The organism is Brevibacillus sp. YAE8 (genome assembly GCF_057543335.1).
On the sequence record NZ_BAAIYG010000003.1, the window covers coordinates 228,278 to 284,361 of the forward strand.

General features: G+C 54.7%; 59 protein-coding genes and 2 riboswitches (1 of these 61 cut by a window edge). Of the genes, 12 read left to right on the top strand and 47 right to left on the bottom strand.

What is annotated here, in order from left to right; translation table 11 throughout:
- Positions 1-180 precede the first annotated feature (180 nt).
- Positions 181-951, bottom strand: a complete 771-nt coding sequence (locus AC27IT_RS06550) for a protein NO VEIN domain-containing protein (RefSeq protein WP_487091685.1) — start codon at positions 949-951, stop codon at positions 181-183.
- A gap of 161 nt (positions 952-1,112) precedes the next feature.
- Between AC27IT_RS06550 and AC27IT_RS06555 the strand changes: the two genes are divergently transcribed.
- Positions 1,113-2,315 carry a transposase gene (locus AC27IT_RS06555; RefSeq protein ID WP_487091686.1) on the top strand — a complete coding sequence of 401 codons (1,203 nt, stop codon included), beginning with the start codon at positions 1,113-1,115 and terminating at the stop codon, positions 2,313-2,315.
- A 553-nt stretch (positions 2,316-2,868) separates the two neighbouring features.
- Here the strand turns inward: AC27IT_RS06555 and spo0A are convergent.
- The 7 genes from spo0A to dxs all read right to left on the bottom strand — a co-directional run bounded on the left by spo0A (position 2,869) and on the right by dxs (position 11,380).
- Entirely contained in the window at positions 2,869-3,657 is a 789-nt protein-coding gene (gene spo0A / locus AC27IT_RS06560; protein ID WP_005827306.1) for a sporulation transcription factor Spo0A, read from the bottom strand.
- A gap of 356 nt (positions 3,658-4,013) precedes the next feature.
- A complete protein-coding gene (spoIVB, locus tag AC27IT_RS06565; protein WP_005827304.1) occupies positions 4,014-5,348 on the bottom strand; it encodes a SpoIVB peptidase in 1,335 nt (444 codons plus the stop codon).
- A gap of 163 nt (positions 5,349-5,511) precedes the next feature.
- Positions 5,512-7,236: a DNA repair protein RecN gene (recN, locus tag AC27IT_RS06570; protein WP_005827302.1), complete on the bottom strand. Its 1,725-nt coding sequence runs from the start codon at positions 7,234-7,236 to the stop codon at positions 5,512-5,514.
- A gap of 16 nt (positions 7,237-7,252) precedes the next feature.
- Complete coding sequence (gene ahrC / locus AC27IT_RS06575; RefSeq protein ID WP_005827301.1) at positions 7,253-7,702, bottom strand: transcriptional regulator AhrC/ArgR; 450 nt, start codon at positions 7,700-7,702, stop codon at positions 7,253-7,255.
- Between the two features lie 5 nt (positions 7,703-7,707).
- On the bottom strand, positions 7,708-8,565 hold the full coding sequence (locus tag AC27IT_RS06580) for an NAD(+)/NADH kinase (RefSeq protein ID WP_005827300.1): 858 nt from the start codon (positions 8,563-8,565) through the stop codon (positions 7,708-7,710).
- Positions 8,566-8,678: 113 nt separating this feature from the next.
- Positions 8,679-9,497, bottom strand: a complete 819-nt coding sequence (locus AC27IT_RS06585) for a TlyA family RNA methyltransferase (RefSeq protein WP_197187701.1) — start codon at positions 9,495-9,497, stop codon at positions 8,679-8,681.
- A complete protein-coding gene (dxs, locus tag AC27IT_RS06590; RefSeq protein ID WP_197187702.1) occupies positions 9,494-11,380 on the bottom strand; it encodes a 1-deoxy-D-xylulose-5-phosphate synthase in 1,887 nt (628 codons plus the stop codon). The genes AC27IT_RS06585 and dxs overlap by 4 nt, the downstream gene beginning before the upstream one ends.
- A gap of 253 nt (positions 11,381-11,633) precedes the next feature.
- Here dxs and AC27IT_RS06595 point away from each other — a divergent pair, with 253 nt between their 5' ends.
- The gene (locus tag AC27IT_RS06595) at positions 11,634-13,328 is read left to right on the top strand and encodes a M3 family oligoendopeptidase (RefSeq protein ID WP_487091687.1); all 1,695 of its coding nucleotides are present in this window, start codon (positions 11,634-11,636) and stop codon (positions 13,326-13,328) included.
- A gap of 55 nt (positions 13,329-13,383) precedes the next feature.
- Here the strand turns inward: AC27IT_RS06595 and AC27IT_RS06600 are convergent, their stop codons facing one another.
- From AC27IT_RS06600 to AC27IT_RS06700, 21 genes are all read right to left on the bottom strand, one after another.
- Positions 13,384-14,277, bottom strand: a complete 894-nt coding sequence (locus AC27IT_RS06600) for a polyprenyl synthetase family protein (RefSeq protein WP_327953545.1) — start codon at positions 14,275-14,277, stop codon at positions 13,384-13,386.
- A 7-nt stretch (positions 14,278-14,284) separates the two neighbouring features.
- Complete coding sequence (xseB, locus tag AC27IT_RS06605; protein WP_005827293.1) at positions 14,285-14,536, bottom strand: exodeoxyribonuclease VII small subunit; 252 nt, start codon at positions 14,534-14,536, stop codon at positions 14,285-14,287.
- Positions 14,505-15,884, bottom strand: coding sequence for an exodeoxyribonuclease VII large subunit (xseA, locus tag AC27IT_RS06610; protein ID WP_007785592.1), 1,380 nt, complete (start codon positions 15,882-15,884; stop codon positions 14,505-14,507). The genes xseB and xseA overlap by 32 nt, the downstream gene beginning before the upstream one ends.
- A 90-nt stretch (positions 15,885-15,974) precedes the next feature.
- The gene (gene folD / locus AC27IT_RS06615) at positions 15,975-16,829 is read right to left on the bottom strand and encodes a bifunctional methylenetetrahydrofolate dehydrogenase/methenyltetrahydrofolate cyclohydrolase FolD (RefSeq protein ID WP_005827289.1); all 855 of its coding nucleotides are present in this window, start codon (positions 16,827-16,829) and stop codon (positions 15,975-15,977) included.
- A gap of 88 nt (positions 16,830-16,917) precedes the next feature.
- Complete coding sequence (locus AC27IT_RS06620) at positions 16,918-17,880, bottom strand: Kae1-like domain-containing protein (RefSeq protein WP_025843727.1); 963 nt, start codon at positions 17,878-17,880, stop codon at positions 16,918-16,920.
- A 20-nt stretch (positions 17,881-17,900) separates the two neighbouring features.
- Positions 17,901-18,305 (bottom strand): transcription antitermination factor NusB, encoded by a 405-nt coding sequence (gene nusB / locus AC27IT_RS06625; RefSeq protein WP_005827285.1) that lies wholly within the window; start codon positions 18,303-18,305, stop codon positions 17,901-17,903.
- Positions 18,306-18,363: 58 nt separating this feature from the next.
- Positions 18,364-18,576: a DUF2273 domain-containing protein gene (locus tag AC27IT_RS06630; RefSeq protein ID WP_005827283.1), complete on the bottom strand. Its 213-nt coding sequence runs from the start codon at positions 18,574-18,576 to the stop codon at positions 18,364-18,366.
- 12 nt (positions 18,577-18,588) lie between these two features.
- Positions 18,589-19,146, bottom strand: a complete 558-nt coding sequence (gene amaP, locus AC27IT_RS06635) for an alkaline shock response membrane anchor protein AmaP (protein WP_025843725.1) — start codon at positions 19,144-19,146, stop codon at positions 18,589-18,591.
- Positions 19,147-19,295: 149 nt separating this feature from the next.
- Positions 19,296-19,712 (bottom strand): Asp23/Gls24 family envelope stress response protein, encoded by a 417-nt coding sequence (locus tag AC27IT_RS06640; RefSeq protein ID WP_005827279.1) that lies wholly within the window; start codon positions 19,710-19,712, stop codon positions 19,296-19,298.
- Positions 19,713-19,782: 70 nt separating this feature from the next.
- Positions 19,783-21,138, bottom strand: a complete 1,356-nt coding sequence (accC, locus tag AC27IT_RS06645) for an acetyl-CoA carboxylase biotin carboxylase subunit (protein WP_487091688.1) — start codon at positions 21,136-21,138, stop codon at positions 19,783-19,785.
- Between the two features lie 16 nt (positions 21,139-21,154).
- A complete protein-coding gene (gene accB, locus AC27IT_RS06650; protein WP_005827276.1) occupies positions 21,155-21,667 on the bottom strand; it encodes an acetyl-CoA carboxylase biotin carboxyl carrier protein in 513 nt (170 codons plus the stop codon).
- Positions 21,668-21,880: 213 nt separating this feature from the next.
- Entirely contained in the window at positions 21,881-22,543 is a 663-nt protein-coding gene (locus tag AC27IT_RS06655; protein WP_005827274.1) for a SpoIIIAH-like family protein, read from the bottom strand.
- Positions 22,544-22,556: 13 nt separating this feature from the next.
- A complete protein-coding gene (gene spoIIIAG / locus AC27IT_RS06660) occupies positions 22,557-23,195 on the bottom strand; it encodes a stage III sporulation protein AG (RefSeq protein WP_005827272.1) in 639 nt (212 codons plus the stop codon).
- Positions 23,196-23,226: 31 nt separating this feature from the next.
- Positions 23,227-23,904 (bottom strand): stage III sporulation protein AF, encoded by a 678-nt coding sequence (gene spoIIIAF, locus AC27IT_RS06665; RefSeq protein ID WP_025843724.1) that lies wholly within the window; start codon positions 23,902-23,904, stop codon positions 23,227-23,229.
- An 8-nt stretch (positions 23,905-23,912) separates the two neighbouring features.
- A complete protein-coding gene (gene spoIIIAE, locus AC27IT_RS06670; protein WP_340673808.1) occupies positions 23,913-25,100 on the bottom strand; it encodes a stage III sporulation protein AE in 1,188 nt (395 codons plus the stop codon).
- Between the two features lie 16 nt (positions 25,101-25,116).
- Positions 25,117-25,506 carry a stage III sporulation protein AD gene (gene spoIIIAD / locus AC27IT_RS06675; RefSeq protein ID WP_005827266.1) on the bottom strand — a complete coding sequence of 130 codons (390 nt, stop codon included), beginning with the start codon at positions 25,504-25,506 and terminating at the stop codon, positions 25,117-25,119.
- Positions 25,507-25,519: 13 nt separating this feature from the next.
- Positions 25,520-25,723, bottom strand: coding sequence for a stage III sporulation protein AC (gene spoIIIAC / locus AC27IT_RS06680; RefSeq protein WP_005827263.1), 204 nt, complete (start codon positions 25,721-25,723; stop codon positions 25,520-25,522).
- Positions 25,724-25,739: 16 nt separating this feature from the next.
- Complete coding sequence (gene spoIIIAB, locus AC27IT_RS06685) at positions 25,740-26,258, bottom strand: stage III sporulation protein SpoIIIAB (RefSeq protein ID WP_005827261.1); 519 nt, start codon at positions 26,256-26,258, stop codon at positions 25,740-25,742.
- A complete protein-coding gene (gene spoIIIAA, locus AC27IT_RS06690) occupies positions 26,246-27,208 on the bottom strand; it encodes a stage III sporulation protein AA (RefSeq protein WP_007785609.1) in 963 nt (320 codons plus the stop codon). Before spoIIIAA ends, spoIIIAB begins: the two co-directional genes overlap by 13 nt.
- 193 nt (positions 27,209-27,401) lie before the next feature.
- On the bottom strand, positions 27,402-27,884 hold the full coding sequence (locus AC27IT_RS06695) for a CD1247 N-terminal domain-containing protein (RefSeq protein ID WP_005827255.1): 483 nt from the start codon (positions 27,882-27,884) through the stop codon (positions 27,402-27,404).
- An 85-nt stretch (positions 27,885-27,969) separates the two neighbouring features.
- Positions 27,970-28,233: a YqhV family protein gene (locus tag AC27IT_RS06700; protein WP_005827253.1), complete on the bottom strand. Its 264-nt coding sequence runs from the start codon at positions 28,231-28,233 to the stop codon at positions 27,970-27,972.
- A gap of 151 nt (positions 28,234-28,384) precedes the next feature.
- Between AC27IT_RS06700 and comA the strand changes: the two genes are divergently transcribed.
- Genes comA through AC27IT_RS06715 form a run of 3 tightly spaced genes read left to right on the top strand, consistent with a single transcriptional unit; the run spans position 28,385 to position 30,423 of the window.
- On the top strand, positions 28,385-29,206 hold the full coding sequence (gene comA / locus AC27IT_RS06705) for a phosphosulfolactate synthase (protein WP_487091689.1): 822 nt from the start codon (positions 28,385-28,387) through the stop codon (positions 29,204-29,206).
- Positions 29,197-29,913 carry a 2-phosphosulfolactate phosphatase gene (locus AC27IT_RS06710; protein WP_238500537.1) on the top strand — a complete coding sequence of 239 codons (717 nt, stop codon included), beginning with the start codon at positions 29,197-29,199 and terminating at the stop codon, positions 29,911-29,913. Before comA ends, AC27IT_RS06710 begins: the two co-directional genes overlap by 10 nt.
- Before the next feature lie 39 nt (positions 29,914-29,952).
- On the top strand, positions 29,953-30,423 hold the full coding sequence (locus tag AC27IT_RS06715; RefSeq protein WP_025843720.1) for a DUF441 domain-containing protein: 471 nt from the start codon (positions 29,953-29,955) through the stop codon (positions 30,421-30,423).
- A 127-nt stretch (positions 30,424-30,550) separates the two neighbouring features.
- Here the strand turns inward: AC27IT_RS06715 and efp are convergent, their stop codons facing one another.
- The 4 genes from efp to AC27IT_RS06735 all read right to left on the bottom strand — a co-directional run bounded on the left by efp (position 30,551) and on the right by AC27IT_RS06735 (position 33,360).
- Positions 30,551-31,108, bottom strand: a complete 558-nt coding sequence (efp, locus tag AC27IT_RS06720; RefSeq protein ID WP_005827245.1) for an elongation factor P — start codon at positions 31,106-31,108, stop codon at positions 30,551-30,553.
- Between the two features lie 42 nt (positions 31,109-31,150).
- The gene (locus AC27IT_RS06725) at positions 31,151-32,221 is read right to left on the bottom strand and encodes a M24 family metallopeptidase (RefSeq protein ID WP_005827243.1); all 1,071 of its coding nucleotides are present in this window, start codon (positions 32,219-32,221) and stop codon (positions 31,151-31,153) included.
- 35 nt (positions 32,222-32,256) lie between these two features.
- Entirely contained in the window at positions 32,257-32,697 is a 441-nt protein-coding gene (gene aroQ / locus AC27IT_RS06730; RefSeq protein WP_005827241.1) for a type II 3-dehydroquinate dehydratase, read from the bottom strand.
- Between the two features lie 153 nt (positions 32,698-32,850).
- Positions 32,851-33,360 (bottom strand): YqhR family membrane protein, encoded by a 510-nt coding sequence (locus AC27IT_RS06735; RefSeq protein WP_025843719.1) that lies wholly within the window; start codon positions 33,358-33,360, stop codon positions 32,851-32,853.
- Between the two features lie 136 nt (positions 33,361-33,496).
- Here AC27IT_RS06735 and AC27IT_RS06740 point away from each other — a divergent pair, with 136 nt between their 5' ends.
- Positions 33,497-34,432, top strand: a complete 936-nt coding sequence (locus AC27IT_RS06740) for a DUF1385 domain-containing protein (RefSeq protein ID WP_283859278.1) — start codon at positions 33,497-33,499, stop codon at positions 34,430-34,432.
- A gap of 35 nt (positions 34,433-34,467) precedes the next feature.
- Entirely contained in the window at positions 34,468-34,821 is a 354-nt protein-coding gene (locus AC27IT_RS06745) for a hypothetical protein (protein WP_025843717.1), read from the top strand.
- A gap of 49 nt (positions 34,822-34,870) precedes the next feature.
- Here the strand turns inward: AC27IT_RS06745 and AC27IT_RS06750 are convergent, their stop codons facing one another.
- The 3 genes from AC27IT_RS06750 to AC27IT_RS06760 form a co-directional block, all read right to left on the bottom strand.
- The gene (locus AC27IT_RS06750; RefSeq protein ID WP_283859135.1) at positions 34,871-35,800 is read right to left on the bottom strand and encodes a patatin-like phospholipase family protein; all 930 of its coding nucleotides are present in this window, start codon (positions 35,798-35,800) and stop codon (positions 34,871-34,873) included.
- A 175-nt stretch (positions 35,801-35,975) separates the two neighbouring features.
- A complete protein-coding gene (mntR, locus tag AC27IT_RS06755) occupies positions 35,976-36,404 on the bottom strand; it encodes a transcriptional regulator MntR (protein ID WP_005827231.1) in 429 nt (142 codons plus the stop codon).
- 96 nt (positions 36,405-36,500) lie between these two features.
- A complete protein-coding gene (locus AC27IT_RS06760; protein ID WP_005827230.1) occupies positions 36,501-37,064 on the bottom strand; it encodes an NADPH-dependent FMN reductase in 564 nt (187 codons plus the stop codon).
- Positions 37,065-37,224: 160 nt separating this feature from the next.
- On the opposite strand from AC27IT_RS06760, the gene AC27IT_RS06765 reads away from it, so the two are divergent.
- Entirely contained in the window at positions 37,225-38,235 is a 1,011-nt protein-coding gene (locus AC27IT_RS06765) for a hypothetical protein (protein WP_007785317.1), read from the top strand.
- On the opposite strand, the gene AC27IT_RS06770 is transcribed toward AC27IT_RS06765, so the two are convergent.
- Positions 38,226-39,887 carry a PAS domain-containing sensor histidine kinase gene (locus AC27IT_RS06770; protein WP_260507450.1) on the bottom strand — a complete coding sequence of 554 codons (1,662 nt, stop codon included), beginning with the start codon at positions 39,885-39,887 and terminating at the stop codon, positions 38,226-38,228. The genes AC27IT_RS06765 and AC27IT_RS06770 overlap by 10 nt on opposite strands.
- A gap of 390 nt (positions 39,888-40,277) precedes the next feature.
- On the bottom strand, positions 40,278-41,618 hold the full coding sequence (locus AC27IT_RS06775) for a M28 family peptidase (RefSeq protein WP_487091690.1): 1,341 nt from the start codon (positions 41,616-41,618) through the stop codon (positions 40,278-40,280).
- 356 nt (positions 41,619-41,974) lie between these two features.
- Between AC27IT_RS06775 and dat the strand changes: the two genes are divergently transcribed.
- Positions 41,975-42,826, top strand: coding sequence for a D-amino-acid transaminase (gene dat, locus AC27IT_RS06780; protein WP_487091691.1), 852 nt, complete (start codon positions 41,975-41,977; stop codon positions 42,824-42,826).
- An 82-nt stretch (positions 42,827-42,908) separates the two neighbouring features.
- On the opposite strand, the gene AC27IT_RS06785 is transcribed toward dat, so the two are convergent.
- The 5 genes from AC27IT_RS06785 to gcvT all read right to left on the bottom strand — a co-directional run bounded on the left by AC27IT_RS06785 (position 42,909) and on the right by gcvT (position 48,960).
- Positions 42,909-43,739: a lipoate--protein ligase family protein gene (locus AC27IT_RS06785; protein WP_005827220.1), complete on the bottom strand. Its 831-nt coding sequence runs from the start codon at positions 43,737-43,739 to the stop codon at positions 42,909-42,911.
- Between the two features lie 76 nt (positions 43,740-43,815).
- Positions 43,816-44,889, bottom strand: coding sequence for an undecaprenyldiphospho-muramoylpentapeptide beta-N-acetylglucosaminyltransferase (locus AC27IT_RS06790; RefSeq protein WP_005827218.1), 1,074 nt, complete (start codon positions 44,887-44,889; stop codon positions 43,816-43,818).
- Between the two features lie 106 nt (positions 44,890-44,995).
- Positions 44,996-46,468 (bottom strand): aminomethyl-transferring glycine dehydrogenase subunit GcvPB, encoded by a 1,473-nt coding sequence (gcvPB, locus tag AC27IT_RS06795; RefSeq protein ID WP_005827216.1) that lies wholly within the window; start codon positions 46,466-46,468, stop codon positions 44,996-44,998.
- Entirely contained in the window at positions 46,461-47,813 is a 1,353-nt protein-coding gene (gene gcvPA / locus AC27IT_RS06800) for an aminomethyl-transferring glycine dehydrogenase subunit GcvPA (protein WP_005827214.1), read from the bottom strand. Before gcvPA ends, gcvPB begins: the two co-directional genes overlap by 8 nt.
- Positions 47,814-47,856: 43 nt before the next feature.
- The gene (gcvT, locus tag AC27IT_RS06805; RefSeq protein ID WP_487091692.1) at positions 47,857-48,960 is read right to left on the bottom strand and encodes a glycine cleavage system aminomethyltransferase GcvT; all 1,104 of its coding nucleotides are present in this window, start codon (positions 48,958-48,960) and stop codon (positions 47,857-47,859) included.
- 91 nt (positions 48,961-49,051) lie between these two features.
- A riboswitch (glycine riboswitch) is annotated at positions 49,052-49,168 on the bottom strand.
- Positions 49,169-49,265: riboswitch (glycine riboswitch) on the bottom strand. It lies immediately after the preceding riboswitch.
- Positions 49,266-49,485: 220 nt separating this feature from the next.
- Between gcvT and AC27IT_RS06810 the strand changes: the two genes are divergently transcribed.
- The 3 genes from AC27IT_RS06810 to AC27IT_RS06820 all read left to right on the top strand — a co-directional run bounded on the left by AC27IT_RS06810 (position 49,486) and on the right by AC27IT_RS06820 (position 53,297).
- Positions 49,486-51,186: a DEAD/DEAH box helicase gene (locus AC27IT_RS06810; protein WP_005827210.1), complete on the top strand. Its 1,701-nt coding sequence runs from the start codon at positions 49,486-49,488 to the stop codon at positions 51,184-51,186.
- Positions 51,187-51,222: 36 nt separating this feature from the next.
- The gene (locus AC27IT_RS06815; protein WP_197187709.1) at positions 51,223-52,344 is read left to right on the top strand and encodes a YqhG family protein; all 1,122 of its coding nucleotides are present in this window, start codon (positions 51,223-51,225) and stop codon (positions 52,342-52,344) included.
- A 104-nt stretch (positions 52,345-52,448) separates the two neighbouring features.
- Positions 52,449-53,297 (top strand): hypothetical protein, encoded by an 849-nt coding sequence (locus AC27IT_RS06820; protein WP_487091693.1) that lies wholly within the window; start codon positions 52,449-52,451, stop codon positions 53,295-53,297.
- A gap of 113 nt (positions 53,298-53,410) precedes the next feature.
- Here AC27IT_RS06820 and AC27IT_RS06825 read toward each other — a convergent pair whose 3' ends face one another.
- From AC27IT_RS06825 to AC27IT_RS06840, 4 genes are all read right to left on the bottom strand, one after another.
- Positions 53,411-53,665 (bottom strand): YkuS family protein, encoded by a 255-nt coding sequence (locus AC27IT_RS06825; RefSeq protein ID WP_005827202.1) that lies wholly within the window; start codon positions 53,663-53,665, stop codon positions 53,411-53,413.
- A gap of 36 nt (positions 53,666-53,701) precedes the next feature.
- Positions 53,702-53,863, bottom strand: a complete 162-nt coding sequence (locus tag AC27IT_RS06830; protein ID WP_005827201.1) for a YqzE family protein — start codon at positions 53,861-53,863, stop codon at positions 53,702-53,704.
- Positions 53,864-53,930: 67 nt separating this feature from the next.
- Positions 53,931-54,452 (bottom strand): shikimate kinase, encoded by a 522-nt coding sequence (locus tag AC27IT_RS06835; RefSeq protein WP_005827198.1) that lies wholly within the window; start codon positions 54,450-54,452, stop codon positions 53,931-53,933.
- Positions 54,449-56,084: the 3' portion of a stalk domain-containing protein gene (locus AC27IT_RS06840; protein ID WP_025843704.1), read on the bottom strand. It continues 233 nt past the right edge of the window; 1,636 of the gene's 1,869 nt are visible here — the last part of the coding sequence; its start codon lies beyond the right edge, outside the window — the gene reads right to left on this strand; its stop codon occupies positions 54,449-54,451. Before AC27IT_RS06840 ends, AC27IT_RS06835 begins: the two co-directional genes overlap by 4 nt.

Consider the following 56,084-nt stretch of genomic DNA (forward strand, 5'->3'; position numbering starts at 1 on the left):
CTAAAAAGAAGCACCTCCTAGATGCTTCTATAATGTCAAAAATTTAACATCTTAGATTAATCAAATGATATTCCTTCGCAAGTGGGACACCACAATTGCCTTCCGCTCTTTACTCAAAGAATCATAATTGTTTTTTCGTGACCTTCTCATTGATTAAACCATATCAAATCACTTAGATAATTATTCAAGTATTACTACCTTAAAACTTGTTGGTTTTAACTCTAATCTGTTCTCCTTAATTAACGTGTAAGGATCTTGAAAAGTAACTATCTCTGGAGAGGAAGTACGTAGCTTTATCACTCGATAAATCCAATAAGATTTTCCAAACCTTTTTGACTTCTCTAATTCATTTTTAGTCAAATCAAACTCCAACATAGATGTTGTAGTTGACTTCACCTCAATATAGATTTCGTTTTCATTTTCGTCAAAAGATAATATATCATAGCCTGCGCTTACATCTATAATTGACATTTGTTTTATGCTTGAAATTAAATGCTCCTTCCCTATTTCAGCAAGCCTTCTCCTTTCATACTCTATTACAAACTGTTCTCCTTCTTCTCCAATTCTCACGTAATTCTCTTGTATTTTTCTAAAAGTTTCTAAAGAAACTCTACTTATATTTGAATAATTTCCTCTGGCAATCTGCTCATTTTCCATTCTTTCAAGATGCTCATAAGCTTCTGGAGTTAACTGCCACACTCCTCTTTCTGAGTTGTCAATCAATCCTGCTTTCCGCAAGTCATTTCTTGCCCATTGGACCATGTTATCCCATACTAATCGTCTATCGCTTTTAGCTTTTGTCCTCATGTCATAACTTAAATCAAAATAGTCAGCCAACGCTTGATACACAGTCTTTCCTTCTTGATTTTTGTCGGAAGGTCTAGTTACGCCTCCACGGTCAGCAATTTCTTTGAGCAAAGGATATTGTATCTCGCTATACTTAGGAAACATTTTAACACCCTTTTTCTTTATTTTTTCTTATATGAGCCTTTTGCAGATTTCTGAGCCCTTTCGTATCAAGCACTTGAAAAGCATAAAAAAGGACTTCACCCCAAGAAGGAGAAGTTTTCAAGCAACCACACACGAAAACTTTTCGAGGAAGGTGAAGTCACTTGTATATTCTCCAGCCATCACTTTTTTCCTTTGAGGAACTGCAAAAACTTGAATCGAAAGAACGTCTGCCCTTATTTTTTTCGGTTCTGGACTTACGCCCGTACGCCAAAGAATTGAGAAGCATTACGCCCCAAGGGGCAACGGGACACAGCCGCGAAGCGATTTTACGGTCTTTGTTGGCGGCTCCTTTCGAAGGAATTTCGCAATTTACTGCTCTTCATCTGAGACTCACAAGTGATTTACGCTTTCGTTACCAGTGTGGGTTTCCCATTGATCGACCCGTTCCATCCATTGCAACGTTTAGTCGCGTATTTGCTCAAATTGTCCAGAAAAGCGTTGCCGAGAAGCTGTTTTACGACCTCGTCATGCAATGCCGTGAAGAGGGAATCATTACAGGAACGACCATTGCCATCGACAGCACGGCGATTGATGCGTATGAAAAAAAGCAACCGAAATCTCGCTGCCAAGGAACAGGAAACGCCACCTGGGGAGCCAAGTTCGACTCCTTTGGCAATAAAATCACGTGGTTCGGTTACAAAATTCATCTGGCAGTAGACGCGGACAGCGAATTGCCTGTTGCTTTAGAAGTCACTCCTGCTCACGTCAACGATGGAGACATGGCTCCTCCTCTCCTGGCACAAGTGAACAACCAAGCCAAGGAAGTGTGTAAGAATTACGTGATGGATGGTGGATACGATCATCTCAAGAACTACGAAATCGCTCATCAATACAAGGCACAGGCTATCATTCCTCTAAACCTCCGAAACGAGAAAGAGCCACCTGCTGGTTATACGTCAAACGGAACGCCTCGATGCAGCATGGGATTTGAAATGGTGTACGCAGGTGCTGACGGAACCCATCTCAAATTTCGTTGCCCGCATGTGATGGGAAAAGTAGAGTGCCCACACGGCTCAGCTTGGTGCTCTTCCTCCAACTACGGAATGGTCGTAAAAGTGAACGTCCACGATGATCCCCGCAGATTTTCTTTGCCACATCGGGACACAAAGAATTGGAAGAAGATGTATCACAAACGGACGAGTGTAGAGCGATGCAATGCCCGTTTAAAGGAAAACCTGACAGCGAATGATCTACATGTCGGTGGCATTCAAAAAGTGAAAACGTATGTGTATTTGAATGCTATCGTATTATTGGTGTCTGCTCTGACAGGAAAGAAAGCCAAGCCATCCAAAAAAACGGCCTAAGCACTCTTTTGAAAAAAGCAGCATCGCAAAATTCTGTCCGAATGCCCATCTTGCTTTTAGGCTTTACCTTATAAAAGTGGCATTTCCCACTTTACGTACCATTAAACTTCATTTTTTAAACGAAAACCTAATTTTGCAAAAGGCTCATATATCTAAATCCCCTCATAAACTTTGTTAATATTATCCTCTCCTTTTTTTATCTTGTAAATTATATAATCTTTATTTCCTCTCCAAATCCTCTTTATTTCGCAGAATTACTATTCCATATCTAATACTCTTATGAAACGTACTATAAATCACAAGTAATTCCTAAGTATCCTCAAAGTCTGCCCATAACTTGCCAATGTTTTTACGAAGGTAGTTTTTTAAATGAACATTAAAGCATGAAATTATCAGATTAATATATCAAATCACCCATAAAAAATACTGCTTATTTTTCGGTTATAGAGAAACCAATAAATAAGCAGTATTAGTTACTATTCAGTTTATCGGCTCCATATAGCTTATTTCGGATATTTAGCCTTCTTTGCATTAGCCTTGATTAAAGCTACCCTCAACTAATCTTCGCCTCAATCCTTAACTTATCCGCGACCATCGCAATAAACTCGCTGTTGGTCGGCTTCGCCTTCGTGTTGGAAATCGTGTATCCAAACAGGCTGGAGATGGAATCGAGATTTCCGCGGGACCAGGCGACTTCGATGGCGTGGCGGATGGCACGCTCGACGCGGCTTGCGGTGGTGTTGAACTTTTTGGCGATGTCCGGGTACAGGACTTTGGTGATCGAGCCGAGCAGCTCGACGTCGTTGTACACCATCGTGATGGCTTCGCGCAAATACAAATAGCCTTTGATGTGGGCAGGCACACCGATCTCGTGGATGATGCTGGTGATGCTTGCATCCAGGTTGCGGCCGCGCACTTGCAGAGTCGATTGCGGCTTGACCGATGTGACGAAGGAGGAGGCTGGCTTCGTCGTGATGATTTGACGGATGCGCTGCGCGAGGACCTCCATGTCAAACGGCTTGAGGATGTAGTAGGCAGCTCCCAGTTCAACCGCTTTCTTCGTAATCTCTTCCTGTCCGAATGCCGTCAGCATAATAATTTTGGGCTGCGGACTCAAGCGCATGGCCTGGATCTGCTCCAGGACGGCGAGTCCATCCAGGTGAGGCATAATAATGTCCAAAATCAGTACATCCGGTACCCGTTCCTGCAGCAAGCGCACAACTTCATTGCCGTTGTACGCGACACCGATGACGTTCATGTCATACTGGCTGCTGATATACTCTTCCAACAGGCTTACAAATTCTCGGTTATCATCTGCCAACAACACTTCAATCTTGCTCAAGGTCGTTCCTCCTAACAATGGACGGTCTTTTGGAAAGAAGGTGGCGTTCTAGGGGGTTCCATTTCTACAAACGATTAGTCCATACCATCTTTTTCTCTGAGAAAAATAATTCGACAAAGCCATATTCATTCCTGCCAATGACGAAAGATTGAATGATTTTACTGATATTTCGACAAAGAATCCCCTCATTTTTCATCTATTCGTCATAAGCCTCCATGACTTTACCATGCAAGCCGACGTCGTTCCAGTGGAAGGTTATGCTTATGGCGACGGTTTGAAGCTTACGGTCTTGCGCGCATGGTGCCATGGAAAAAAGCCGCCTCGCTTCGTTTGCGTGACGGCTCGTCTCTTCGTATTCAGGCAGCCTGTTCGGCTTTGGCATTCGACTGCGGGGCGTTGCGCACCTGCACGCCTGCATCCTGCAGCATCCATTCAATGTAGCAGCCATAGCCCGATGTCGGGTCGTTGACAAAGACATGCGTGACGGCGCCTACAATCTTGCCGTTTTGAATGATCGGGCTACCGCTCATTCCTTGTACGATGCCGCCTGTCTTTTCCAAAAGACGTTTGTCCGTCACCTTGATTATCATGCCCTTTGTTGCGGGAAAATGCTGCTTGATGACGTTGGCGATCTCGATATCGAACTCCTCCACCTTCTGTCCTTCGACGACGGTGAGGATTTTCGCAGGACCTTCCACGACCTGCTCGGCGAGCGCTACAGGGAGCGGCTCACGGTAATAGCTGCGCTTTGGCTCGTCTTTCATTTTGCCGAAGATGCCAAACGGCGTGTTTTTGGTGATGTTCCCCAGCACTTCGCTTTCGTTGTAAAAGCGGGCGAATTTTTCTCCCGGATTGCCGCTCTGTCCTTTTTCGATCGACGTCACGCTCGCCTGGACGATCTGGCCATCCCCTACCACGATGGCTTGGCCCGTATCGACATCGGAAATGACGTGTCCCAGCGCGCCGTACGCCTTGGAATTGGGATCGTAAAAGGTCAAAGTGCCCACGCCAGCCGCTGAGTCGCGAATGTACAGTCCCATCCGGTATTCCCCGTCTTTTTGGTCCTTGGCGGGATGGAGCGTCAGATTCAGCTTTTCTTTCCCGCGCACGACGAGCAACTGCACCGGGCTATTCTTTTTCCCGGCTTCGTTAATCAGCTTCTTTACTTCGTTCATGTCATTGATGTACAGATCATTCATTTTGACAATCATGTCACCAACGTGAATGCCTGCCTGCTCGCCAGGGGAAGCCTTGCTTTTGCCATTGTCCACGAGGTGATGACCGACAACGAGAACACCCGCCGTTTGCAGCTTGACCCCGATCGATTGCCCACCAGGGTACAACCGCAGGTCTGGCAGCACATTTACTTTTACAGCCGTCAGCGGAATGTTTCGCCATTTTACCTGCAATTCGGCTTCTCCAGCCCTGCGCGGTTCTACCGACATCGGCTGGCTCAAATCAACGGATACTTCGCGCGCTTCTGTCCCGTTGACGTGCAAAATGTCAGGATTGCTATTGATTAGCGTGCCCATCACCGGCACGGAGACCCGGAGCTGCTCAAGGGACCCTTCCATCAAACGCAATTCACGGGGAAAGGAGGACAGATCGCGAAACGGGGTGGAACTCACGACAAGCGCCGTGATGAGGAGAAGGAGACTTCCCATCCATTTTCTTTTGTTTTGTCGGATCACCAGCAATCACTCCTACCGTTCCCTACCTACACCTACAAAGAGACACCTCCACCTTGTGTACTTTTAATGTTGCCCCCAGCCAAGCGGATTATGTCAGGAAAATCCCTCACCTGCCAGCGTCTTTGCAAACTTTTTTGCGTCAAAAAAAGACTGCCAACCCGGATCAGTTGACAGCCTTTCTTTCGCGGCCGAGGACAATCATCTCGCGCGCGTGTTCTTCTGTTTTCGCCGTTACTTCCGCCCCGCTGAGCATGCGGGCAAGCTCGGTCACCCGCTCCTCCTCCGAGAGCCTCGTCACGACCGTTTTCGTCTCGTGCTCGCTCATTTCCTTTTTAATGAGAAAATGCGCATCGGCCATGGATGCTACTTGCGGCAAGTGCGTAATGCACAATACTTGCCGCTTCTGGGCGACACGGGCCAGCTTTTCGGCAATCGCCTGCGCCGCTCTTCCGCTTACCCCTGTGTCGACCTCGTCAAAAATCAGCGTCTCCACCTGATCGGTTCCGGCGAGAATCGTTTTGATCGCCAGCATCACCCGCGACAGCTCCCCGCCGGAAGCGATCTTGGCCAGCGGGCGCAATGGCTCGCCCGGGTTGGGGGAGATCAAAAACTCGATCTGGTCCATGCCGTTCGCGTCGACGTGCCGCTTGATCCCTTCGATTTCTACCCCTTCCTCGTCAGGGGTCTGGCGCACGTCAATGGCGAAGCGCGCCCGTTCCATGTGCAGCTCTTTTAGCTGCTGCTCGATCTCGCGGGCGAGCTTCGTCGCACACTCCTGGCGAATGACGGACAGCTCCAGCGCCTCTACGGCCAAGTCTGCTGCCAGCTCTTGTAGCCGCTTTTCCACCTGTTGCAGCCGATCTTCGTAATGGTGCATCTCGTCCAGCTCGTCGGAAATCGTTGCCGCGTACTCCAAAATGTCGTCCACGCTTTTTCCGTACTTGCGCTTCAAGGACTGGATCTGATCGAGCCTGCGCTCCACTTCCGCGAGCTGCTCCGGCTCAAAGTCGAGGTGGTAGGAGAGCTGGCGCAGCTTGTGCACGACGTCTTCAATCTGGTAGTACGCCGTCTGCACCGTCTCGAGAATCGGAGCCAACTGCTCCTCGTACAGCACTCCGCGCTCCAGCTCGCTCATCGCATGTCCGAGCCAGTCCATGCCTTTTTGATCGCCGTGCAGCGAGCGGTACGCATCCTGGACGGTCGCGTAAACCTTCTCAATGTTCATCCACTTTTTGCGCTGCTGCATCAGCTTTTCGTCCTCGCCCGGCGAAAGCGCAGCCGCTTCGATCTCGTCCAACTGGTATTGCAAAAGGTCAATGCGCTGCACCAGCTCGCGCTCGTTGCGGGCCATCCGTTCGAGGTCCTGCTTCGTTTTCCGGTACGCGGCGTACAGCTTGCCGTACTCCTCTTTCGCCGCTCCGAGCGCGGCCTCGCCGTAGGCGTCGAGCCAGTTGATATGCTTGTCCGCCTGCATCAGCATGTGCGTGTCGTGCTGTCCGTGCACCGTGACCAGCCACGGTCCCAGCTCGCGCAGCATGGCAAGCGTCACCATCTGCCCGTTCAGGCGAATGATGCTTTTGCCCTGGTTGGAAATGTCGCGGCGGACGACGAGCATGCCATCTTGCTCGACTTGTACGCCGACGTTGGCACACACCGCGAGCGCCGGATGGCCAGGCGGCAGTTCAAACAGCCCTTCCACCTCTGCGCGCTGTTCGCCATAGCGGACAAAATCTGCGGAGGCGCGACCGCCCAGAAGCAGCCCGAGCGCGTCGATAATGATGGATTTTCCGGCCCCCGTCTCCCCTGTGAGGATATTCAGCCCGCGCTGAAAAGAGACAGTGACCGATTTAATGATGGCAAAATTACGGATAGAGAGTTCCACTAACATCTGTTGCGCCCACCTTCTACAGCATTTCCATAAAGCGCTTGGTGACTTCCGCTGTATTTTCCTTGGAACGGCAAATAATCAGGATCGTGTTGTCCCCGCTGATCGTGCCCATGATCTCTTCCCAAGGCAGGTTGTCAATCAGCTCCGCTACGGCGTTGGCATGGCCGGAAAGTGTTTTCAGCACGATGAAGTGATCGGCCTGGTCGATGCTGACAAAAGAGTCGACCAACATCCGTTTGAGCTTTTGCAGCGGATTGAATTTTTGTTCAGCAGGCATGGAATATTTATATCGCCCATCAGGGAGTGGCACCTTCACCAGATGCAATTCCTTGATGTCTCGGGATACTGTCGCCTGCGTAACATTGAACCCTGCAGCGCGCAGTCGCTCCACCAGTTCATCCTGAGTTTCCACCTCTTGGTTGCTGATGATATCCCGAATACGGATATGTCGTTGCCCCTTGTTCATATGGATTACTCCCATTCCCCTTGTAGTTTCGTGCGAATTGCTTCAAAAAAGCTGCCCTTTTTCCACTTGATGAGCGGAGTGACGCACGGAGACTTTTTGATGTAGATTTGATCGCCGCCCTCCAGCCGGTAACCGAACTGGCCGTCGATGGACAGCCCCATCTCCTGGTGGATGGCATCGACCTCTACGCGAATCGTCTGATTGCCCGACAACACCATCGGCCGCGCCGTCAGCGAATGGGGCGCCACCGGAGTCAGTAATAGCATGTCCACATTCGGGGCCACAATCGGTCCGCCCGCAGACAGCGAATAGGCGGTAGATCCGGTCGGACTCGATACGATGACCCCATCTCCGCTGAACGTAGCTACGTATTCGTCATCCGAGTAGACAGCGCATTGAATGATCCGGCAAAAAGAGCCTTTGGCGATCCCGATGTCATTCATGGCGGTATATGTACCCAGCGTGCTGCCTTTGCGGACTAATGACGCTTCCAGCATGGCGCGCTCTTCGATATTGTACTTGCCTGAAAGCAGATTATCTACGGCGTGAGGCAGGTGCTCCGGCTCCGCTTCTGACAAAAAGCCCAGCGTGCCCAGATTGATCCCGAAAATGGGGATCGATCGTCCGGCGAGCTTGCGGGCGATGCTGAGCAGCGTTCCGTCGCCGCCGAGCACACAGACCAGGTCAGCGTGGCTGCCGATTTGCTCGATGGAAGCGCCCAGCTCGGCGCGCCCCAGATCCGATGCGATCGTTTCGTCCAAAAATACGTGCGCTCCCCGTACCTCCAACAGATAGACGAGCTCCCGCGCCACGATCCGTGCCTCGGGCTTTCCTTTGTTTGCAATGATTCCTATCTTTTTCACATGGTCCACCCCAAACTGGTTGGTTGGAAATCCTTATACAAGTATACAACTTTTCATGCATAAATAAAAAGCCTCGATTGCAACAAAACTCCCGAGGCTTTTGTTTTTTGTCCCTATTTCAATTTGGCATGGGCCTGCACGACAACCTCGCCGACGAGCTTCTGCCACGCTTCGGCGTCCATGCCGCCTTCGCTTTTTGCCACATGCATGACAAATTCAATATTGCCCTCGCCGCCCGTAATCGGCGAAAAGTCCAATCCTTTCAGCGCAAATCCAAGGCCGCTGGCGAATTGCCCGATGTCCGTCAACACCGCTTCGTGTATTTCCGGCTCCCGCACAATCCCATTTTTTCCGACCTTGTCCTTGCCTGCCTCAAACTGCGGCTTGACCAAGGCCACTACGTCTCCGCCTTCTTTTAAAAAGCGGTACAGGACGGGCAAGATCAAGCGCAGCGAGATAAAGGAAACATCAATGGAAGCGGCGTCCGGACGCTCCTGTTCGAAGGCTTCCGGGTCCATGTGGCGGAAGTTGGTCCGCTCCATGACGACGACTCGCTCATCCTGGCGCAGACTCCACGCGAGCTGTCCGTAGCCGACGTCAATCGCGTAGACGAGGCGGGCGCCGTTTTGCAGGGCGCAGTCGGTGAAGCCCCCTGTCGAGGCTCCTATGTCCATCATGACTTTGTCGTGCAAGTCGATGCCAAACACTTTCAGCGCCTTTTCCAGCTTCAGCCCGCCGCGGCTGACGTACGGATGGACCTCGCCTTTGACCGTAATCGCGACGTCCTCGGCAAATTTGGTGCCTGGCTTGTCGCAGCGCTCTCCCGCCACCTGAACCAGCCCAGCCATGACGGCTGCTTTCGCTTTTTCCCGGGTTTCAAAATGTCCCCGTTCGACGAGCAATACGTCGACTCGTTCTTTTCTCACACTCATGCTTCCAGTACACCCTTCGATATCGGCATCAAGGCGCGTACCCGGGAAGCGATGTTCTCCGCGGTCAGCTCGACCTCTTGACGCTGTTCTTTTACGCTGCCATGCTCGACAAAATAATCCGGAACGGCAACGACCTGCACGTTCACGCCGTGGTAGCCCGCGCGGTTGTAACATTCGATGACGGCGCTGCCGAATCCGCCCATTTCACAGCCTTCCTCGACGGTGACGATGTCGTAGCCTTCCTTCGCCAGCCTGAACAACAGCTCCTCATCGAGCGGCTTGCAGAAGCGGGCATTGACGAGCATCGGTCTGATTCCTTCCGCATTCAACTGGTTGACTGCCTGCTCCGCCAGTTCAAATACATGGCCAAACGAGAGGATCGCCACTTGCTTTCCTTCGCGGACGATCTCCGCCTTGCCGATCGGCAACACTTGCAGCTCCCGATCCAGCGGCACGCCGCGCGCTGGCAGGCGCGGGTAGCGGTAGGAGATCGGCCCTTCGTTGTAGGCCATCGCCGTTTTCATCATGTGGCGCAGCTCGTTTTCGTCCTTTGGCGCCATGATGACCATGTTCGGAATGATGCGCATGAACGCGATATCGTACATGCCCTGATGGGTTTCCCCGTCCGCCCCGACCAGTCCTGCCCGGTCGACCGCAAACACGACGTTCAGCTTTTGTCTCGCTACATCGTGAATCAACTGGTCGTACGCCCGCTGCAAAAACGTCGAGTAAATCGCAAGCACCGGCTTCAAACCTTGTGTCGCAAGGCCAGCCGCAAAGGTACAAGCGTGCTGCTCGGCAATCCCGACGTCAAACAGGCGGTCCGGGTATTTTTGTCCAAACGGAATCAGGCCGGAGCCTGCCGGCATGGCTGGGGTCACTGCCACGAGCGACTTGTCTTCCGCAGCCAGCTCGATCATCGTTTCCGCAAAGACGGACGTGTAGGTCGGTGCCGACTTCGGCGTATCCCCGGACTCGATTTTGTACGTGCCGATTCCGTGCCATTTCACGGAATCCGCCTCTGCCGGAGCGTAGCCTTTGCCTTTTTTCGTAATCGCGTGAATCAGTACCGGGCCTTTTGTCTGCTTGGCCGTTTTCAGCGTATCGACCAACAGCTCCATGTTGTGGCCGTCAATCGGCCCGATGTAGGTGAAGCCCAGTTCCTCGAATAGAACGCCGGATACGAGCAAATACTTCATGCTGTCCTTGAAGCGCTCGGCGATTGAGGCCAGCTTGCCGCCTACGGCCGGGATGGATTTGAGCAGCCCTTCGACCTCGTCCTTGGCCCACTGGTAGTTTTCCGTGGAGCGGATTTTGCCCAGGTAGTTATGCAAAGCGCCCACGTTTGGCGCGATGGACATCTCGTTGTCATTCAACACGACGATGACGTTTTTGCGCTCGTGCCCGATATGGTTCAACGCTTCCAGCGCCATGCCGCCCGTCAGCGCCCCGTCTCCGATGATCGCCACGACGTGGTTTTTTTCTTTTTTCAGATCGCGGGCGGTCGCCATCCCCATCGCAGCGGACAAGGATGTGCTGCTGTGCCCGGTCTCCCAGACGTCATGCGGGCTCTCGTTCATCTTGGGGAAGCCGCACAGCCCTTTGTACTGGCGCAACGTAGGGAACATATCCCGGCGTCCTGTCAGCATTTTATGTACGTATGCCTGGTGCCCGACATCCCAAATCAGCTTGTCCTTGGGGCTGTTAAACACGTAGTGCAAAGCCAGCGTCAGCTCGACAACGCCCAAATTCGGCGCGAGGTGTCCCCCCGTCTTTGAGAGCGTCTCGACGAGAAACTGCCTGATTTCGGATGCCAGCGTATGAAGCTGCTGCGAATTGCACTTTTTCAGGTCTTGAGGATCATTTATGGTAGTAAGCAGCATTGGTATTCCTCACTTTCCACTGTTCGTTCTCCGGCGATTGTGCATGCTGCAATTCAATCCACCACATGGAAAACTAGGCTTCTTCGTTGTGGCCTGGAGCCTATACTCCGCTTAATTTCAACTTGATTCATTATAACGGTTTCTTCATAAAAACACCACTTTTGATCCACACTCGCAATCTTGTGCGCAACGGCTGCTAACTTCTGGTAAAATAAAATGGATCAATCCATTCGAGAAAAAAGAGGTGGACCCCGTGAAGTTCTCGCAAATACCGTACACACGCGTTGATATGACAGATGTCGAGGAACGTTTCACAAGCTTGTTGAAAGCGTTTCAGCAGGCCGCAAGCTTCGAAGAGCAAGACCAGGTGATGGGTAAGCTGAACGAGCTTCGGCAAGAGGTGGAATCCGCGCGAGAAGTGGCGCAAATCCGCCACACGATCAATACGGAGGACCCCTTTTACAAAGAAGAGCAGGACTACTGGGACGAAGCGGGTCCGGTGTATCAGGGCATCGTCTCCCGCTACTACGCCGCCATCGTCCACTCTCCCTACCGCTCCCAGCTTGAGCAAAAATGGGGAGCCCAGCTTTTCCGCATTGCCGAAACGACGCTTACCACCTTTTCCCCGGAGGTCGTCGCCGATTTGCAGGAGGAAAACCGTTTGGCCAGCCAGTACATCGCTCTGATGGCTTCCGCGAAAATCATGTTCGAAGGCGAAGAGCGCACGCTTCCGCAATTGCTCCCCTTCCAGACATCGACGGACAGACAAATGCGCAAAAAGGCGAACGAAGCCAAGTACGATTTTCTCCGCCAGCACACCGAGAAGCTGGACAGCATCTACGACAGTCTGGTCAAGGTGCGGACCCGCATTGCGAAAAAGCTCGGCTTCAACAGCTTCGTGGAGCTGGCCTATGCCCGGCTGAACCGCACCGATTACGACGCGGATATGGTCGCCCGCTTCCGCCGTCAGGTCGAGGAACAGATTGTTCCGGTCGCCACCAAGCTGGTCGAGCGCCAACGCGAGCGGATCGGCGTAGATACTATGAAGTATTACGATTTGGCTTTCGATTTCGCTACGGGTAATCCGACGCCAAAAGGCTCTCCGGACTGGATCGTGGAAAACGGCAGAAAAATGTACGCGCAGCTTTCTCCGGAAACCGACGAGTTTTTCAGCTTCATGCTCGAAAACGAATGTCTCGATTTGCTGAGCAAAAAAGGCAAAGCGACAGGCGGCTACTGCACCTATATGAGCAAGTACAAGCTGCCTTACATCTTCGCCAACTTCAACGGCACCTCAGGCGATATCGACGTTTTGACCCACGAGGCGGGACACGCCTTCCAGGTGTACGTCAGCCGCAGCTTTGAAGTGCCGGAGTACCACTTCCCGACGTATGAAGCGTGCGAGATCCATTCGATGAGCATGGAGTTTTTGACCTGGCCGTGGATGGAGTTGTTCTTCGAGGAAGATACGGACAAGTACAAGTACTCGCATCTGAGCAGCTCGCTGCTGTTCATCCCTTACGGCGTCGCCGTCGACGAGTTCCAGCATGCAGTCTACGAACAGCCGGAAATGACCCCGGCCGAGCGGAAGCGCACCTGGCGCGAGATCGAGCGCAAATACCTCCCGTACCGCAATTACGACGAGAACGAGTTTTTGGAGGAAGGCGGCTTCTGGCAGCAGCAATCGCACATTTTCCGCGATCCGTTCTACTACATCGACTACACGCTGGCGCAAATTTGCGCCTTCCAGTTCTGGAAGCGGGCTCAGGAAAATCCCGAGCAGGCGTGGGCAGACTACTTGACGCTCTGCCGGGAGGGCGGCAGCAAGTCGTTTACGGAGCTGGTCAAAGTCGCGAAGCTGTACTCGCCGTTTGAAGATGGCTGCATCCAGTCGGTCATCGGCGACATCGAGGCGTGGTTGAACAGCGTGGACGACAAGCGCTTGTAAACACCGGCCTATACGTAAAAAAGCTGGCATCCCCATGCAGATGCCAGCTTTTATATTACTTGTTCCGGTTTTGCACGTAATCTGCCAGCGGGCTTAATGCGGAATGCTCGATTCCGGCATCTGCCAGGGCTGCTTTCGCTTCTGCGATCAAAGCCGTCAGCCTGTCCTTGGACTCCGCCAGTCCAAGCAGCGACGGGTAGGTCGCCTTTTCCCGGTCCGCGTCGCTGCCAACGGCTTTCCCCAGCTCCGCGGCGTCCCCTTCTACATTGAGGATGTCGTCCTGGATTTGAAAAGCCAGTCCGATGCAGACGCCGTAGCGGGTCAAAGCGTCCATCTGCGCTTCGCTCGCTTCCGCCAGATAGCCGCCGCCGCGCAAGGCTGCCACCAGCAAATCCCCTGTCTTGTGGCGATGGATGAACTCCAGTTGCTCCAGATCAAGCTGCTTGCCCTCTCCCTCGATATCCGCCATCTGTCCGCCGACCATGCCTGTCGCGCCCGCTCGTTTGCCCAGCTCGGCAATCAGCTTGACAGTCGTGATTGGCGCCACATCGGAGCGCTCCTGGTACGCCTCCGCGATATAGGCAAACGCCCGCGTCAGAAGCGCATCTCCCGCGAGAATCGCCGTCGCCTCCCCGAACACTTTGTGATTCGTCGGCTTGCCGCGGCGCAAATCGTCGTCGTCCATTGCGGGCAGGTCGTCGTGAATCAGCGAGTATGTATGGATCATTTCCAGGGCAACCGCGAACGGGACTCCGCGCTCCATCGGCTTGTCCAGCGCTTCGAGCACAGCGAGGACCAGCATCGGTCGCAGCCTTTTTCCGCCTGCCATGAGCGAATACTTCATGGATTCGTACAACTGGGTCGGGACTCCTTGCTGCTCCAGGGCAGGCAAGAGATGCTGCTCAATGTAGGACGTTTTTTCCGCCAAATATTGTTGGAATGTATCCACGTTGTCTTTATTCCCCTTCCACGCGAAAAGCCTTCTGCTTCAGTTGCCCGTCTTCTTCCACCAACTGAATGATCTTGGCTTCAATTGCATCGAGCTTCTGTCCGCAAATCCGCGAGAGTGTGACCCCTTCCTGGTACAGCGTAATCGCTTCCTCCAGCGGGATGTCTCCTTCTTCGAGCTTCCCGACGACTTCCTCCAGCCGCTTCATCGCTTCTTCGAACTGCATGTCAGTCTCTTGGTCCGTTTTCTTGCGAGCCATTGCGCTTCTCCTCCCGATTCAACTGTTCCACTCGTGCAGTAGCACTGCCATCACTTAATCGTACCACGATCTCGTCGCCAGGAGCAAATTGTTCCACGGATTTTACCAGCTTGTCACCCGTGTACACAAGCGAAAAACCGCGCTTCATGACCGCGAGCGGACTGAGCGCCTCCAGCGTCGCGATGCGCGAGGCAAAAGCCATCCGCTTTTGGTTGAGCCGCGCCAGCATCCGCTCGTCCAGCCGGGCGCGAATCGTCGCAACCGCTTTGCGCCGTTCCCCGACCTGATCCGCCAGCCGATACCGCTTGATCTGCTCGTCCAACCGCGTGTAGCGCTCGCGCCTGCGCTCCATCAAATGCTTCATCGCCTGGCGCATCCGCAAATGCGTCCGATCCAGCCGTTCCGCCGCTTCCTCCAGTCGCCGCTGCGGCTGACGCATCGCATACGAGTTGCTCAGGCGGTTCAGGCGGGTGCGTTCCTCTGCCAACTGATTGCGCACCGCCCTTTGCATGCGAATGTCCAGTTGCCGAACGCGCTCCACCCATTCCAGATAGTGCGGCACGGCCAGCTCCGCCGCTGCCGTTGGCGTCGCCGCACGGACATCGGCCACGAAATCGGCAATCGTGACGTCTGTCTCATGGCCCACCGCCGAAATGACCGGAATCATCGAAGCCGCGATGGCTCGCGCTACGCTTTCATCGTTGAAGGCCCACAGCTCTTCAATCGAGCCGCCGCCCCGGCCGACGATCAGCACGTCGATGTCGGGTTGCTGGTTGATAATGCGAATCGCCGAGACGATCGAAGCCGGAGCGTCCGTCCCCTGCACGACTGCTGGCGACAACACAATCTCCGCCTGCGGGTATCGCCTGCGGATCGTCGTGCAAATATCGCGAATCGCCGCTCCGGTCGGAGAGGTCACCACTCCTACCCGCTTCGGAAAACGAGGGAGGACGCGCTTTCGCTCCGCTGCAAACAGACCTTCCTGCGCGAGCTTTTCCTTGAGTTGTTCAAAAGCCAAGTAGAGCGAGCCAAGGCCGTCCGGCTGCATCTCTTTTGCATACAATTGATAGGCGCCATCGCGTTCGAAGGCGGAAATCGAGCCGCGCACAATCGCCTTCGTCCCGTCCTTGGGCAAAAAGCGCAGGAAGCGGTTGTAGCTGGCAAACATCACGACTTTGATCCGCGACGTCTTGTCCTTCAAGGTAAAATACATATGGCCGCTGGAATGGTGCGTGAAGTTGGAGATTTCCCCCCTCACCCAGACGTCCTGCAAATTCGTCTCTCTTTCCAGCACGAGCTTGATATAACGGTTGAGATCGCTGACAGACAAAATGTTGGGTGCAGCCATACACTCCTCCTCCTTTCAGTCCCTTGTTTGTTCCGATGCAAAAAGAAATGGATAAAGCACAGGCCCTATCCATTCCTTGCGATGCTTCTTCTACAGTTGCGCTTGCTTGCGTGCTGCCACGACCGTGTTTTTCAGCAGCATGGTAATCGTCATCGGCCCGACACCGCCAGGTACCGGAGTCAAAAAGCTGGCGACCTCTTTCACTTCGTCGAACTTGACGTCTCCGACCAGCTTCCCGGTTTCGATCCGGTTTACCCCGACGTCAATCACGACCGCTCCCGGCTTTACATGCTCCTTGCCGATCATGTGCGCGCGGCCTGTCGCCACCACGAGAATATCTGCCCTTCTCGTATGTTCTTCCAGGTTTTGCGTACGCGAGTGACACATGGTCACCGTAGCGTTTTCCTGCTGCAGCAAAAGCGATACAGGCTTGCCGACAATGTTGCTGCGTCCGATGACGACAGCGTGCTTACCTGCGATGTCTGTTCCCGTCCGCTTAATCAGCTCGATGACGCCATGCGGAGTGCACGGCAGCATCGTCTCATTGCCGAGTACCATGTTGCCTACGCTGATCGGATGGAAGCCATCCACGTCTTTTTCAGGATGAATCGCTGCAATGACTGCCTTCTCCGAAATATGCGCCGGCAGAGGAAGCTGAACCAAAATCCCGTGAACGTTCGGATTTTCGTTCAACTCGTGGATGATCGCGAGCAGTTCTTCCTCTGTCGTCGAAGCTTCCTTGAGGATCAGCTCGGAGTGGATACCGACTTCCTCGCAGCCTTTTGATTTTCCGCGTACATACGAATGCGATGCGGGATCGTCACCCACAAGCACAACAGTCAGACCAGGGACAATGCCTTGTTTTTTCAGTTCCGCCACTTCAATCGCGAGCTCTTCGCGAATGCTTTTTGCCACTTCTTTTCCTTGGAGAATGGTTGCAGTCATGGAGAAAAAGCCTCCTTCTTAAACGTCGATACCATTAGTGTACCGATTTCGCTCGCAACTGTAAAGCCGAATCATAAAAAGTTTATCATTATTTAATGTTCGTCTTTTGCTTCATCCATCCAAGCATCGCCACTCCGTAGGCGTTGTCGCCGGAGTAAACCGGGTCGCAAAAATACAGCTTGGCTTTGACCGCAGGGTGCTCCAGCCGCTTTATCAGCCGCTCGCGCATGTACTGATTGGCAGCGACTCCCCCTACGATCAGGATGTCCCGCGGATGGCCCTGTTCGACAGCGTGACGCAATACTTTTTCCAACGTGTTGGCAATACACTGTTCGGTTGCGCGGGCGATATCGGCATGGCTCGTCTCGCCGCGCTCGATGGCCCGCAACAGCGACGCTTCCGGGCCGGAAAAGCTGAAGGCCAAGCCGTCCACCGCAGAGGCGATGCGAAATTCCCCTGTCGACTCCTTGGCCAACTGCTCCAAATACGGTCCCGCCGGAAAAGCCAGCCCGAGCGCTACTCCGATCCGATCCACCAGTTGTCCTGCGTGCAAGTCGATCGTGCCGCCGATTTTTTCAATCGCATACCCGGCCGCCTGCCGCTCGCACAAGAGCAGCTCGCTCGTTCCGCCAGACAGATGGACGGCCAAAAAGCGGTCCTGCTGCGGGCGTTCTTCGGCTGTGTACTCCCCTGCCGCAATATGTCCTTCCTGGTGGGTGGTCAGGTGCAAGGGAACGCGCAAGTAGGTCGCAAGCGATTTGGCCAGCCCTTCCCCTACCTTGAACACCGGCATGTACGAACGGTCGACGGGCCTCGGCTTTTCGCTGACGCAGATCGCCTCGATCTCGTATTCGTTCCACTTCATTTGCTCGCTTAGTTCCGGCAAGTTCATCACATGCTGAAAGACGGCTTCGGATTGTTGCAGCCCGCGTTTGCCCTCCTTCACTTTGAGAAGGCGTTTTGCTTCTGCAACAATTCGGCCGTCTTCCTGAGCCAAGCACAGCGATGTCCGGTAATTGCTCGTATCAATGCCTAACATTACCTTACTCATGCTTGTATCTCCTGCCTGTTTTATGCCTTTTGCGTTTCTCTTGCCTGCAAGAAGCTCGCCAGTACGCCGTTGATATAACGGTGGGACGCTTCGTCGCTGAACAGCTTCGCAATTTCAATCGCTTCGTTCATGACGACCTTGTCAGGCGTATCCGCTTCAAACATGATCTCGTAAAAAGCGAGGCGCAAAATGGCGCGGTCTACGTTGGCAATACGCTCCAACTGCCAGCCGCGCAAATACTTTTTGATCTCTGCGTCGATCTCTGCCAGGTTCGCCAAAACCCCATCGAGCAAATAACGCAAATACTGCGAGCTTTCCTCGGACTCTTCCATGACCAGATCAACCGCTTCCTTGACAGGCACCTCGGCCATGTCGATCTGGAAAAGACATTGGACTGCTTTTTCTCGTGCTGTTCTACGCTTCATTCCATTCACCTACTAATTAAAGTCAGCAGGGGAGCAAATTCCTTCCCCTCTTAATCTGCTACCGAAACTTGCCAGGCAGAATCCGATCCAGTATTTCGCGCAAGTCTTCCTTATGGTCGAGCTTGCGACCGATGTAATAGCCGGTCCCGACAAACACAACAAAGACTAGTGTATTCCAAAAACCGACGAGAAGGTAGATGATGCCGAAAAAAATTCCGGCCAAAATCCCCATTAGCTTCCCCTTGTGTTCCCACAATAACTCCCACATCATGGACTTCACCTTCTATTCCACTCGCTTGCGAGCCGCGTAGTTTTCTTGCTGAGCCACTTCCGTTACCACAACCGACACTTCGGAAATCACGACGCCAGCAATTCCTTCGACTTGCTCCTTCACGTCTGCCTGCAACTTTTGCGTCAGCTCCGGCAACGGGGTCTCGCCATCGACGGAAACGCGCAAGGTGATGATGTTCCCACTCTCCAGCGCTTTGACTGCCGTTTTCATATCGCGCACGCCTTTTACGCGCCGGGCAGCGCGCTCGGCAATCGTCTGGATCGTCTGCATCGTAATGTGGACTTCGCCAAGATCACTGCGCTGGCGAATGCCACGATCAATTTTTGGCTTCGTGGAACGAAAAGAACTGAAAAAGAAGCGAAGACTCACAACGAGGAAAATAATCGCGACGATGAGATACGTGATGTTCGTTCCCGCCAGCATTTGCTCGACATAAGGGCGGAAAAACTCGGGTGAAATCAAACCGCTGGTGGCAGCTATCGCGATGCAGGACAAAATAATCAGCGCAAAGCTGTAAATCGTCAAAATAAAGCGGTCAAACAAATTCACATGCATCTCTCCTTTTCGCCGTGTTTGAAAGGAGACAAACAGGGCACGGTCAAAGGCTAATTCCCCGCCTTAGCCAAGGCTTGGCAAAACAACTGACTTGGAATGAGGAAAATGCCCCCTGTCAGTAGGGGGCATCCATCCGGTGCATGTTAGCGCACACGCTGGTAATCTTCGACTACAGGCGTCGCCGGAGCTTTTTCTTCGGCTTTCAGCTCTACATCGACGATATGTACGTTTACTTCCACCACCGAAAGTCCGGTCATTCCTTCGATCGCATTGCGCACACTATCTTGAATATTACGAGCGACGTCTGGAATCCGGTGTCCGTACTTGACAATGATGGAGACATCCACTGCCGCTTCGCGGGAGCCAACCTCCACGCGAACGCCGCGAGCTATATTTTTACGGCCTAATCGTTCAGCTATTTCCCCTACGAAACCGCCGCTCATCTGTGCTACGCCTTCCACCTCGGACGCAGCCATGCCGGCGATCACTTCCAGTACTTCGGGAGCGATCTGGACCTTTCCAAGCTCTGTTCTATCTAAATCCGGAGTAAACTCTTCCATGCTTCGCACCTCCCTTTAGATTTGTAATTCATTATACCAAGCGCACCGTTTTTTTACAAATCAGCCTTGATTATTCTTCATCCATGTTCAATTCGTAGTTTTCCAGGAACTTGGTGTCGAAGTGACCGCTCACGAACACTTCATGCTCCAGCACTTTTTGATGGAACGGAATCGTCGTGGTGATGCCGTCGATGACAAATTCGCCGAGTGCGCGCTTCATCCGTTCGATCGCCTCGTTGCGGTCCTTGCCCCAGACGATCAGCTTGGCGATCATGGAGTCGTAGTAAGGCGGAATGGAATAGCCCGCATAGGCAGCGCTGTCCACCCGCACGCCGAAACCGCCCGGAGGCAAGTATTCGGTGATGCGTCCAGGTGACGGCATGAAGTTTTTCGCCGGGTTCTCTGCGTTGATCCGGCATTCGATCGCCCAGCCGTCAAGCTTGATGTCTTCCTGCGTAAAGGACAGCGGCTCTCCCGCTGCTACCGTGAGCTGCTCCTTGATTAAGTCGAAGCCCGTAACCAGCTCGGTCACCGGATGCTCTACCTGAATCCGCGTGTTCATTTCCATAAAGTAAAACTGTCCGTGCTTGTCCAGCAAAAATTCAACCGTACCGGCTCCGTGATAGGAAACCGCTTTGGCCGCCGCGACAGCCGCTTCGCCCATTTGCTTGCGCGTCTCCTCGCTCAAGGCAGGCGATGGCGCTTCTTCAATCAGCTTTTGGTGACGGCGCTGGATGGAGCAGTCCCGCTCGCCCAGGTAGACCGCGTTGCCATGCTTGTCGGCCATGATCTGGATTTCGACGTGACGCGGACCTTCGACGAATTTTTCCAGGTACACGCCCGGGTTGCCGAAAGCGGTTTTCGCCTCGTTTTGCGCCTGGCGGATCGCCTTTTCCAAATCTTCGTCGTCGACCGCTACGCGCATGCCGCGTCCGCCGCCGCCCGCAGTCGCTTTGACCATCACCGGATAGCCGATTTCGTTGGCTGTCCGGATGGCGCTCTCGATATCCTCAATCAGCCCTTCTGTCCCCGGGACAGTCGGCACCCCGGCCGCTTTCATCGTATCTTTTGCCGTGGACTTGTCGCCCATCTTCACGATCGCTTCCGGATCAGGACCGATAAAGGTGATGTTGCATGCCGCGCAAATCTCGGCAAAGTCAGCGTTCTCCGCCAAAAATCCGTAGCCCGGGTGAATCGCGTCTACGCCCACCTTGGTCGCCACGCTCATGATGTTCGCTATGTTCAGATAACTTTCCTTAGATGCTTTTGGACCAATACAGTAAGCTTCGTCGGCCATTTTCACATGAAGCGCTTCACGATCCGCTTCGGAGTAGACAGCGACCGTACGAATGCCCAGCTCGCGGCATGCCCGGATGATCCGAACGGCAATCTCCCCGCGATTGGCAATCAATACTTTTTGAAACATTTCGCTCTCCCCCACCTTATTCTGGCTTCACCAAAAACAGTGCTTGACCGTATTCAACGAGCTGGCCGTCTTCGACCAGCACTTTGACGATCTCGCCATGTACTTCTGCTTCGATTTCGTTGAACAGCTTCATCGCTTCCACGATGCAGACGACCTTGTTCGGATTGACCTTGTCGCCAGCTTGTACATAAGGAGGCTTACCAGGCTCTGGTGCGCTGTAGAAGGTTCCGACCATCGGCGAGACGATCTTGTGCAGGTTCGCGTCGTCAACAGCAGGAGCGCTCGGAGCAGCTTTCGGCGCTTCCGCCGCAACAGGCGCTGCTTGCACAGGCGCTGGAGCCGCCGCTACTGGCGCAGCCGCAACAGGAGCCGCGGCCTGGGCTTGTACGACTGGTTGTGTCACTACTACTGTCTCTGTACCGCTGGATTTCTTCAGAGTCACTTTTGCCCCTTCGGTCTCCAGTTTAAATTCATTAATGGAAGATTGATCGATCAGCTTAATAATTTCTCGGATTTCATGAATTTTCATGACGAAAAAGCACTCCTTCGTTTGTTTCAATAGCGGAACAGGGAGTCCCATATGTATCCTTTTTGGCAAACCATAAATCCATGGTAGCCTGTTGCCCATACCACGTCAAGAAAGGATTTCCCCGCTTCCTGCCGAGAGGAAGCGAGAAAATCCTTACCAGCATGCCCACTTCAGGGGCCGCTTATAACGGGTAGCTCAGCTTGTTTTCGCCAGTCAGGACGCCTTGAACTGGACGTTGATGTTCGTCGCCGGCATGTTCAAATGCTGCTTGACCTGGGCGATGATTTCCACCACTTCGTTTGCGCTCAGTTTGTCTTTTTGCACAATCACAGTAGCTTTGTCGTTCTTGATGAGGACGACCGCATCCTGGTAGCCGCTCGCCTTGAGCATTTCTTCCACGTTCATCGTAGCCGTCTCCAACGTGGACAGCTCGTCGTACTTGGCCTTGGCTTCGGCTACCGCCTGCGGAGTAGCATCGGCATTGTTGATAATCGCGAGCTGCTCATCCTTTTGCTGCTGGATTTGCGCTTCCCGATTCAGCTTGAAGCCCTGGAAAACTTCGGCCGCCGTCTCGGCTACCGGAACGACCGCGTTGCCAGAAGTTTGCTTCGCTTCTTCAGGAGCTGGCGTTTGCCCGACAGGAGTCGTTGCTTCCTGCTTGCCATCCTTGGCATCGACCGCAGTAGCGCCTGGAGCCTGCTCGACTTGCTTGGTCTCCACCTCCACGCCGGAAATCTGCTCTTGCTTCTGGACTGCCTGCTCTTGTCCCGAGGTCGGAATCTGCTCTTGCGGCCCCTTCACCAAATAGTAGCCGGAGAGTACCACCATTACAGCCAGCATCGTCAACAACCAAACTGTTTGCTTGCGCAGAATCATTCGCCATTACCTCCTACCCTTTTTTGGGCAATATGGATATCTTGTAAGCGGGAACATCCAAAACCTTTTGCACGGCCTCGGTGATCCACGCTTTTACCTGGATGTTGTCGGCCCCTTTGGCCACGACCAGCACCCCCCGGACGCGCGGCTTCAATGTCTTGACGATGACGGGCTGGTCTTGCTTGCCGCCCTGGACAATGACGACCTGCGAATCGCGCGATTGGTCACTCTGATTCCGGGTTGCCTTTTCCTTATCCATCTCCTGGTTGACCGAGGAGCGGACATTCGTGTTTTTCTCGACGACCAGCTCCGGTGTCGATTCCAGATTGACCATGACTTCCACCTCTCCCACGCCGACTACACTCGCGAGGATATCGCGAAGCTGGGATTCGTAGATGTTTTCGTACTCCGCGATAATGTCCGGCGCGGGCGACCCGCCGAGCACCGGAGACGTCGCATCGCCTGATGGCTGCGGCGACGTCTCGCCGGAGTTTATCGCGAATCCGAGCGGCTGATCTTTTTCGACGTGCAGAAAATCCGTCAAGATCATGACAGCAATCCCGATGCCAAGGACGACGATCAAATAGTGCAGCGGCTTGAGCTTTTTGTTGCTGCCGTTTCCTTCCCACAGTTTTTTCAGCTTTTCCAGCATTTTTCTCACCTCGCTTGTGTCGACAGCGCCATTACTGTTTTTCTCTTTCCCTGGACTCGTCTTTGATAATGACCTGCTCTTTGGAAAGCCCCCATTGTGCGGCCAGATCGCTCGCCATCCGGCTCATCAGCGGATTGTCCTCGCGCGCCGCCACCTCGACTTCCTGTTTGGGCTCCTGCGCCTCGCCAATCGTGACCTCCACCGGGGCGATGGGCGTAATCGGCTTGATCGGCTGGACCTGCTGCGACCCGTTCTGGTCCGGGGCGCTGTCCGCTTCGCCGATCACCAGCTCCATGCGGGACAAGGTCGGCTCTCCCTGCTGCTTCTGCTCGATCACGACTGCCACGTCCGCGACCTCCACACCGTAATCGGCCTTGATTTGCGCCTTCACAGCGGCTGCTACCTGCGCCTGCACGTAAGCGGTCATCTGCTCGTTTTGCTGTCCCAGAAGCTTGTCAGTCATTTTTTTCCATTCGACAGAGGCCGGTTTGTTCAGCTCTTGCTGGTAGCGATCCAGCCGGAGGGCGAGATCATCCTGCGACAGACTGAACAGGCTGAACACCGGGGAGATGATCGTCAACAAAAGGATCAGCCCCATGACCATTTTCACGTAGCGCTGCAAGGTCGTATTGGGCAGGATCAGATCGAGAAAGGCTGCCAGGAGGACGAGCAGGATGATTTTTTTCAGCCAAAGCGTTAACCATGTCATGTCATCACCTACCGAACCATCATGGAGATATTACCTGCCGCAATGATGATGGTAATCGCCAGAAAGAACATCAAGCCCACCGTCGCCAGCGCGGCGAAGACGAACAGGAGACTTTTTCCGATCGTGCCGAGCGCACTGATGATCGGACTGTTCCCGAGCGGCTGCAACACAGCGGATGACAGGTTGTAGATCAGAGAGAGCACCAGTATCTTGAGAGCCGGGAACGCGCACAAGAATAGGAGGATGACCACTCCGGCCAGACCGACTGCATTTTTGACCAGAAGCGATGCGTTCAGAACCGTATCGGCTGCGTCGGAGAACATGCGCCCGACGAGCGGAATGAAGTTGCCGGTAAGGTATTTGGCCGTCCGCAGGGTGACCCCGTCTGCGACAGCCGAGGTGGCGCCCTGAATCGAGATGACGGCGAGAAAAATCGTCAGGAAGGACCCGAGGACGCCCATTGCGATGTTTCTGAGCAGGGTGGCCAGTTGGGTAACCTTGTAGCGTTCGGAAAACAGGCTGACGATGGAGAGCATGGCCGACAAAAACAAGAGCGGGAACACCACGTACGTAATCATCATGCCGCTGATGTTAATCATGAAAATAATCAGCGGGTGAAACATGGTCGCTGTCGCGAGGTTGCCCACCGAAGCCAGGAGGGCGATGACAAGCGGGATCATGGCGAGCATGAAATCCGTCATGCTGCTGATCGCGTCCTTGGCGTAAGTGATGGCGAGGTGAAAGCTGTTGATGGCCAACACCATCAAAACGAGATAAGCGATGGAATAGGCCACGGTAGAAACGGCGTTTCGTTCGAAAGCATTTTGCATCGTCTCCAGGATCATGGCAAACACCGTGATGATGATAATCGAGCTGAGCAGTTTGCCGTTCATCAAGATTTCGTGGAAGATGAATTTGCCCATCCCTTGCAGGACGCCAGAGATCGTCAGTTCCTCCTGCTGCATCAAAATCTGGATAAAGCCCTGGGATTTCAGATCCGGCAAGTAGCCTTTGTACTCCCGCTGAAGCTGCTGCCAATACTGCTCGACACGCTCCAGTTGCAGGTGATCGACTTGCTCTTCGACGATTTGGTTGATCGGGTTGGCTGCGGGTGCCCCGGCTGCATCGACCATTCCCGGCGACAGATAGAAAAAGAGTGCGAACCATAACAGGATCAATTTGCCAGTACGCGCCACAGACATCCCCCCTCCCTTACGCCGGCAGCAAGTCGATCACTGTTTCGATGATGATTTGGATAATCGGCACGGCCATGACCAGGATCAGCACTTTTCCCGCCAACTCGATTTTGGAGGCAATCGCCCCTTGTCCAGCATCGCGGGTCATTTGCGCCCCAAATTCTGCGATGTAGGCAATTCCGATAATTTTTAAAATCGTTTCCAGAAACACGAGGTTCAAATCTGCCTGGACCGCCAGCCTTTCCAGAATGCGAATGACTTCGGCGATTTTTCCTACCAGGAAGTAGAAAATGATGACGCCGCTCGCAATCGCCAAAAGAAAAGCGAACATCGGCTTTTGTTCTTTAATCACCAGGGCAAGTATGGTTGCGACCAGTCCAAGTCCAACGATTTGTACGATTTCCATCGAGAGCCCCTCCTCAGTTGAACAGGAAGACGCGTTTCACCTCAGAAAACAGGTCGCCGAGGTAGTGGGACACCATGTACAGGACGATGATGAATCCGACCAGTGTCGCCCAGTGCGCAATATCTTCCTTTCCCGCCTGTTTGAGGACCGTGTGCAAGATCGCTGTGATGAACCCTACCGCTCCGATCTGGAAAACAGGTGTCAAATCAAAATCCACTGTGAACACCTCGCCTTTAGAACATCAGGATGACGACCAAGAGCCCGCCGAGGAAGCCAAGACTTTTGTACATGCGTTCGTATTTTGCCTGCTCCGCCCGCGCTTCTTCCTCAAGTCCTCGCAGGTGGGTCACCGCAAGGCGCAGATGCTTTTGCTGGTCTTCCCTGTCGGATGACCCGAGAACCTGTCCGAGACTCGCGAGCACCTCCCGCTCCTGCCGGCGCAGGGCCGTTTGCGCCCAATGCTTTCCCATCGCCTGCTGCAAGGAATCTTCGGCCGATTGCGCCTTTTCGCTGACCAAAAGCTCTGCGGCGTGCAGAAACACTTTGCCCACTTCCTCGGAGACGCGGCGACCCACTTTGACAAAAGCGCGGTGCAGCGGCGTCATGCCGTACACGATTTCCGTCTCCAGCATTTGCAAGGCGACCAGGAGCGCCCGTAGCTGAACCGGGCGATAGGCGTAGTACCTGCCGATCTGCCAGCCGACCATGGAAGCGGAGAACAGGATGAGCACCGCACCAATCAGCTTGACCATGCGACCTTCTCCTTTTCGAGCGGCTTCATGCTTTGGTCGTAGATCGCCTGGATCGTGCCCACGCCTTTCGCCCGGCTAAGCACGATATAGCGGGCAAACACGCCGTGTCGCACCAGGTTGCCGAGCATCGGGCGCCGGGCCACCTCCTGGATGTCGGCGCCATGCGCGGAGCAGATGACCGCGACTCCGGCATGAATCGCTTCCCAGACGGCATCCCCGTCCTCCGCCCGCCCCACCTCGTCCACGATCAGCACATCGGGAGACATGGAGCGAATCAGCATCATCATCCCTGCGGCTTTCGGGCAAGCGTCCAGCACATCTGTCCTGGGGCCGACATCTCGCTGCGGCACTCCCTGGAGACACCCGGCCAGCTCGGAACGCTCGTCCACAATCCCTACCTTGCGACTGGACGACCATTCACTCCCGTAGCTGAGGGAGCGGGCCATATCGCGCAAAAGCGTCGTCTTCCCGCATTGCGGCGGAGAGATCACCAGCGTACTCAGCACTTTGCCGCCTTCAAACAAATAGGGCATTACTTTTTGCGCAGCCCCTTTTTTCTCCCGGGCAATCCGGATATTGAAGCTGGTGATATCCCTGATGCCTTTGACATCCCCTTTGTCCAGCACCACTTTTCCTGCGATGCCGATGCGATGGCCGCCTACGACTGTAATGTAGCCCCGCTTCAGCTCTTCCTCCAGCGCGTACAAAGAATGCTGGCTGACCTGATTCAACAGCTTGACTGCGTGCTCTGCGGAAAAAATCCATCCTTTACTCGCGGTGGAGGTAAGCTGGCCTGTCGGCGTCACATAGCTGGATTGCTGGCCAAAGCGCACTTCCAACGGCTGATTTTGCCGAAGCCGTATCTCTTCCAAATGCTCTTTGACTGCGGAGGGAAGAGCAGTCAAAATCGAGCGTATGGCTTCTGGCAAGATCGCCATGATCTCTCTCACATCTGGTACCCTCCTTTTTGTGGCTGACTCTCGTTTGTCCACATTGACTTACCTCCATCCTATGCGCGGATGGACGAGATTTATGCTAAGACTCTTTTGGCAAAATGCGAAAAAGCAGCAGGCTCATTCGCGTGCCGCTGCAAACAAAAAAAGCTTGCCCCGGCGCTTTTGGCAGCACGCGGGGACAAGCTTTTTACGTAGGGTTGATCGGCTGGTATTCACGCTCGCCAGAAGACTGCTCGATGACGTAGTGGGTGTAGCCTTCCTCATCGTGGCCCTCTCGCAAGTGAATCTCTTTTTGGCAGTGCGGGCAGGAAAATTCGTAGCCGCCCGCCAGATATGCGTCGCCATCTGCTTCGTACAAATACGCGTCCTCGTCATCGTCGAGGTCGTAGCAGGTGGCGTACTCTATGTCGTCGTCTTCTATCGTTTCGTACAAGTCGTCGTCCTCTTCGAAAAGATAGAGTTCCACATCTTCGAGGTCTTCGTCCAGCGCCTCGACATAGTCCTCCGCCTCTTCCACGCGGGCGTGCAGCTCGCGGAACTGGGCGCACACCTCGTCCATGATCTCGATCATCTCTGCCATGATTTTGCCTTCCGCACTCTTTTCGCCCACATCCAGGCCGTCAGCCAGTCCACGCAAATAGGCGATTCGATTCGCCATCGCTTCGATCATCCCATTCCCTCCCATTGGTCTTTTGACACTAGCATTCCCAAGAGCGGCGCGGATTACCATTGGAAGGAACTGGCTCGTCGAATCGCTACTTGCGCACCCCGATCAGGATGCAGGAGATGCCGAGCAAAATCCAGGCGATTTTGGCAAAGCTGACCCGATCCGACATGCCGAGCAGGCCGATCGTCGTCGTCGTAATCAAAATGACAGGTCCGACAATCGCCAGCCCGGAATTGATGAGCAGCGCCTTTTCAACCTGATTGACCTTCAAAATGAGCAGGGCGGCCAAAATTTCGATGCTGCCTGACAAAACCCGCAGGGCGGCCATGCCCATAATCGCTTTTTCCCACATACCGTCTCGTCCTCCCCTCCGTTCACTCTATGCCTGTACCCGCTCATTTCAGCACTTGCGCTGGGCGATCGCCTACCGCCTTTCTTCTTCACTCCTGTTGTCAGATGGGCATACACTGAACCATACGCCTAGAAGAAATGAGGAAAATGCGATGGTAGACTGTGAGCATCCGTTTTTGCCCCCAAGCTGGGCGAATCCGTCCGGGCGCATGCGCGAAAAGCCCCGCCAGAAGGGGCTGACCATGGTCATTGACAAAGGACTGGGACTTACTGCTTACTTCGATTTACTGGATCTGGCTTCTCCTTATATGGATATATACAAACTCGGCTTTGGCACGACTGCCCTCTATCCGCCAAAAGTGCTCCGGCAAAAGCTCGATGCCGCGAAGGCTCACGGACTGCACATCATGCCTGGCGGAACCTTTTTCGAGGTCGCCATCCGGCACAGCACGATCAAGGAGTACATGCAGCAAATTCGTTCGCTCGGATTTTCCGCTGTGGAAATTTCCGACGGCACCTTTCCCCTCCCTTTTGAAAAACGCAAGGAGGCGATTGCGCTGGGCGTGGACGCCGGGCTTATCGTCTATACAGAGGTGGGCAAAAAGGCTGCCGGCTACCGCGCCCAGCGCCAGGAGCTGCTCGAAACGCTCGACTTTGACCTGACGGCCGGCGCCAGTTACGTCATCGTCGAAGCGCGGGAGAGCGGGACAGTCGGCGCCTTCGACGGAAACGGCAAGGTCGATCACACGTTTCTTCGGGACATTGTCTGGGCAGCGCAGGCCAACGCGGAGCGGCTCATCTGGGAAGCGCCACAAAAAGATCAGCAAGTGGGCTTGATTCAGGCTCTTGGCAGCGATGTCAACCTCGGCAACATCGCTTGCACGGACGTCTTGTCCGTCGAGACGCTGCGCCGGGGCCTGCGCGGGGATACGGCCCTGATTATGGAAGAGGGGAGGTCGGCTCCGTGCGAATAGAAGTAGTGCCGACAGTCGAGGAAATTCGCTTTGACCAGATCAGCAACCACGTCGTCATCGTCATCGACGTCCTGCGCGCTTCCAGCACGATCGTCACCGCGCTCGGAAACGGCTTTGTGTGCGTCATTCCCGTCGAGACGATCGGGCAGGCAAACTCGTTGCGCGCTGCCGACTGCCTGTTGGCTGGCGAGCGGCACTGCCGCAAAATTCCGGATTTTGACTGCAACAACTCGCCGACGGAAATCTCTGCGACCAAAAAGCCAGGCAAGCGCCTCGTGCTCACGACGACGAACGGAACGCGCGCGATCCAAAAGGCGGAGCGAGCCTCTGCGCTGCTGATCGGCTGCTTTTTAAACGCGACGGCCTGCATCAATCACGCGCTCACCTATCATCTCGATATTACGCTGTACTGCGCGGGCACGCGCTCCGAGTTCGCGCTCGAGGATGGGCTTGCCGCCGGGCTGATGATCGTGCAGGCGCAAAAAGCGTTGGCCAACATCCAGACTTGCGATCTGGGGGAAGCCTTGAAAGCGAGCTACCTGTATTACGCGGACAAATTGAGCGAGCAATTGCTGCAAACGACGACGGGAAAGCGGCTCGTCTCGCATCATTTTGCCGAGGATTTGCGCTTCTGCTCCCAGGTCGACCAGTTCCAGCTCGTCCCCTACGTCAAGGACAAACGCATACTCCCCCACCTTGTCTCATAAAGTGAAAGGAGAACAGGGACAGGGGTTTTGATGCCAATGATGATGTCTGGAGAAGTGATGCTTGTCATCCTGATCGTCATAGGGTTAATTGGCCGTTCACCGATTATCGCGACGGCAGCGAGCATTCTTTTGGTGCTGAAGCTGACGGCCCTGGAGCGCTTTTTCCCCACGGTCGAGCGTCGCGGCCTGGAACTTGGCCTGCTTTTTTTGACGATTTCCGTACTGGTCCCGTTTGCCAGCGAAAAAATATCGTGGAAAGATGTCACGCCGCTGTTTACGACAGTCGTCGGTTTCACAGCACTCGCAGGTGGCGCGATTGCCACCTGGATGAACGGCAAGGGGCTTGACCTGTTGCGCACCGAGCCGCACATGATTATCGGCCTCGTCATCGGGTCGATCATTGGCATCGTGTTTTTTCGCGGCATTCCCGTAGGCCCCCTCATGGCGGCAGGCATTACCGCTTTCGTGCTGAAGCTGTGGGAATGGTTTGGCGGGCGCTGGCCCCAATAAAAGCGGCAAGATCGGAAGTAAACGGCACCCCCCTTTTTCTCAGCGAAAAAGGGGGTTCTTGTCCGTACAAAAAAAAGCCGCACCCGAGCGGGCACAGCTTTTTCTTGTCCATTCTGTCGGTTACGCCTTACGCGCGAGAAACGTATGCCTCTGTACGCGTGTCGATAATCAGACGCTCGCCTTCTTCTACGAAGAGGGGAACGTTGACGACAAAGCCAGTTTCCAGCGTTGCTTTTTTGGTCACGTTGGAAGCGGTATCGCCTTTAACGCCTGGCTCACATTCCGTTACAACCAGTTCGACTGTGTTTGGCAACTGGATACCGATGGTTTCGCCGTTGTACTGCATGATTTGCACATTCATGTTTTCCTTGAGGAAACGCAGCTCGCGCTCGATCTGGCTACGAGTGAACGTCAGTTGCTCATAGGTTTCGGTGTTCATGAACGTGTACTCGTCACCGCTCGCATACAAGTATTGCATGGTGCTGGTTTCGATGCGGGCAGGGTTTACTTTTTCACCGCCGCGGAAAGTCATTTCTGTGGTGTTGCCGTTGCGCAGGTTGCGCAGTTTGGAGCGTACGAACGCCGCGCCTTTTCCTGGTTTTACGTGTTGGAATTCAAGCACGGTGTAGATGTTGCCGTCCACTTCGATCGTCAAACCGGTCCGAAAATCGTTTACAGAGATCATCGTTGTCCTCCCAAATCAATCAATAACGTAGAATAGTATAAATTACACGGGCAAAATGAGCAACTCTTTCGTAGACTTGTTGAGGTTCTCATGCCCGTCTGCGGTAATCAGCACGTCGTCCTCGATGCGCACGCCGCCCAGTCCGGTAATGTAAATGCCCGGCTCCATCGTCACGAGCATGCCTGGCTCCAGTACGAACGTGCTTGCGGTAGACAGACCTGGCAGCTCATGCACTTCGATGCCAAGGCCGTGACCCGCGCTGTGTCCGTACGCTTCGCCGTAGCCTGCCGCCGTGATGATGTCTCTCGTTGCGGCATCCGCTGCTTTTGCCGTCACGCCTGGCTTCAGCGCTTCCAGACCTGCCAGTTGCGCCCGCAGCACGATGTCGTAAATCTCTTTCATTTTCGCGCTCGGCTCTCCGACAGCGAGTGTGCGGGTAATGTCCGAGTTGTAGCCTTTGTAGGCAGCTCCGAAATCGAGCGTGACCATTTCGCCTGCCTCGATCACTTTTTCGCTGGCTCGTCCATGCGGCAGCGCACCGCGCACGCCGGACGCCACGATCATGTCAAAGGCAGAGCCTGTCGCGCCCTGCTTGCGCATGAAATACTCCAGCTCCAGCGCGACGTCCACCTCGCGCACGCCTGGGCGGATATATCCTTGAATATGCGCAAAAGCCGCTTCGGCAATTCCCACCGCTTCGCGGATGATGACCATTTCCGCCTCGTCTTTGAACATGCGGATTTTTTCCAGCAGGCCGCTTGTCGGGACGAGCTCTACGCCGTCAAAGCCTTTGCTCCACTCCTGATACGTGCCGAAGGAGATGCTGCTTTCGAACGCCAGTCGCTTGACGCCTTTTTCCTGCAGCAGCTTGGCGATCGCCTCGACGGCTTTGCGCTCGTTGTTGACGACCGTAAAATCCGGCGCCTGCTCCTGCGCTTGCTCCACGTAGCGGAAGTCTGTAACGAGGAACGCTTCTGTTTCGGTGACAACCACCCAGCCGGTCGAGCCGGTAAAGCCGCTCAGATAGAAGCGGTTTTCCGCTTTTTCCGTAATGAACGCATTCGCTCCCACTTGGGCAAGCGCTTCACGCAATTTATCCAAACGTTGTTTCATGGCAATCCGTTTCCCCTTTCGTCTATGCGAAGCCGTTATTTTTTTTCGATTTTGCGGACGAGCGCCCGCAGCGCCCACTCGTATCCGTCCATGCCCAAGCCGACCACCTGGCCGATCGCAACGGGCGCAATGACCGAGTGATGGCGAAATTCCTCGCGCGCGTGAATATTGGAAATATGTATTTCAATCGTCGGGAGCGCCACACTGGCGAGCGCATCGCGAATGGCATAGCTGTAGTGCGTGAATGCGCCAGGGTTAATCAAAATGCCGTCGTGAACGCCTCTTGCCTGGTGAATCGCATCAATCAGGACTCCCTCGTGATTGGACTGGCAGTGCGCAAGTTTGCCGCCCAGCTCGTCCATGACAGAAGACAGCTTGGCTACCAGATCGTCCAGCGTTTCCTTTCCGTAAATTTCTGGCTCCCGCGTTCCCAGCAAATTGAGATTGGGACCGTTCAACAGCAGAACGGAAGTCATTGTCATCCCTCCCCATATGTTTTTTCGCAAAAAGTTTTTTTACTAATGAAACATTTTACCACAAGCCATTCCCTGCACAACAGTAGGATGCAAAAATCGGCTAACATTGCGAATCTTCCGACTCTGGCAAACGAGAGGGGGCGATCCGCTCCCCTAGCGTTTTACACCGTGCCACTGCTCCTCGTCCGAATGCTCCAGGACGAGTGACATGCCGATGAACAACCCGTAAGACAAATACCAGGCACCTTCCGTGCTCAAGGTTCCTACTTCCCAATTCCCTATGCGAAAGAAGAATCCTGCAATCGCAAGCAAGATCGCGCCGTAGAGAAGTCCGGTCCACCAGGCGCGCATTTGCCCGAACAATAAGGAAAACAGGAAGCTTGCCAGAACCGTTTCCACAAACAGCACAATCGCCCCGAGCGCTACACCTGTCAGGCTGTCCTCCTCGAACCCGGTGAGCAGCGGCCGGGCAAACGCGCCGAGCCCGTACGGCGTCAAATTCAGGAAGTGCGCGAGCAGACGAATGATTCCCCATACAATCGTTCCCCAAAAAGCAAGCTCCACAATTTTCGCGCCCGCCGCCGGCTTGCGCCCCTCTTTGCCGCGCTCTTTTGGCTTGCCCCACAGCTCCTTGTGCCTTCGTGCAGCTTTGCCTGCTACCATTTCCTATCACCTCACACGTAGTATGTGCTGTTCCCATGTTTTTCACTAACTGTTTACATTTCTTGGCGATGCTTGAACTCCTTGTAGCTTCAAGGCCCGCTTTCCGTTAAAATGGAGGGTAAGGAAGGTGATTGTGTTGGCTCAGCAAAAAGTACCCAGCTACGGCGGTCAGGCCGTCATCGAAGGTGTGATGTTCGGCGGCAAAAAGATGACCGTAACGGCTGTTCGCAAAAAAAATCATGAGATTGAGTATTTTGAAGCCCCGCGCACGGAATATAAATGGATTACTCCGCTGAAAAAAATTCCGTTCATTCGCGGCCTGGTCGGCCTGATCGAAGCCAGCGCCAACGGGGCCAAACATCTGAACTTCGCCTCTGAACGCTACAACATGGAATCCGGAGAAGAAGTGAGCGAGGGCCCTTCGAAACTGACGATGATTCTGGGGGTCGCCCTTGTCGGTGTGCTCTCCTTCCTGTTCGGTAAATTCGTCTTTACACTCGTTCCCGTTTTTCTCGCCGATTTTCTTTTGGGCAGATGGGTGCCGGATGGAGTTCCGCAAACGTTGGCAGAAGGCGGCTTCAAAATTTTGCTGCTGCTCGGCTACATCACAGCTATTGCGCAAGCCCCGCTCATCAAGCGGCTCTTTCAATATCACGGAGCGGAGCATAAAGTGATTAACGCCTTCGAAGCCGGGGTAGAATTAACAGTAGCGAATGTGCAAAAATTTTCCACCTTGCATTACCGTTGCGGTAGCAGTTTTCTCATTTTCACCGTGTTCGTCGGTGTCGTGATCTACTCGCTGTTCAGCTACGACTCCCTGACTGAGCGGGTCGTGCAGCGCATCGTCCTCTTGCCGCTCGTCATCGGGGTTTCCTACGAAGTCCTGCAGTGGACAAACAAGCTCCGCGACACGCCTGTTTTGCGCTACCTTGGCTATCCGGGGCTGTGGCTGCAAAAAATTACGACACGTGAACCGGATGACAGTCAGGTCGAAGTAGCCATCGCTTCTTTCCAGAAGATGCGGGAGCTGGATCTTCAGCAGGTTCAGGGGAAAATGGCTACGACCGGATAACGTGAGGCATTCTTATTCCCATTGAGGTGAGGCCTATGTTACGTCGCATTCCACCCGTGATTTTGATTATTGTGCTGCTCGCCATTTACGGATTTTTGTTGACCTTCATCCGTGACCCGATCAATACGCTGATTATTCTTGGCTTGTCAGCGGCTCTGTTTTTGATCGTCCGCAACTATTTGCGCACGGGCTCCTTTTTTCCGAAAAGCGCAGGACCTGGCAAGCCGAAGCAACAAAAGGCAAAAGCAAAACCTCCGGTGATGCGACAAGCGCACAAAAAGCAATCGACGGCCTCCAGAAAAGAGCATCCGTTCCGCGTGATCGACGGCAACAAAGGAAAATCGAAAGAAAAACAGGACGAGAAATCGCAAAACAACATTTCTCACTGAAAGCAAAAACAGGTTGCCAAAGCGGCGACCTGTTTTTTGTGCCCGTTTGCTAGACCAGGTGTTTCGGGGACGAAAAGCGAAAGACTTTGACGTATTCTTCGAAATCCCAGCGCTGCAAAAACTGCTGGGCTGCCGCTTCTCCCGATGCGTACAGGCGCTCGCGCATCTCTTTGGACAACTGAAATTGCGTGGTCCGCACGCCGAGCGTATGAATGAACACCGTCCGGACCGCGTGCGCTTTGTCGACGTACAGCCTGTCGTGGGCATCGAGCATCGTCGCCAACAATCCGCGGGAAAAGGAAAACAAGCCGGTGATCTTTTTCTGCTCCCGTTTGTCCTGGTCGTCCGAGAGCCGGAACCCGATCGTCGGCCACTGCGGGATCCCCGGCACGTCGAACAGCCAGACCGGATAGTTGCTCAGCAGCGCTCCGTCCACGATATAGTGCGTGTCGTTGCCGCTTTTCAACTGGGCCGGCTGAAAGAAAAACGGAATCGAGGAAGACATGCGCACCGCTTTGGCAACCGAAAAGCTGTCCGGATCAATGCCGTAGCGCGGAAGATCGTCAGGCAGCACCGCCATTTTCTGCGCAGTGACATCGGAAGCGACGATTTTCAGCTTTCCAGGCGGCAAATCGCCAAAGGTGCGCACTCCTTTTCGCAGCAGCAACTCTTCAATGAACAGCTCGATTCGGTCGGCGCGAAACACCCCTTCCCGCACGATCAGCTCGTAAATCGGCCCGATGAGCGGAAGCCTGCCGATCCCCGCCCGATGCAAAAAGTGAAGGTAATCCAGCTCGTCAAAAATCGGCTTCAGCTCCTGGCTGTTGTACCCTGCGCTGAGCAGGGCGGCCACGATCGAGCCTGCCGACGTGCCGGCCAGCTTCTCCCACGCATATCCGTTTTCCTCCATGACTCGCAAGGCGCCGATAAAAGCGATCCCTTTTACGCCTCCGCCTTCAAAAACCGCGTCCGCTTTCAACCTGTCGCCCCCTTCCCCAAAAACGCTCTACTACCAAATATAGGGCGACAGCTCATCCGTTAGGATTAGAAAACAGAGTTCGCTTTCGTTTTTTTGTGCAAACTCGGTCCTGCCCGCGTCCGTTTTTCAGGCAAAAGAAAAGCGCAAGCCTGATTCGCTTGCGCATTGTAGATGCCTATTCTTCTTTTTGCTCCTCTTCCAGCCGAATCCGGCGAAGCTCCTCCATCCGGTTCGGGTCAGCCTGAAAGTATTGCACAAGATATTCCAGACAAGTAATGGATTCCCAGCTCAAGTGGTGTTCGATCCCTTCGACATCCTGGTAAATGTGCTCTTCGTCAACGCCAATGACCCGCATGAACTCTTCGAGCAGGCTGTGGCGATCCACCAGACGCTTCCCGATCTTTTTCCCTTTGGGCGTCAACACGAGGCCACGGTATTTTTCATACACGAGATATTTGTCTTTATCCAGCTTTTGAACCATTTTCGTGACCGAAGAGGGATGTACTTCCAACGCTTCAGCAATATCGGAGACACGAGCATAGCCCTTTTCTTCAATTAAGCTGTAAATACGTTCCAAATAGTCTTCCATACTCGGCGTCGGCATGTGAACCCCTCATTTCAAACCATATTTCTTCCGTCCAAAAAAGGCACGTAGAAATATAATACCTTTAAATGAGAACGATTAGCAAGAGAAACCTGCCTATTGTAATTGTTTTTCTGCTTTCTGGTTCATCAAATTGACAAATTCAACCAATTGCTGGCCAAGCGTCTCCATCCGCGCCTGCAAGCGCTCGTCTTTCAGCTTGCCTTCCGGCGTGAAGGCGTTGTACGCGCTCGGAATGCTCGGGCTGGCTGGCAGCGGCCATGCGTGCAGATTGCGCATAATCAGTTGCAGCGTGTTGACGGTGTTGGTAGCGCCCATGCTTCCTCCGGCGACGCCAACCAACGCTACCTGCTTATCGCGCAGATGGCGGCCTTCCAAAAAGTCGAGCGCATTTTTCAATGCCCCAGTCATCGTCCCGTGATACTCAGGCGAACCGATCACGAGGCCATCCGCTTCGGAAATTTTTTGCACGAAGCGATGGACTACTTCCGGATATGTCGACGCGTCTTCCCGATCGTCGTAAATCGGCAGCTTCCAGTCTGCCAGGTGAATCATTTCAATATCAGCACCTGCAGCCTTCGCTGCATCGAGTACAATCGCTACCGCTTGCTTCGTCGTGGAGCTCTTGTTCATGCTTCCTGCGATTCCTACAATTTTCATTCTGAAGTCACCTCATGAACTCTGCTTTTACTGGTATGTTTTTCATTATAATCCATATCGTCATACTTTGTAAATGAAAAAGTCTGTTTAATATTCCCTGTTCTGAACAAGCCTTGCCTGGACATACACATGTAGCAAGTTGGGAATAAGGATGATGCCTATGGACAAAGTCGCTTGGCAAATCGCCATTCTTTTTGCCGGGTCCGCACTCGGAGGACACTATCTGGGCGGTTATGAGTGGCTCCGTTTCTTCACCTATTTCGGCTCCTGGGGGACAATCGGCATCGTGCTCGCTAGTCTTGGGATCGGGTGGCTCAGCCTGCAACTGTTGGGCTTTTGCCACCGCCATCATATCCGCTCGCTCTATGAGCTTTACCTGCGCCTGTTCGGCGAAGCGTTTGCTTCCAGCCTGTCGGTCATCACGCATCTGTTCCTGCTTGGGTATGTCGGCGTCATGCTCGGCCAGCAGTCCGCATCTCTCATTGCAGGGCTGTCTCCGATCTGGGTCCTCTTATTGTCCCTCATCGTCACGATCAGCTTTCTGTTCAAGCGCTGGCAATGGATTTTCACTGGGACGGGAATATGCCTCGTGGCCGGGCTGTTGTTTTTCGGCTTGCTTTTTTTGCGGCAGCCGCATGTCCCGATTCCGAATCTCGGCTATCAAATGAATGGAAACTGGCTCATTCACGCCGTTTTTTTCCTGGCTCTGCACTTTTTGCTTACGCTCGCTGTACTGCTGCCCTTCGCGGGACGGGCAAGCCAGCCCCAATCGCTTCGGCTCGGGCTTGGCGTCGGTACGGTTGCCGTCTCTCTGTTTTGGCTGCTCGGTCAAGCTGTTTTGCTCTCCCACTGGCATGATATTCACGCCTCGCTCTTGCCGGTAAAGCTGATTTCCGTACAGCTTCTGTCCGGCGGCGAACTTGTTTTCGCGCTGCTCGCGCTGATTCAGGGAGGGGTGCTGTCAGCCTTGTTGCTCTATTCGCTCGCCCACCCTGTCACAGAGCGCCACCAGTTGCAAATGGCGCCGCTGCTCTTGGTCATGCTGCTTGCGGTCAGCCTGTTTGCCGTCCTGTCGATCGTTCTTCCGTGGAGCGTCTCTGTCGTGGCGAGCGGAGCCACCTACTGCGGCTTGTTTTTGATCGTCTGGTTCGTCTGGAAGCGTCAGACCTGACTTGCGCTTTTCACGCATACCGGCAGCACGATGCTGACCGTCGTTCCTTTTTGCCGCTCGCTTTCAATTTGCAGGCTTCCGCCATGGTCCTCCAAAATCCGCTGGCTGACCATCAGGCCGAGGCCCGTTCCGTTTTCCTTCGTCGTGTAAAAAGGCTCGCCCAGACGCGGGATGCGCTCGGGATCAATTCCGCAGCCGTTGTCCCTGATGCTGATCTGAATGTGCTCCGCGCTCACCTGCTGGCCCTTCACGTAAATCTCGCCTCCGTCGGGGAGCGCCTCCATCGCATTTTTGCATAGATTGAGCAGCACTTGCTTGATCTGATTTTCCTCACACGAAATAAGCGGCAATTGCTCGTCAATCGAAGCGTGCATCTGGATGTTTTTCAAATTGGCCTGGCTTTCCAGAAGCGAGAGCACATTGCGAATCAGCTCGGACAAATCTTTTGGCTGAAAACGCACCGCTTGCGGCTTGGCCAAAACCAACAGCTCGCTGACAATCAGATTGATCCGGTCCAGCTCAGAGAGCATGATCTGGCAGTAGTTGCGCTGCGCGCCTCCCACCGAAGCGTCGAGCAACTGGATAAATCCGCGCAGCGACGTCAGCGGATTGCGGATCTCGTGCGCAATGCCTGCCGCCAACTGGCCGATGGCAGACAGCTTGTCTGATTGGCGCAGCATCTCTTTTGTCTTCGTGATCTCAGACACATCGCGCGAGACGATCAGCATGCTGTCGCCCACTCCGTCACTGTTGCCCACAGGTTTGAAGCGCGACTCCACATTGACCCAATGCCCCTGGCTGTGCTTCAGCCGATAAAAGGTCGTCGCTTCCTCTTCCTTGCGCCAGCACTGTTTGAAAAGCTCGGTGACTCTCTTCTGGTCTTCCGGATGAATAATCATATGTATGACGGCAGGACCCATTCTGGTCATTTCCTCGCACGAATACCCCAAAAACGTCGCGTGCGCATTGGACACATACGCGACGCTTCCGTCCCGCTTTACCAAATAGATCATTTCGCTCATGTTTTCCGTAATCAGGCGAAAATGGGCCTGGCTCTCCTGCAACTCCTGTTCGATCTGTTTTCGCTGGGTAATGTCCCGGGAGCAGCAAATGATCCCTGTTACTCGTCCCTGCTTGTCCAAAACAGGGCCGTACGACAGCGAGACATGCATGAGCGAGCCGTTCTGGTGCCGACGGACTGTTTCATAGCCGACAATCGCCTTTCCCCGCAAAACTTCCGCATGGTACTGCTCCATCTCCGCGCGATATTCTTCGGGCACACACGGAATCGTTTTGCCGAGCAGGTCAGACGTACTGTAGCCGAACTGTTCCACGGACGCCTGGTTCACGTGAATGAATTTTCCGTCCAGATCCAGAATCGAGACTGCATCCGGAGTCTGCTGCAAAAATGCATCAAGTAGCTCCTTGGCTTTATCCAGCTCTCTTCTCAGCCGCGCCAGCTCTTCCTGTTCCCGCGTGTGCTGCCCTCCTTCCCTCGCCTGTTTGTACATGCGGTAGCACGGAATCGTCAGCAGCAGCGCGTACAGTAAGTTCAGCGAAAAGAAAGACCACAAATCAATTCTCTCGGGATAGTGGCGCAGCAACAGTACGCTGACTGGAATCCAGCCGATGATGAGTGTTAACGAAAGCATAAAACTACTTGAGCCTATTGGTATCATCACAACCTCCGCTGTTCTTTGCTGAGTAGTATGGACTGTCGTAACTAGCATGGATTGGATTGAATATAATTTTCAGAAATATGTAAAAACAACAATATAGACTGGACGAACTTTTTTAGGATTCTTAAAAATTATAAACTTTTTTCCAATGTGTGGCTATTCCTTGTCATTCGACATATTACGACAAAACGCAGGCAAAACCCCAACAAAACACTCCTTCATGGCTAAAGTTCGCGGTGCGGCCAGAAATCAGGGCACATCCCCTTGTGTTCGCTTGCTCTTCAGCAAAAAAAGCGCCCTCCCGAGGACGCTCCACCTCTTCATTTCCCGCACTTGTTCCATCGCTCAACACGCAGCAGCGCACTACTGAAAATCTTCCTCCGGCTCGCCCTGTCCGGTCGTCTGTCCTGACCGGATCGGATAGGCCGGAGTCGCCGTGTCCGTTATGTTTCCGACCGCGGAAAAAATCATTTGCGCCGCTTCGGCGAGCTGCTCTTTTTCTATAGTGGCGGGCACATCTCCCGCTCTGTCTGCCTCACCCGCCGCTTTTTGCCGCGTGACGAGCACAGCGGGAATGCCTGCCACGGTCAACGGCGCAAGCTCCCTTTGCTGCTCTGCACGCGCGACTTCCAGCGCAGACTGCTGTGCTCCCGCTTCCGCCAGCAAGCCAGTCGCCAGAACGGCTTCCCGGCGCCCGGCGAAGGCCGTTACGTCTCCGCTCCGCCCCACCGCATCGACGTAGTAGGCGGCGACGATTTTTTGCCTGTCCTGCTCGGTCAGCGATTCGCTGAAGGCCCGCTGCCCGCGCTGGCCCGCTGTCACGGCGCCAAAGCTGACCAGTTGCACCTCGGTATCGAGCTGGCTCTCGGACAGCTTGCGGGCGACCTCAAGCATGACTGCCACGCCGGAGGCATTGTCATTAGCCCCTGGCGACGAAGCGGCTGAATCGTGGTGGGCGAGGATGAGCACGCGCTGGCCTGTTGCCGCCTCTGTCGGCTTTTTCGTCGCGATGATGTTGTAGGCAGTATGCCGCCTTGTCACGCCGCCCTCGACCTTCACAGTGGCTCTCAGCGGCTGTTTCAGCGCCCGCTGCCGGAGCAGTTGCCCTTCCTCCCGCGACAGGCCGATGACCGGAACTGACATGTCCAGCGGCTCGCCCAGCGACGCCCGCCATTCCCCCTCGCGATCGTTCCAGACGATAACCGCTACGGCTCCGGCGGCAGCGGCCTGTCTGACCTTTTCTCCAAACGGAATTTCCCCGCACTTGACCATTGCAATTTTCCCCCTCGCCGCGCCGCTGGCAAAATCAGCGGCCCGGCCATAGCCCGCATCGACCAACTCTGCCGTCTGCGCGCCGTTTTGTCCAAACGTCAATGGCAGCGCCGCCCAACTCCGCTCCCAGCCTTCGATCGCCAGAGACAGGCTCGCGGGCTTTTGGTACGTATGATAATAAAAAGGCTGCAAGGCAGTCTCATAACCGTATGAGCGCAAGGCATTCTCCACATATACCCCTGCGGCAAATTCCGTCTCGGTCGCGGCTGGTCTCGCTGTTTTCGCCAGGCGCTCCACATGGCTGTACAACAGCTCGGCATCCATCCCTGTGCGCGCCTGATTCGCATATGCCTGCGGCAGCGCGAAAGACAGCGGCAACAGGCTTCCCCAAACAAGCAGTGCTCCTAGTGCGTAATGACCGGCGGATCGCATGGCATTCTCCCTTCTTCCTGATGCGGTTTGCCTTTATTATGGGCCGCCCTGCCAAACAGCGTCTAGTCAGAATAGTTAGTCAAATACCAGCACGCGCCGTCAGCGGCGGACAGCTTTCGTTTTCCTTCTGCCCAAATCGGCTCGCAGGCACATCTGGTCTTCGCCGAACGCGTCGATTTGTCGAGACGGCGGCGCCTATATGAAAACTTAATAGAGTAGCGCTTCTCCCCGCTAAATAATTGATAGCGGATTTTCCGTTTTCAAATTGACCCTGCGCGGTGCGATTTGCTACTGTTGTATCAAAATCATAAAACCGTTGGAAAAAAGCGGATGGAACCACTAGAGGAGGACTCACCATGCTATATGTCGATGGCAAATGGGTTGAAGAGGGGCAAGCGGCCGTTCAACCGGAAGATCGCGGTTACAACTTTGGGGACGGCATTTACGAAGTCGTACGAATCTACAAAGGGCGCCTGTATCAGTGGGACGCGCATCTGACGCGGCTGTTCCGCAGCGCCCGTGAGATCAAGCTTGCGCTGCCGTGGAGCGCTGAAGAGCTGACCCAGTTGGCCAAAGAACTGCTTTTGAAAAACAACATCACCGAGCAGGACGATGCGACTCTCTACTTGCAAATCTCTCGCGGCGCAGCTCCGCGCATTCACGATATCCCGAGCGGCATCAAGCCTGTCATCATGGCTTTTGTCCGCCCCAAAGCCCGACCTGTAGAGGACTTGAAAAAAGGCTGGACAGCCCAACTCGTCGAAGACATCCGCTGGCTGCGCTGTGACATCAAGACGCTGAACCTGCTGGGAGCCGTACTGGTCAAGCAGTACGCGAAGGACGCCGGAGCGCAAGATTCGATTTTGCACCGCAACGGCATCATTACAGAGTGCAGCTCGGCCAATCTGTTTGCGGTAAAAAACGGCGAGCTGTACACGCATCCGGCTGACCACTTGATCCTGCACGGCATTACCCGCCAGGTCGTCCTTGATCTGGCGAAGGCAAACGGCATCGTCGCCCACGAGACGGTTTTTGACATCGCCTTCCTGAAGCAAGCCGACGAGCTGTTCCTCACCAGCACGACAGCGGAAATCATGCCGCTTGTATCCGTCGATGGTGAGGACGTTGGCAACGGACAGCCCGGTCCTGTCACAGCGAGGCTGCAAGCTTTGTTTGAACAGCACATTCACGACAGCGTGCTCGTCTAATTCGATTGATTCCATAAAGAAAGCTCTCCTGACTGGCAGTACGCCCAGGAGAGCTTTTCGCGTATGTTCGCCAACAAACAGCCTAGCGGCGCAAATTCCACTCATCCGTCGCATAGCGCGTCCGGGCGAGCTCCTCCGCCAATGCCAGTTCCTCGTCTGTCAACGCGGACGGCACCAGCTCCACTTCCAGTCCGGTGGCGAAGCCTTTGGAAAACGCTTCAATCGCTTCCTGCAAGCTCACAGGCCGCGGGCTTACCTCGTTGATCGTCACCGCTTTTTGGCGGAAGCTGTCCATCATCCGCTGCTTGACGCGGTCCGACGGGAAGTGCAGCAGCGAGAACAGCAATTCGACGTCCATGTCGAGCAAAATGGAGCCGTGCTGGAGGATGACGCCCTTTTGGCGCGTCTGCGCGCTGCCTGCGACCTTTTTCCCTTCCACGACCAGCTCATACCACGATGGCGAATCGAAGCAAGCGGACGAGCCTGGAGAGGTGTACTTTTCTTTTTCCTCCTCGCTCGCAAGCGACACCATCTCTGCTGCCAGGCCGAGGTTTTGAAAGCCGTGCAAAAGGCCGAGACTGATGATTTTGTACGCCTCGGTGACGCCGGACGGCATCCGCGGATGCTCCTCCGACACGATCACGCTGTAGGTCAGCTCCTGATCGTGCAAAACGGCACGTCCTCCTGTCGCGCGGCGGACAAAGCCCAGCCCGCGCTTTTGCACTTCCTCCAGATTGATTTCCTTGATCGCCTTTTGAAAATAGCCAATCGACAAAGTAGCCGGGTCCCACGTGTAAAAGCGAACGGTCGGGGGCACCTTGCCCTCGCTGTGCAACTGCAAAATCGCCTCGTCCACAGCCATGTTCATCGCCGGAGACATCGCTTCCGTCACGATATAGCGCCACTGTTCCATCGTATGTACCTCCCTAATCACAACACCTTCATTTTACGCTTCTCCCCATAGGGCGGCAAGGCTTGGATCGGCTGCATCAACGAGCCGTCTCCTCGATGATCGCCATGACCTGCGCCAGCGCGTCCTGCTGCTTTTCGCTTGCGGCGCGCAGCTTCTCCGTAATCGCCGGACGCTTTTGCTGCAAACGGTCCAGCGCCCGGATCAGGCTGTCTGCGCTCAACGCTTCCTCTTCGAGCACCTCGCAAAAGCCTTGCTGCTCAAAAGAGCGGGCGTTCAATATCTGGTCTCCCCTGCTCGCCGCCCGCGACAACGGCACGAGAAGCATCGGCTTTTGCAGTTGCAAAAACTCGTAAATCGCATTGGAGCCTGCGCGCGAGACGACGAGGTCGGTCATCGCCAACAGGTCAGGCAGCTCGTCCTGGACGTACTCGAATTGCCGATAGCCGTCCCGCTTCAGGCTGTTGTCCAACTGATTTTTGCCGCAAATGTGCACGACAGAAAAACGCTTGGTCAACGCGTCGAGCGTGCCGCGAACGGCTTCGTTCAACCGCCTCGCCCCCAGGCTGCCGCCCATGACGAGCAGCACCGGTTTGTCCGGGGAAAAGCCGCACAGCGCAAGCCCCGCTTCCTTCCGGCCTGTTTTCAGCTCGTCGCGAACGATCGCCCCTACATGTGTCCCTTTGCCCTTGGGCAAATGCTGGAGCGTATCGGGAAACGTCGCGCACACTTTAGCGGCAAAAGGCAGCGACAGCCTGTTGGCGAGTCCCGGCGTCAGATCGGACTCGTGCAGGACGACAGGCAGCCGATTCAGCCAGGCGCCAAAGACGACGGGCACGGAGACGAATCCTCCTTTGGAAAAGACGACAGCCGGCTTCCAGGCTGCGAGAAAGCGGTAAGCTTGCCAGGCGCCTTTGCCTACGCGCAGCGGGTCGGTGAAGTTTTTCCAGTCGAAATAACGGCGCAGCTTGCCTGTCGCAATGCCGATGTAGCGCACGCCGTCGAGCCTGCTGACCAGCTCCCGCTCGATCCCTGTCGTCGAGCCGATGTAGGCGACCTCCCAGCCTTGCTGCAAAAAACGCGGGATGAGCGCGAGGTTGACGGTGACGTGCCCCGCGGAGCCGCCGCCTGTAAATACGATCCTTTTGTTCATCATTGGTTCTCTCTCCCCGAAATGTCGGATCAATCCCATCTGTTCATGATAGCATCATTCGGAAAGAAAAACCGCCCTGTAAAAAGGCGGCTTTTCCAAAAGAGAGCTATTGTGCTTGCGGCTGGTAGCGCAGAATCGGCTTGCGCGCCGCTGTCGCTTCGTCCAGACGTTTGACCACGGTTGTATGCGGCGCTTCCTGTACAAGCTCAGGCGTTTCCTCGCACTCGCGGGCAATTTGCAGCATAACGTCGATGAACTCGTCGAGCGTTTCTTTCGTTTCGGTTTCGGTTGGCTCAATCATCAGGCACTCGTCGACAATCAGCGGGAAGTAGATAGTTGGCGGGTGATAACCGAAGTCGAGCAAGCGTTTGGCGATGTCGAGCGTGCGTACGCCCAGCTTTTTCTGGATCACGCCAGACAAAACAAACTCATGCTTGCAGACGCGGTCATACGGCAGATGGTAAGCCGTAGCCAGACGGCGCATCATGTAGTTCGCGCTGAGCACCGCATTTTGCGACACTTGCAGCAAGCCTTCCGGACCCATGGTGCGGATGTAGCTGTGAGCGCGCACGAGGATGCCGAAGTTTCCGTTGTAGCCTTTTACGCGGCCGATGGAAGCCGGACGGTTGCTGTCCCAGTAGAAGCTGCCGTCTTCTTTTTTCGCCACGATCGGCGTTGGCAAAAACGGTTCGAGAATCTTTTTCACGCCGACAGGGCCAGCACCTGGTCCGCCGCCGCCGTGAGGGCCTGTAAACGTTTTGTGCAAGTTGAGATGCACCACGTCGAAGCCCATGTCGCCTGGACGGGCAATGCCGAGGATCGCATTCGCGTTCGCTCCATCGTAATACAAGAGGCCGCCTGCTTCGTGGACGATTTTCGCCATTTCCACGATGTCTTCCTCGAACAGACCGAGCGTGTTCGGGTTGGTCAGCATGAGTGCCGCTGTATCAGGGCCTACGGCATCGCGCAGCGCCTGAATATCGACCAGGCCGCGCTCGTCAGAGGCAATCGTGACGGTGTCCAGTCCTGCTACCGCTGCAGAAGCCGGGTTCGTACCGTGCGCGGAGTTTGGCACGATGACTTTTGTGCGGTGGCCTTCGCCGCGGCTCTCGTGGTACGCGCGGATCATCATCAGACCTGTCCACTCGCCTGCTGCCCCCGCAGCCGGTTGCAGCGTAACTGCGTCCATCCCGGTGATTTCAGCCAGCTCTTCTTGCAGGTTGTACAAAAGCTCCAGTGCGCCTTGTACGGTTTCTTCCGGCTGGTACGGGTGCGTCTGCGCGAAGCCTGGGTAGCGGGCAACGTCTTCGTTGATTTTCGGGTTGTATTTCATCGTGCAAGAACCGAGCGGGTAGAAGCCGTTGTCTACCCCGTGGTTGCGACGGGACAATTCGGTGTAGTGACGAACCAACTGCAGCTCGGATACTTCCGGCAGTTCAGCAGGAGTCTCGCGGATGAGGTGCTTCGGCAGCAGGCTTGCCACCTCTACCTCTGGTACATCCAATGCCGGCAGATTGTAGCCCACACGGCCCGGTTTGCTCATTTCAAAAATCAGTGCTTTTTCCTGGTCGTTACGCACGTGTGATCGCCTCCAATTCAGCCGCCAATGTGTCGATTTCTTCCTTGGTCCGCAGCTCGGTTACCGCAAGCAGCGTATGGCCCGCGTATTCCGGGTAATCCAGTCCCAGATCGTAGCCGCCGATGATGCCAGCGTCAAGCAGCTTTTTGTTTACTTCTGCCACCGGCTTGGACAGTTTGACTACGAATTCGTTGAAGAATGGAGCGGCAAAGACCACTTCCAGACCTTTTGCCTGCAGCGCTTGCTTGGCGTAATGCGCTTTTTGCAAGTTCATCATCGCCATTTCCTGTACGCCCTGTTTTCCGAGCGCAGTCAGGGTGATCGCAGCCGCCAGTGCCAACAGAGCCTGGTTGGAGCAAATGTTCGAAGTCGCTTTTTCACGACGGATATGCTGTTCACGAGCTTGCAGCGTCAGTACGAAACCGCGCTTGCCGTTCTCGTCTTTGGTTTGCCCGACGATCCGGCCTGGCATTTTGCGCATCAGCTTGGTAGTCGTTGCGAAATATCCGCAGTGTGGTCCGCCAAACGATGCCGGAATGCCGAACGGTTGCATATCGCCCACCACGATGTCAGCGCCCAGTTTGCCTGGCGCTTCCAATACGCCCAGCGCAAGCGGGTTGGAAGAAACGATGAACAGAGCGCCTTTGCCATGAGCAATCGGCTCGACCGCTGCCAAGTCTTCCACGTTTCCGAAGAAGTTAGGATATTGCACGATAACGGCCGCTGTGTTTTCGTCAATCAGCGCTTCCAGAGCTTGTGTGTCGGTTACGCCGTCGTTGTTGATGCCGACTTCAACCAGCTCTACGCCTTGACCGTACGCGTATGTTTTCAGAACGCCGCGCGCTTCCGGGTGCACAGCACGGGAAACGATGACGCGCTTTTTGCCAGTGTGACCAGCCGCCATCATCGCCGCTTCTGCCAAGGAAGTCGCTCCGTCGTACATGGAGGAGTTCGCTACTTCCATTCCGGTCAGTTCACACACCATAGTCTGGAATTCAAAAATGGCTTGCAGCTCGCCCTGGCTGATTTCAGGCTGGTAAGGCGTATAGGCGGTAAAAAATTCTCCGCGCAGCAACATGTGGTTGACTGTGCTTGGCGCATAGTGCTGGTAAACGCCAGCACCCAAAAAGTTGACGTGCGTGCTGAAGTTCACGTTTTGATTAGCCAGACGCGTGAAGTATTTCACCAGATCAGGCTCGGACAGAGCTTCCGGAATGTTCAGCGCCCCTTTGAAGCGCACTTCTTCCGGGATGTCTGCAAACAGTTCTTCTACACTGGAAATGCCGAGAGTTTCAAGCATTTCGCGCTTGTCCTGATCGGTTTGGGGCAGGTAGCGGTATTTCACGAACGTTGTCCTCCTCAAAATAGGATGTATAGTGGGCGATTGCTTAGTTTTTCGGACGTTTATAAAACGGAGCGGCGACAACCTCTGCTTTGAGGCGTTTTCCGCGAATTTCCACTTCCAGTTGGGTGCCAAGCGCCGCATGTTCGCTTTTCACGAGCGCCAATCCGACGTTTTTCTTCAAGGTAGGGGACTGCGTGCCTGTCGTCACTTCGCCCACCAGCTCTTCGCCGACGTAGACCGGATAGTGCGTGCGCGGAATGCCGCGGTCGATCATCTCGATGCCGACGAGCTTGAGCGGCGCGCCGTTTTCTTTTTGCGCCTTGAGCACCTCTTGGCCGATGAACGGCACTTCTTTGTCCACCTTCACCGCGAAGCCGATGCCTGCTTCAATCGGCGTGATGTCCTTGCTCAGCTCCTGGCCGTACAGCGGCAGCTTCGCTTCGAAGCGCAGCGTGTCGCGCGCGCCAAGTCCGCAAGGCAGAAGCCCGTCTTCCTTGCCCGCTTCAAGCAACGCGTCCCACAGTTCAGCGGCACGCTCTGCAGGCAGGTAAATTTCAAAGCCGTCCTCGCCTGTATAGCCTGTGCGGGATACCAGAGCGGAAATGCCAGCGACCTCTACGTCGCGCTCGAAACGGAAGAAGCCGATTTTCGACAGGTCTGTGGCGGTCAGCTTTTGCAAAATCGACTCGGCCAAAGGCCCTTGAATGGCGATTTGCGCCGTTTGCGGCGAAATGTTTTCAATCGTGACACCCGGAATCAGGTGCTCTTCCAGCCATGCATAGTCTTTGTCAATGTTTCCTGCGTTGATGACAAGCAGGTAATGGTCGTCCGCGTATTTGTAAACGAGCAGATCGTCGACCGTACCGCCGTCCGGGTAGCAGAGCACGCTGTACTGCGCTTGCCCGACAGCCAGCTTGGACACGTCGTTGGTGGTGACGCGCTGCAAGTATTCGAGCGCACTCTCGCCTTTTACGTCTACTTCTCCCATGTGGGATACATCAAACAGACCTGCTTTCGTCCGAACGGCCTCGTGCTCCTGGCCAATGCTGGAAAACTGTACAGGCAGCTCCCAGCCGCCGAAGTCGATTGTCTTGGCGCCGTATTTTGCGTAGGAATCAAACAGTGGCGTTCTTTTCAGATTGGACATGTGTGGCACCTCCCAAAAACTGTTAGTCGGCATTTCTCCCCATGAAAAAACAGAGGCGAAAAAACGGGTACACCAAAAGAACGGTGCCCATTTCTCCTCCTCTGTCCTTGGTACCTGAGAGTTACCTTGCCAATCAAGCGCGGCGGGGATCACCGCGCTTGCAAGTTTCCCCTTTGGTGGCTCCGATTTCGAGCTCTCTCCAGAGTTGCGTCCAGTAGAGGTTCTTTTGCCTGAGAGATTCACCGTTCCCGGCTTGCTCCTTCGGCGCTGCAGTGGTTCGCGCAGTCTCTCCCTGCTACTATCATTCGCGTTGGTTAGATGGTCATACATAAGTTTTTGCTATGATTTCCATACTAATGAATGAACTTCCTCTATATCCTACCATGAGAGTCCGCCGTTGAAAATATGCAAATTAACAGTCAGATCAAGAAATACTTAACAAAATGATGAACACGATCATAAATGTTAAGTTTTTTGATAAAGCGCATGAAAGTTATGGCAGAGCTGTGTAAAGGAGTAACGTATATGCCGAATATTCCTGTTTCATTTGACACGAGCTGGATATCCCCGCTGACGGAGCGAATGCACGAAGACGGCCCCTGGGACAAGTGGGAGCTGTTCAAGCTGGCGCTGGAAGCGGAAGAGGCCATGGCTGTTCGCGAGTTCGATCAGTTGCAATGCCTGAAATACTTGCCGCTGCTCTCCCCGTTTCCCCACCAGTTGCAAACGGCGGAGCGAGTGCTCAACGACATGCGCGGACGCGCGATCCTCGCCGACGAGGTCGGACTGGGCAAGACGATCGAAGCCGGGCTGATTATGAAGGAGTACATGGTCAGGGGCCTGGCGAAAAAAATTCTCGTGCTCGTCCCCGCCTCCCTCGTCATCCAATGGACGAAGGAGTTGCAGCAAAAATTCGGGATTCCCGCCGTGGCGCAAAAAAAGGAGTACATGTGGCGGCAGCATGAAGTCGTCGTCGCCTCCATCGACACGGCGAAACGAGATCCGCACCGCCGCCACGTCCTCGACATCGACTACGACATGCTGATTATCGACGAGGCGCACAAGCTGAAAAACAAGCGGACGCGAAACTATCAGTTCGTGAAGGAAATTCGCAAAAAATATTGCCTGCTGCTCACGGCTACGCCGATCCAGAACGAAATGGACGAGCTGTACAACCTGATTAATTTGTTGAAGCCGGGGCACCTCGGCCACTCCACGTCGTTTTCCTCCAATTACGTCGAAGGAAAGCGACAGTCGAAAAACAGCGACAAATTGCGCGAAGAAATTGAAAAGGTGATGATTCGCAACAAGCGAAGCGACGGCGGCATCCAGTTCACCAGTCGCCGCGTCCAGTCGATTCCGATTGAGCTGTCGCAGGAAGAGATGGAGCTGTACGAGGGCGTCACCCGCTTTGTGCGCGACCAGTACCAGACAGGAGCTGGCCTGTTCAACTCGCTCGCCTTGATTACGTTGCAGCGCGAGGTTTGCTCCAGCAAGGAAGCCTCGTTCATGACACTGTACAACATGCACCAGCGCACCAGCGAAGACTCCCCCCTGCGCGGCCGAATTTTGGAGCTGGTGGAGATGATTAAGCGGATCGAGACGCATTCCAAGGCGGCCAAAACGGTCGAGCTGATCCAGGAGATCAACGACAAAGTCATCATTTTCACCGAGTACCGGGCGACGCAAAACTACCTGCAAAAATATTTGCATGACCACGGCATTACTTCTGTGCCGTTTCGCGGCGGCTTCAAGCGCAGCAAAAAAGACTGGATGACCGATTTGTTTCAAAACCGCGCGCAAGTACTGATCGCCACAGAGGCTGGCGGGGAAGGGATCAACCTGCAGTTTTGCAACCAGGTCATCAACTACGACATGCCGTGGAACCCGATGCGCGTCGAGCAGCGGATCGGCCGTGTCCACCGTCTCGGCCAGAAGCGGGACGTGCACATTTACAATTTGTCCACCGTCGGCACGATTGAGGAGCACATTTTGAAGCTGCTGTACGAAAAAATCGACCTGTTCGAGATGGTCATCGGCGAGCTGGACGACATCGTGGAGCGGCTGAATCTCAACTCGTCGCTGGAAGAAAATTTGACGCAGATCATCATGGATTCCAAATCGGCCCGCGAAATGGCGTTGAAGCTCGACAACATGGGCCACGCCATCCGCGCCAGCAGACAACAGCACGCATCCCCTGCCCTGTCGGAAGCGGCAGAGCAGTAGCAGAAAAAACGCACACAAGAAAAGAGGTTTCTCCTGATGCAAGCCAACCAGGTCAGGCAATTTGTAGAGCGCTACCTCGCGACTTTTTCCGCGCACATCGTCGAAGCCCACCCGGATTACTTGACGGTCAAGCTTCCGGTCGAGGTCGACAAGGATATCGGCAACCGCCCGTTTTACTGGAGCTGGGTCGACAAAATGAACCTGGCCTACCAGCCGCTCGTGCTCACCTTTGCGTTTCACCCGGACCGGATGCCGGACGGGCTGCGGGCCGAGCATCTGCATCTGGGCGCTGCGCGCATGCAGCAAATTTTTGCCTCGGCGAAAAAGCACGGGCGCTTTTTATGCATGTACGAGCAAAATACCGCTTCCTTGCCAAGCACCGGCAAGCGTCGCTCCACGCCGCTCGTTCCCTGGCTCGGGCTCAACCTGAAAGTATCGCTCATCTGCGACAAGCGGCGCGACATCATGCTCTATCTCGGGATCAACCTGCATCAGCCGCGCCTCGTGCACGACTTTTCCTCGTTTTTGTTTCAGTTGACGCTTGCGCCCGCGATCCCGGACTACTTTTACACGCTCGACCGGAAGCTGTCTGTGGAAGACGCGCTGGAGCTGGCCCGGCAGGAGGTCGATGCGGTCATCGCGCAGGAAGACCAGGAGTGGGCCGTAGAGGCGCGGGCGCGACTGACGGAGGAGCTGGACATCCTCGCCGCCTACTACGAAGAGCTGGCCCGACGAGAGCCGCCTGCCGAACAGAGCGAGACAGAAGCAGCCGAGGCGGAAGCGGTAGAGTCCCCGGAGCAAAAAGCCTCGATCCCGCTGCCTGCGCGCGACGCCGTCCCCGCCAGGGAGGCTGTTGTCGAAGCTGCGCAGACGCTTGACGAATACCGCTCTTCCGGCGGGCGAATCCTCGACTTTTTACGTGCCAATGGCGTCCAGGTGACGCCGCGCGAGGAAATCAACCAGGAGGAATGGAAAAAAAGCACGCCGGAAGAAGAAAAACAGCGGCGGATGGACGAGCTGCGCTGGCAGTACGAGCCGCGCATCGAGGTTCATTTTATTAACGGCGGACTGTTTTACTTGCACTCTGCTCCGCCTGTCATTAAAGCGCATCCGGCAAAAACGGTGCGCCATCTCCCCGCATCCGGGCGAATCATGTAAAAGATCAGCGAGAAGAAGTGCTGCGGAACTGACAAGTTGCAACAAATCTTTTTGTCATAGCTGGTTACAATAGGAATAAGCTTAGCCTGTACAAAAGGTGGTGCATGTTTGTGACCAGACGATTCCTCCCCCTTCTCGGGGTGCTCTTGTCTTTTGCGTTGCTCGCCTGGCCTGTCCACGCAGAGGAGAGCTGGGACAAAGAGTTTCACGCCCAAATCCAGACGTGGATGAACGAACTCGCCAACCGCGATCCGCAATTCAAGGAGTGGCAAAAAGCCGATACAGAAGTGCAGACGCTCGGCCCGAATCAACATCAGTGGCTGGTCAGCATCAAAAAAGCAGACAGACAGGTAGGGTACCTGGTCGTGGGAGAGGCCGTCGAAGCGCCTGCCCAGGAAAAATTCGTGCTGTTGGAATACGGGGTCGGGGAATACATTTTGTTCGACGATGCCTTTGCCCCGCGGGAAATTGCCGCAGAGCCTGTCTACGACGGATTCGCTTCCCACTGGCTGATCGCCCGCCAGTCGTCGCCGCAACTGGTGAACGCCAAAACAGGCGAAGCGTACCCCGCTTCCTTCGCCGCAAACGAGCCAGTCTTTCGCAGCCTGGCTGCGCAAAATCTGGTACAGACCGGGCAGCGGCTAACAGAGACGCGCATCCTGCAGCGGGCGCAAAGAGATCCGTTCGACCAGATCGGCTGGGTCAGCCAGTTGTACGGGGACAGCGCAATTTCATGGCCGCAGTTGTGGCAGCAGCAAAGCGATGCACCCGTGACGCTGACCGTTCCGCTGTACCACTCCCAGGTGCTCGCCCCGTTCGTCGTCGGCTCGCTTCATTTGTGGAACGATCAAAACGCTTACGTGGGAGTATGGGATGAAGGACTGCGCTTTGTCCCCTACGCTTACGCTGACAAGGTCGGAAAATTTTACGTAGCGGGACAGCCGCAGAGCTGATCCGTCGCTTTTGGCAAAAAAACAAGCTCCCTGCCAGTCGCTGGCGGAGAGCTTGTTTTTGATTGGGCTGCGCATGCTTGTCTAGCGAAGGCGCAGCCTTTGGCTTTTTTCGATCAATGATGATCGGTTGGGGAAAGGCGTTCGTGTACGGCATGAAAAACTTCATTGGCCGTCATTCCCTCTGCATTGATTACCGACGCACCTGTAATCGTCTTGTTCTGATCGCCCAAGACGTTTATATCCTGACCCGTAATCACGATCGCGTCGACCACCTGTTGCCAGTTTCCCAAATCGACGACATCATAGCCGTTATCGCACAGCATTTTGCGAATCTGGGAAAGGGACTTTTCTACCGCTACTCTCGCCATACGCACCGCACCCTCCGTCCGCTTACCAAGGTAGGATTATTTGCGCCACAACAGCCGGATCGACATAGGGATCGCCCCGAACCAGCGTGCCGACCAAGGCTCACGCGGAGCCTTTCGCTGACGCCGTTCATCTTTTGGCGTATCCATGTACTGGACAAACAATTTCGTCAGGTACTTCAAATACTCTTGAAAGGACATCGCACGTGACCTCCTTCGTACTCGCAGATACACGCCGTCTTTTTTCCGGCAATAGCGCTGTCCTTTTTTATTGTTTCCCGTCTTTTGCGCTTTCAACCACCTGCGCCTTAATTTCGTCCACGATCGCCTCCAGGCTTTTTCCGGTCGTATCCACCTGGATCGGGGCAAAATCGTACGCCCCCGCGCGTTCCGCCATCAATGTTTTCACACGTTCTGCCACCCCGCCGGAAAGCAGCGGGCGCGAAGTATCGTTTTCCAGCCGCCTGATTAATTCTTCTTCGCTGGCATAAAGCGCGATCACGGTTCCTTTTGCCAGCATGACCTCGACATTTTGCTTGCGCAGGACAGCCCCTCCGCCTGTCGTCAAAACTTGCGGACCATCGTCCAGAAGCTGTGACAGCAGGCGGGACTCCGCATCGCGAAAATACGTCTCCCCGTGCCGGGCGAACAGCTCCGGGATGGAGCAGCCTTCCTTTTCGATGATCGCGGCATCCAGGTCATGGTGCGCGATTCCCAAAGAATCGGCCAGCGCGACGCCGACCGTCGTCTTTCCGGTTCCCATAAAGCCGACCAGAATCAAGTTTTTCATTTTGTTTCCGCCACCTTTCCACTCGCTTTTCGCGTTTGAATTTTTACGGTTTTCTCGGCTGGATTGTAGTCCGTATCCCATTCGAATACGTCAGCGAAAAACGACAGCGGCACCATCGTGCGCTCCTTGATTTCCGTCAGCGGATGACCGAGGTCGAGCTTTTGCCCATCGCGGATGGCGAAGCGTTCCCGCTCCTTGACGAACACTTCTCGGCCATTGCCTCTTACGCGAATCATCTGCTTTTCCTGATCCCAGCTTATGGCAAGCCCCATTTTTTCCCCCAGCTCGCGCAACGGCAAATACACCGTGCCGCCTGTCGCCCTGGCCGGAATGGACGGATAAAAGCTCATGTTGTTGATGATCGTCGTGATGTACGGCTCCAGTTGCACAGCGCCCAGGCCTTCGCGATTCGGCTTTTTCGTCGCGTACACGAAGTATTTCGCTTCGCCTTGCAGCGTTTGCCCCAGCGCCTGGTCGAGATGCTCGGCCCCGATCACGCTGCCGTGGTAGTTTTGCTGCACGCGGTGCAGAAAACGTTTGTACGCGTCATCGCCAATCTGCTTGCGCAAATGGTCAAACAGCAGCGCCCCTTTCGAATACCACGTCCAATGGAACTCTTCTTCGGTCGCGAACTTTTGCAACGGCTTGTCCAGGCTGCCGTTGGGGTAGCGCTCCTGCAAGCGGCGGGCGTCGCGATTGTACTCATCGAGCAGCGTGGAGGCCGACTGCGCTCCGTACCGGTTTTGCAAGTAATGGTACACGCTCAGCTCCACAAGCCCTTCGTCCAGCCAGCCGTGAGACGCTTCCAGCGTCGCCACGCTGTTGTACCACCACAAATGGGCGATTTCATGCGGCAGCCAGTGGTCGATCAGATTGCGCTGGTACATGTCGCGCTTGAAAATGGCGAGATTGGCGTACTCCATCGCATACGTCGTGCCCGTGCTCGTCTCGGCAATCGCGACGTGCGGATACGGAAGCGGTCCGTACCAGTCGTTGTACGTAGGAAACACCGACTCCGCAATCGTCTTGATCCGCTGGATGTTGCCTTTGTCCACGGACGCAATATCGACAGACAGGTTCGGCCCCATCTGGATCGTCTCCACATGATACAGCGGGCTGCCGACCAAGGCGAAATTGAGCAGCTTTTTGCCCTCGTAGCGGATTAGCTGCTTGCTGCCCTCGACTGCCTTTGTACTGCCCCGGCCCCACGAGCTGACCCAGTTGTAGCCTTTCGGGGAGACGAAGGAGACGTCGTAGTCGGCGTAATGGTAGACGAACGGATCGCCAAAATCTACCCGTTGCGGCGGATCGTACCATTTTCCTTGCTGGTTTTGCGCGCCCAGCATCGGATACCACGTCGTCAGCGTCCAGATGTCGTCCTTGACGCCAAAGCGCGTCCCTCTGCGCGGCACCGGATTTTCAAACTCGATCGCGAGCGTCCCGCGCATTTCCGCTCCCAGCGGGTTTGCCAGCTTGACCGTGGACAGGCCGCGTTCAAAGGCAAGCGGCTTGTCTTTGTAGCGGATCGACTTGACCGTCATTTTGTTCCACAAATAATCGTAGACGTACAGACGCAGGTCTGCCGTCTGCGGATTGTCAAATTCGACCGTCATTTTCCCCGTAATTTTGGCC

What these genes read in the sequence shown, in the direction of transcription:
- AC27IT_RS06835 (WP_005827198.1), bottom strand. Translation starts at nt 54,452, where the DNA reads ATGAAAAACTTGATTCTGGTCGGCTTTATGGGAACCGGAAAGACGACG.
- mntR (WP_005827231.1), bottom strand. Translation starts at nt 36,404, where the DNA reads ATGCCGACGCCGAGTATGGAAGACTATTTGGAACGTATTTACAGCTTA.
- AC27IT_RS06830 (WP_005827201.1), bottom strand. Translation starts at nt 53,863, where the DNA reads ATGTCCTTTCAAGAGTATTTGAAGTACCTGACGAAATTGTTTGTCCAG.
- spoIIIAB (WP_005827261.1), bottom strand. Translation starts at nt 26,258, where the DNA reads ATGGTCAAGCTGATTGGTGCGGTGCTCATCCTGTTCTCCGCTTCCATG.
- AC27IT_RS06825 (WP_005827202.1), bottom strand. Translation starts at nt 53,665, where the DNA reads ATGGCGAGAGTAGCGGTAGAAAAGTCCCTTTCCCAGATTCGCAAAATG.
- efp (WP_005827245.1), bottom strand. Translation starts at nt 31,108, where the DNA reads ATGATCTCTGTAAACGATTTTCGGACCGGTTTGACGATCGAAGTGGAC.
- aroQ (WP_005827241.1), bottom strand. Translation starts at nt 32,697, where the DNA reads ATGACTTCCGTTCTGCTGTTGAACGGTCCCAATCTCAATTTGCTGGGA.
- AC27IT_RS06760 (WP_005827230.1), bottom strand. Translation starts at nt 37,064, where the DNA reads ATGAAAATTGTAGGAATCGCAGGAAGCATGAACAAGAGCTCCACGACG.
- AC27IT_RS06785 (WP_005827220.1), bottom strand. Translation starts at nt 43,739, where the DNA reads ATGGAACAGTGGCGCTATATCGTGACGGAAGCGATGTCTCCGGCGATG.
- folD (WP_005827289.1), bottom strand. Translation starts at nt 16,829, where the DNA reads ATGACTGCAACCATTCTCCAAGGAAAAGAAGTGGCAAAAAGCATTCGC.
- spoIIIAG (WP_005827272.1), bottom strand. Translation starts at nt 23,195, where the DNA reads ATGCTGGAAAAGCTGAAAAAACTGTGGGAAGGAAACGGCAGCAACAAA.
- AC27IT_RS06790 (WP_005827218.1), bottom strand. Translation starts at nt 44,889, where the DNA reads ATGAACAAAAGGATCGTATTTACAGGCGGCGGCTCCGCGGGGCACGTC.
- AC27IT_RS06775 (WP_487091690.1), bottom strand. Translation starts at nt 41,618, where the DNA reads ATGCGATCCGCCGGTCATTACGCACTAGGAGCACTGCTTGTTTGGGGA.
- AC27IT_RS06725 (WP_005827243.1), bottom strand. Translation starts at nt 32,221, where the DNA reads ATGAAACAACGTTTGGATAAATTGCGTGAAGCGCTTGCCCAAGTGGGA.
- AC27IT_RS06695 (WP_005827255.1), bottom strand. Translation starts at nt 27,884, where the DNA reads ATGATCGAAGCGATGGCGAATCGAATCGCCTATTTGCGTGGACTGGCT.
- AC27IT_RS06640 (WP_005827279.1), bottom strand. Translation starts at nt 19,712, where the DNA reads ATGGAAGAGTTTACTCCGGATTTAGATAGAACAGAGCTTGGAAAGGTC.
- spoIIIAD (WP_005827266.1), bottom strand. Translation starts at nt 25,506, where the DNA reads ATGGAAATCGTACAAATCGTTGGACTTGGACTGGTCGCAACCATACTT.
- AC27IT_RS06765 (WP_007785317.1), top strand. Translation starts at nt 37,225, where the DNA reads ATGGACAAAGTCGCTTGGCAAATCGCCATTCTTTTTGCCGGGTCCGCA.
- gcvT (WP_487091692.1), bottom strand. Translation starts at nt 48,960, where the DNA reads ATGTCCAATCTGAAAAGAACGCCACTGTTTGATTCCTACGCAAAATAC.
- AC27IT_RS06655 (WP_005827274.1), bottom strand. Translation starts at nt 22,543, where the DNA reads ATGATTCTGCGCAAGCAAACAGTTTGGTTGTTGACGATGCTGGCTGTA.
- AC27IT_RS06810 (WP_005827210.1), top strand. Translation starts at nt 49,486, where the DNA reads ATGCCGAATATTCCTGTTTCATTTGACACGAGCTGGATATCCCCGCTG.
- AC27IT_RS06620 (WP_025843727.1), bottom strand. Translation starts at nt 17,880, where the DNA reads ATGAGTAAGGTAATGTTAGGCATTGATACGAGCAATTACCGGACATCG.
- recN (WP_005827302.1), bottom strand. Translation starts at nt 7,236, where the DNA reads ATGTTAGTGGAACTCTCTATCCGTAATTTTGCCATCATTAAATCGGTC.
- AC27IT_RS06820 (WP_487091693.1), top strand. Translation starts at nt 52,449, where the DNA reads ATGTTTGTGACCAGACGATTCCTCCCCCTTCTCGGGGTGCTCTTGTCT.
- nusB (WP_005827285.1), bottom strand. Translation starts at nt 18,305, where the DNA reads ATGAAGCGTAGAACAGCACGAGAAAAAGCAGTCCAATGTCTTTTCCAG.
- AC27IT_RS06770 (WP_260507450.1), bottom strand. Translation starts at nt 39,887, where the DNA reads ATGCTTTCGTTAACACTCATCATCGGCTGGATTCCAGTCAGCGTACTG.
- xseB (WP_005827293.1), bottom strand. Translation starts at nt 14,536, where the DNA reads ATGGCTCGCAAGAAAACGGACCAAGAGACTGACATGCAGTTCGAAGAA.
- AC27IT_RS06815 (WP_197187709.1), top strand. Translation starts at nt 51,223, where the DNA reads ATGCAAGCCAACCAGGTCAGGCAATTTGTAGAGCGCTACCTCGCGACT.
- AC27IT_RS06585 (WP_197187701.1), bottom strand. Translation starts at nt 9,497, where the DNA reads ATGAGTGTGAGAAAAGAACGAGTCGACGTATTGCTCGTCGAACGGGGA.
- AC27IT_RS06700 (WP_005827253.1), bottom strand. Translation starts at nt 28,233, where the DNA reads ATGTGGGAAAAAGCGATTATGGGCATGGCCGCCCTGCGGGTTTTGTCA.
- xseA (WP_007785592.1), bottom strand. Translation starts at nt 15,884, where the DNA reads ATGGCTGCACCCAACATTTTGTCTGTCAGCGATCTCAACCGTTATATC.
- AC27IT_RS06735 (WP_025843719.1), bottom strand. Translation starts at nt 33,360, where the DNA reads ATGGTAGCAGGCAAAGCTGCACGAAGGCACAAGGAGCTGTGGGGCAAG.
- AC27IT_RS06715 (WP_025843720.1), top strand. Translation starts at nt 29,953, where the DNA reads ATGATGTCTGGAGAAGTGATGCTTGTCATCCTGATCGTCATAGGGTTA.
- AC27IT_RS06550 (WP_487091685.1), bottom strand. Translation starts at nt 951, where the DNA reads ATGTTTCCTAAGTATAGCGAGATACAATATCCTTTGCTCAAAGAAATT.
- accB (WP_005827276.1), bottom strand. Translation starts at nt 21,667, where the DNA reads ATGAAAATTCATGAAATCCGAGAAATTATTAAGCTGATCGATCAATCT.
- accC (WP_487091688.1), bottom strand. Translation starts at nt 21,138, where the DNA reads ATGTTTCAAAAAGTATTGATTGCCAATCGCGGGGAGATTGCCGTTCGG.
- ahrC (WP_005827301.1), bottom strand. Translation starts at nt 7,702, where the DNA reads ATGAACAAGGGGCAACGACATATCCGTATTCGGGATATCATCAGCAAC.
- AC27IT_RS06745 (WP_025843717.1), top strand. Translation starts at nt 34,468, where the DNA reads ATGTTACGTCGCATTCCACCCGTGATTTTGATTATTGTGCTGCTCGCC.
- dxs (WP_197187702.1), bottom strand. Translation starts at nt 11,380, where the DNA reads ATGCTGCTTACTACCATAAATGATCCTCAAGACCTGAAAAAGTGCAAT.
- spoIIIAF (WP_025843724.1), bottom strand. Translation starts at nt 23,904, where the DNA reads ATGACATGGTTAACGCTTTGGCTGAAAAAAATCATCCTGCTCGTCCTC.
- dat (WP_487091691.1), top strand. Translation starts at nt 41,975, where the DNA reads ATGCTATATGTCGATGGCAAATGGGTTGAAGAGGGGCAAGCGGCCGTT.
- comA (WP_487091689.1), top strand. Translation starts at nt 28,385, where the DNA reads ATGGTAGACTGTGAGCATCCGTTTTTGCCCCCAAGCTGGGCGAATCCG.
- AC27IT_RS06630 (WP_005827283.1), bottom strand. Translation starts at nt 18,576, where the DNA reads ATGATGTGGGAGTTATTGTGGGAACACAAGGGGAAGCTAATGGGGATT.